Source organism: Leptodesmis sp. (assembly GCF_052746595.1).
Map to the genome: position 1 here is coordinate 1 of NZ_JBRAGO010000002.1, position 57,385 is coordinate 57,385.

Here is a 57,385-nt window from a genome sequence, read left to right on the forward strand (position 1 = left end):
GTCCTGGGTGAGGGGATCGGGGGAGGGGGGGGAGGGAGAGGAGGGGGAAGTTGAAGGAGGAGTGGCGGAGGTGGGGGTGGTGAGAAGAGTCAATTGCAGGAGTCCGAGACTGCCAAAATACTGAAACAATTTCTTCACGCGATCGTTCCTCAGCCCAATTCGAAACAGACTTGCTGTAACAAGACTGCTCAAATTTAACTCACTCAGAGGTGGATAGTAGACGCTTGCTCTTGCGCCGATCCCTGAGTGCCCAGTTGAATCAGTTCCACTTTGTAACCGTCGGGGTCTTCAATGAAGGCGATCACCGTAGAGCCATGTTTCATGGGGCCAGGTTCACGGGTAACTTTGCCGCCCTGAGCTTTGATTTGTTCGCAGGTAGCATAAATGTCATCCACACCGAGGGCAATGTGACCATACCCTGTGCCCAGGTCGTAGTGATCGGTGCCCCAGTTATAGGTCAACTCCAAAACCGTGTGGTCGGATTCATCCCCATAGCCAACAAAGGCTAGGGTGAATTCGCCACCGGGATAATCCTTCCGGCGCAACAGCTTCATGCCCAAGAGGTTGCAGTAGAAGTCCAGCGATCGCTCCAGGTTGCCCACCCGCAGCATGGTGTGAAGTAGTCGCATATTAAAAGTTCCAACAGATCGTCAGTTTCTAGGCTACCAAGTAAAGAGGTGATGAGGCGTTGGGGTGAAGAGGTGATGGAGTCACGATCTCCAATCTCTCTTCACTCCTCCACTCCTTCACTCCTTCACTCCTTTACCCATCCACCTACTCACCCACTCACCCACTACTTAAACGCTGCTTTCCCCGCAAACTTTGCGGCTTTCCCTAACTGGCGTTCAATGCGCAACAGTTGGTTGAATTTGGCGACCCGTTCACCGCGACAACCGGATCCGGTTTTGATTTGTCCGGCGCTGGTGGCCACGGCCAGATCGGCAATCGTGGTGTCTTCAGTTTCGCCGGAACGGTGGGAGGTCATATAGGTGTAGTTGTTCTTCTGGGCCAGTGCGATCGTGTCCAGGGTTTCGGTCAGGGTGCCGATCTGGTTGACCTTGATTAGAACAGAGTTGGCAACTCCGGCCTTAATCCCTTCCGCCAGGATCTGGGCGTTGGTGCAGAACAGGTCATCGCCCACCAGTTGCACCGTACTGCCGATCGAGTCAGTCAGCTTTTTCCAACCGTCCCAGTCGTTCTCGCTCATGCCGTCTTCCAGAGAGACGATCGGGTACTGTCTGACCCAGGAAGTCCACAGTTCCACCATTTCGTCGGAAGTTTTGGTTTCTTGAGTGGATTTGAAGAACAGGTACTTGCCATCGTTCCACATTTCGCTGGTGGCCGGATCCAGGCAGATTGAGATATCGTCTCCGGGTTTATATCCGGCTTTTTCGATCGCTTCCAGAATCACCGCGATCGCCTCTTCGTTGGACTTCAGGTTGGGGGCAAATCCGCCCTCGTCGCCCACACTCGTGCTGTAGCCCTTCTTATGCAAAATCGACTTGAGGGCATGAAAGGTTTCCATCCCCATGCGAATCGATTCGGCAAAGGAGGGGGCATGGTGAGGGGCAATCATAAACTCCTGGAAATCAATATTGTTATCCGCATGCCTGCCGCCATTGATTACATTCATACAGGGAACAGGCAGCAGACAGGCATTCACCCCTCCCAGGTAGCGATAGAGCGGTAAATCTAGATAATTCGCTGCGGCCTTGGCAACCGCTAGAGAAACCGCCAGAATGCCATTGGCCCCTAGATTGGCTTTATTCGGCGTGCCGTCAATTTCCAGCATCTTTAGGTCGATCGCCCGCTGATCGGTGGCATCTATATCTAGCAATTGGGGAGCCAGCTTCTGATTCACATTCTCTACCGCCTGCAACACCCCCTTGCCGCCGTAACGCTTCGGATCGCCATCTCGCAATTCCACCGCTTCCTTTTCTCCCGTAGAAGCTCCCGATGGCACGATCGCCATTCCTTCCGAGCCATCGGCCAGCACCACCCGCGCTTCCACGGTCGGGTTACCCCGCGAATCTAACACTTCACTGGCAATAATTTCCTCGATGTACATAATTAAGACTCCTTACAGTGCGAGTTTTTCCACAGAAGCGCGTACAGCGTTTAATCTGCCACATGGAGTTTACCTTATTGCCGGAAAAGTGTGAGTTAAAGGGAGCACAGAAGGATAGGGGGAATGGGGAATAGGGAGTAGGGAGTAGGGGGAGTGGATGACGTGTATTATCAATAAATTGATGAAAGAGAGCGAGTGCTATTTTGGATTCTGGATTGTCCCTTGTCCTGCGACATTTGTCCTCTGTAGAACGCTGATGGCTGATGACGAATGACTAATATGGGATTTTCTTCTATTCACCATCCACCACTCCCCATTCCCCACTCCTAATCCCTAACCCCTCCGTCCCCATGCTTCGTATCTCCTGGAAAAAAAGTTTGCTGTTCGCCCTCTGTGGTTTGCTGCTGGGTTGGCTGGTTGGCTGTATGGGGGGAATTCCCAGTTCCAATACTGGCCAGCAGACGACTGGTGGCAAGCAAGAGATTGAATTCTGGACGATGCAGTTGCAACCGCAATTCACCGACTATTTCAACTCGCTGATTAGCAAATTTGAACAGGAAAATCCGACTCTGAAGGTGCGCTGGGTGGATGTACCCTGGACGGATATGGAGCGCAAGATTTTAACGGCAGTATCAGCCAAGACGGCTCCCGATGTGGTGAATCTAAATCCAGGGTTTGCCTCTCAATTAGCCGAGCGCAACGCCTGGATGGAACTGGATGGCAAGGTGGCTCCAGAGGTACAGCAGCTTTACCTACCCAACATCTGGAAAGCCAGTACCTTGAATGGCAAAACCTTTGGCCTGCCCTGGTATCTGACGACGCGAGTTGCCATTTACAACCGGGAGATCCTCAAGCAGGCTGGGGTAAGTCAGCCACCAGCTACCTATCAGGAACTGGCAACTACGGCCAAGCAGGTGAAGGATAAGACTGGGAAGTATGCCTTTTTTGCTACGGTGGTGCCGGAAGATTCGGGAGAGGTGCTGGAATCGTTTGTGCAGATGGGCGTGAGTTTGGTCGATGCCAATGGCAAAGCAGCCTTCAATACGCCTCAAGGCAAGGCAGCATTCCAGTATTGGGTGGATATGTATAAAAATGGCCTGATGCCGAAGGAGGTGCTGACAGAAGGCCATCGTCACGCGATCGATCTCTATCAACAAGGCAACACAGCCATCCTGGCATCGGGAGCAGAATTTTTGAACACAATTTCAACCAATGCCCCGACGATCGCCAAAGTTTCCTCCTCCGCTCCCCAGATCACTGGTGAAACGGGCAAAAAGAATGTGGCGGTAATGAATCTGGTGATTCCTAAGGATACGGATGTTCCGGATGGAGCACTAAAGTTTGCGCTGTATGTGACGAATGATGCCAATCAACTTGCGTTTGCCAAAACCGCTAATGTGCTGCCCTCTACCGTCAGTGCCTTGAAGGATCCTTACTTCACCACCCTGCCAGTCAATGCCACTCCAGTGGATCAGGCACGGATTATCAGTGCCCAGCAAATGAAGGATGCAGAAGTACTGGTGCCAGTGATGAAGAATGGTAAACAGTTGCAGAAAGCAATTTACAGCAATTTGCAAGCGGCCATGTTAGGGCAGAAATCGGTAGATCAGGCAATTAACGATGCGGCAAATCAATGGAATAGTTTGGCGTGATGGCCTATGACACGCAAAACTTCGATCTTGATGGTGGGGGGAGCAACGCTGGTGGCGGTGATGGCTGGCGTTGCCTTTGCCATGATGCAGCACGCCTCTCAACGGACTGCCACCCCTTCCAGAACTCCCAGCCCCTCGCCAACGTCCTCCGTTTCGGTAAATCCCACCCGTCCAGCGACCCCTACCCCGTCTATCTTGCCCGTAACGTCTGAGGAAACCAGAACCTCTACGGTTCGAGAGGTGCAATTGTGTAAGGTGACAATGGCGATCGTCAATGACCCTGAACCGCCGCTCAATGTTCGGTCTGCTCCTACCACAGAGAAAGCGAATGTGATCGGACAACTTAAGAATGGCACCTTTTTGATGGTCGCTCAGGAGCAAAACGGCTGGTTTCAAATCACCGATCCCATCAAAGGTTGGGTGGCTAAATCCCGCACCACCAGTAGCTGTAATCAAAAAGTCGAGCGGATCCAGCTTGGCTCCGGAGAAACCTCTGTCTCTATTACCGATCGCTTCATTGGTACAGGCAGTCACCGTTACCTGTTCACTGTTCAGCCAGAACAACGCCTGACTGTGACCCGCAATGATGGGCCGTTTCCGGGGATCGTCTCTCCCAGTAGCAAATTTTTGATTGGCGCTCTGGATGAAAACCGCACGCAATGGTCAGAAGTGATTTCCGAGCCGGGAGATTACACCGTCATGCTGGACTCTCATTACAAGGGCTATCCGTATTCGTTTGTGGTGGAGATTCAGTAAGGAGGAAGTGGGGAGTAGGGAGTAGGGACTGGGGATTAGGAAGCGGGGGAGATGGGGAGGGTGGGGGAGTGAAAGAGTAGATGGGTGGATGGGTGGATGAGAGTCCAAAATCCAAATTTGCCAATCCAAAATAACCTCGGTTATCCCGTTACAATTGCATCAGGATGTGATTCAGACATTAGATGGCTATGACTCGCACCACGGCACCCAACCCTAAAATTCTTACCTTTGAGGAATACCTAACCTATGACGATGGTACCGATGGTCGTTATGAGTTGGTGGATGGAGAGTTAATCGAAATGCCACCAGAAGCAGATGAAAATTCAGAATTAACAAGATTTCTGTTTGTAGAGCTGCTAAAACATGTACCCTTTCAAAGGATTTCCTACAAAGAAACGGAAATTGAGGTGAGTGGATGGCGAGCACGATGTCGGCTGCCCGATTTGATTGTGCACAGTGAAGCATCCAAAGCCTCACTGGCAGGGAAATCTCGTGGCACCATCACGCGAGATATGCTGCCTCCAGCACTGGTGATTGAAGTGGTGAGTCCTGGGGTGAATAATCGGATGCGGGATTATCGGCACAAACGGACGGAGTATGCGGCGCGATGCATCTCAGAGTACTGGATTGTCGATCCGCAAGAACAGCAAATTACCGTATGTCAGTGGGTGGAGGGAGCCTATGAGGATAGGGTGTTGCGGGGCAGCGATCGCTTGCAATCCGAGATCGTACCAGCCTTCACCCTCGCCGTTGACCAAATCTTTGCCCTCCGGAGCGCATAAAGCTGAGTTTGGCCGGATTATGATCTCTCAACCTGCCTGAAAAATCCAAAATCCAAAACTGAAATCCAAAATTCAACAAAGAAGGTGCGTTCCCCATCCCAGTAATCCAGCTTAGGAAACGAGTACTTTCCCATCGCCATTTCCGTTGACAGGTTCAGAGGCTTTTCCATTGGCTGGTGCAGGGATAGCCAGCGATCGCAGGACTTCACCTTTGCTTTCCCTTGGTTTCTTCTGAGTTGAGCGACGGCGTTCACTTTTGGGAACTCCGCTTGCTTTGCCGTATTCGCTGCTGTCTTTGCCATATTTGGCAGCAACTCCTAACAGCATTTGTTCGGACAGGTTACGCAGTTGTTGTTCGGTGTCCTTGATCTGGCGGGAGAGATCATCCAGTGTGGAAAGGGCGCTGTTGTAGGTAGCCATTTGAGACCGGAGGGTGGCAATCAGGATGGAATGGGCGGCTAAGGTCAAACCATTGCCCAGATCCAGCGTAGAACTGATGGAGGACGGGAAGCGCCATTTCGTTGAGGTTTTGGTCACTTATTTTGCACGATCGCGCCCCGCTCTATAACACCGCCATGTTGCTTTGTGCGATCGCGGTTGAGTTAAGAGAAATGGAAGCGTTACTTAGATCGACGTAACATCTTATTATGAATGCGACAATATTACTCAGTAACGTCGCGATCGTACCAAGAAAGATCATTCTTTTACTGAGTCACACGACGATGTTAGTGAGTAACACGCCGATCGCATCGAGTTACACAGCGATGTTAGTGAATTTGATCCAGATCGAATCAAATCACACGCCGATCGCATCGAGTAACGCAACGATGTTATTTAGTTCACCCACGATCGCATCGAGTAACAGGTTGATCGTAAATGATCTTTCCGTTGCAGTTTCCGCCAGGACGGGTAAGCCTGCTTTGCCAGTTATCTTCAGATTGAGTTCCAGTCTCATCTCCTCGATTTCAGCAAGACCAAAGTTCACAAATGCCCGATACGAGATCGGGCATAACCCCGAATCGTACTGTGAACTTTTTGCAGGTCAACGGTAGGGAGATTATCCCGGTATCCCGGTTTATCCTCTGGAACTTCGGTGGATTCTCTCGACTCGATGTAAATCTCAAATTCCTCACCCTCGTCCTTGACGATCAGCTTTTCGATTTCTGCCATGGATGACCTCGGCTTAGAATATTGCTACGTTAGTAGGAATACCGTGAAATCCTCAGGCTAGTTCAGTCAGTATGGCTCGATATGCCCTTGCGATTGGAGTTAGCAGGTACGATAACTTCCGCAATCTGGATAAGGCGGCGACTGACGCAGTCGCGATCGCATCTCAATTTCTGTTCACCAGTTTGCACTTGTATCATGAACTGGACCTGACAGAAAAGGGGATCAAGGTGTCCCAGTAATCCAGGCATGCGTAAAAGAAGAGGAAGTCTCTGACGATCAAACTTTTTGGATAATTTTGCGGCCCAGCAAACCCTGCGGTCGTACCAGCAGCATGATGAAGAGGAGGCCAAAGGCGATCGCATCTTTATAAGCGGAATACTCACCAGGAACAAAGGCTTCGATCAGGCCAATCACCAGTCCTCCCACAACAGTACCGGGAATGCTGCCCAGGCCACCCAGGACAATCACGGCTAATCCTTTCAGACCAAATCCGATGCCAAAGTATGGCCCTGCAATACTGACACTGGAGCCAACCAGGGTTCCGGCAACTCCAGCGAGAAAACTGCTGACAAAAAAGGTCAGCACAATGAAGCGATCGGGATCGATTCCCAGCAGGCTGGAGGTGGTGGCATCTTCCGCCACGGCCCGCATGGCCTTACCGTACTTGGTGCCGTTGATTAAGTAGGTGAGAATCGCCAGCATCACCCCCGAAACTAGAAAGATCACAATTTGCACAGTCCGAATGGGAATAGGATTTTCAGCCGTGCCAAAGTTAACCGCTGGGGGCAAATTGCCAAAGGCTCCTGCCGGAAAGGTGTAGTTTTCTGCACCGACCAGATACTGAATCACATTCACAATCACCAGGGCCACACCCAGGCTAGAAACTACCGTCAGCAAGGGATCGGACCCCCGACGACGCAGAGGACGAAAGGCCAGTCGCTCGATCGCCACTCCTACCAATCCGGCCAGCACTCCACTCACCAGGGTTGCCAACCCGAAGGGCAGGCTGAAGGGCAATTTGGCATTGGCTAGCAAGCCATTAAAGCCAGTCGCCCCACCCATCAGGAAGTAGGTGAAGTAGGCTCCTAATGTAAACACTGCACCGTGGGCAAAGTTGATAATGCCCAGGATGGAAAACACCAGCGTATAACCCAGCGCAAAGATGGCATAAACACCGCCGATCGACAGACCATTCAGAATATTTTGCAGGAATAGGGTGAGCGTCATGCGGGAGAGTCATTTAGAGTTCTCAGAACCAGACTTTACCTTATTCCAGGAAAACTTTGGTCAGTAGCCCTGGGTCATGCGTCATCAGCCATGAATCAGAGTTGTCCACAAAAGACAGAGAATAAAGGACAATCCCCCATCATCTGATTTCAAATAATCGCCTCTATTAATTTCTCGGCTCCATAGCGCACTGGATCGGTACAGGGCAGACCCGTGGCGATCGCCGTCTGTTCAATCGCCTGTTCAGCAGCGAATTCATTCAGGTGATGGGTATTCAGGGCGATCGCGGCGACTTTTGCTGAGGGAAAGGCTCCTCCTGCTGTGGCGACAGTTTCGTAGAGATGAACCACCTCGCGCAGGGGAGGGATGGCAATCTCAGGCAGCCGGGATAAATGAGTTTGTCCGGCCCGATGCACCAAGATCAGATGCGTGGGCTGGCTACCGCGAATTAAAGGCAGGGTGGCGGTAGACGAGGGATTGATTAAGGAACCCTGGCCCTCAATGTGCAAAATGTCAAAGTCAGGGCCAAATTGCATCACCATTTGTTCTACCGCACCAGAGGCAAAGTCTACCCGAATCGCATCCAGGGCAATTCCATCTCCGGCGATCATCAATCCTGCCTGCCCGGTGGCCAGGAATTTTGACCGTAATCCTCGCTGTCGAGCCGCTTGATGGAGTTGCAGACTGGTGGACATTTTGCCGATCGCCATGTCGGTTCCTACCGTCAGTACCCGCAGGCAAGATAGTTTGCTGGCCTGTCCTGTACCCACCGGCAGACCGGGCGGTTCCTGGCGCATATCCCACAGCCATTGTCCGGGTTGCACCAAGGCACTGAATTCTGGATCCGCCATTAACTGAGTATGCAGACCGTTGGCAATGGAAAGGCCCGCCGCGATCGCCTGTTTTAATTCTGATCGCCATTCATCCGGTAAGGCTCCGCCGGTGGGAGCAATCCCGATCGCCAGCACATCTGGCTGGTACGGCAAAGCATCGGTAACGGAGGCAACGATCGGAACGGTACGGGGAATCCCGGTTAATTCAACCAGGGACTCTCCAGCACAGTCGCGATCGATCACGGCAACGACTTCCGCCTCGCTATACCGCAAAAGTGCTAATCCTGTTTTGCCTTTATTACCGCGAATGCCTTCATGTAACAGGATGGCGAGTCGCTGATCGGAGTTAAGCATAGTAGCCTGAAAAGCTTTAGCTAAGGAATGACGCAGTGGATTATCAGATTAGAGAATGTTTGTAAATAGATTGCAACTATGCTGAAACCATTGTCCTTATTTGATCCCCCCTGCTCCTCCTTCAAAAGGGGAGGAACCGAACCTCAGGTCTGAAGTTGGTTTTTCAGGAATCAAGGTAATAACCGCTACAGCCTTCAAAAGGGGGAACCACACCTCAGGTCTGAAGTCCCCCTTTTGAAGAGGGATTTAGGGAGATCGAAACATTGGTTTACAAACATTCTCTTAGTCTTTTGTTACCGCATTAGCTGCTAGACGGGAAGCACCGCACTGTACCTAAAAGGTCAGCGCTGGGAGGATATCACGATACTCACTGTACGGCATCACAATGCAGAAACAATGAACGCTTGCATATTTAGTTACCCTGGCGATTGAAGTCGCGGCTATACCGAGAAAACCTACCGACATAATAACTTTCATCATGGATAATCAGGATTGGATATATCCGCGACTCACTCCCAGTCCCGGTTGAGTGGTCGGAACGACCCGCCCCTGTTGAAAATTGGCCCCCGTAAAGGGATCATCCACCAGATTCAGGTGGCTATCCAGATCAACGTAATCGGCCAGGGGAGAGAGATGAGCCAGGGCTGTATTGGCCAGAGTGCTATCGGAGTAGCAGCCAAACATTACTTTTAAGCCACAGGCACGGGCGGTATGAATCATCCGTAGTGCTTCCGATAAGCCGCCTGACTTCATTAATTTGATATTAATACCGTGAACCCGATCGCTGAGCGGCAAAATATCGTAACTGGTAAAGCAGCTTTCATCCACGAAAATCGGTAACGGGGATTGCTGGTAAAGTTCGACCAGATCTCCCTCCTGACCCTTAGCCAGCGGTTGTTCCAGGTATTGCACCCCCTGGTCAGCTAACCAGTGAGACATCGCGATGGCCTGTTCTAATGTCCACCCGCCGTTCGCATCCACGCTAACCTGGGAAAGGTGAGGAGCCATTTGTTTGACTGCCAGCAGCATTGCCTGATCGGCAGCAATTCCTTGAGGACTACCCAACTTCACTTTCAATGCCTGAATGCCGTGGAATGGCAGGGCGATCGTGCCTTGTCCCAGCCAATTTTTCACCCGTTGGGCCGCTTCCTCTGGTGAACTGATGCCAATCGTCACCGAGGTATAGGGAATGCGATCGCGATCCAGCCCCCACAGTTTCCAGAGTGGTAAATCTGCCTGTTTACCCAGCCAATCGTGCAGGGCCATATCCAGGGCAGCTCTGGCCGCAGAAGGTAAGCGGGCATCTCGCATCAACTGATCGATGCGTTGCCGTTCCAGGGGATTGAGCGCCTTCAGCAAGGGAGCAATTTTTTGCAGCGATCGCCCGATCGTCTCTGTTGTCTGAGGATTTTCCCCGATCGAGAACGGTGAGGCTTCCCCCCAGCCTCGAATCCCTTCATGTTCTACCTCTACCCAGATATTGGTGGTTTCAGCGGTAGTGCCCCGGCTAATGGTCAAAGCAAATCGTTTGTGTACGGTAAAAACAGCGACACGCAGGTGCATAGGTTCAAGAAATTCACTGGGGAACTAATTAGCAGCTTTTCCAGACTTAATCAAATTAACATTTGCTCACCTTATATTCCGAGTGGTTGGAATTGTCTATGTGGACTCGCTTGCCAAAATCTGGTTTCCGCTTCAACAAAAAATGGTTAGTTCTGCTGATTTTCAGTAGCCTGACAGTGCTCTGGTTATGGGGCGGGGTGCCCATCCTGTCAAAGGTGGCCTCGCCGCAAGAGAAAGTGTTTGAGCAGGTCTGGAAAACTGTCAATGACAACTTTTTTGATCCCAAATTCAATGGTGTGGACTGGCAGGCTCTCCAGGAAAAATACCGCCCTCAAGCAGCCAAAACCCGATCGCGAGAAGAATTATCCAACGTCATTAACCAGATGTTAGCGGAATTAAAAACTTCTCACACTCGCTTTTACACTCCCGATGAAACTGCTTACTATCAGCTTCTGGGAATTTTTCAGCCTCGCATTCGAGAATCGCAAAAACTTCCTAAAGATATTTTTCCCAGAGGCAAACTAGAATATAGTGGCATTGGAATTTTCACTAAAAAAGTTGATAATAAACTATTTATTAGCGGTGTTTTAGAAGGAACTCCTGCAGCACAGGCGAGTTTACAAATTGGAGATGAAATCCTCAGCGCCGATGGACAACCTTTTCAAGCGGTGCGATCGTTTGCAGACAAAGTGGGTACACCCGTTAAATTAATGATCCAGAAAACGGCGGATCCGTCAACTCGACAGGAAGTAACCGTTACACCCAAACTACTTGATCCGCTCACCCTGTTTCTGGATGTGCAAAAAGCCAGCACTCAAATTATTCAACGGAATGGTAAGAAGATTGGCTATGTGCATCTCTGGTCCTATGCCGGAGATCAGTATCAGGAGCAACTGGAAGAAGATCTGATCTATGGCAAGTTGTGGAATGCGGATGGGCTAGTGCTGGATCTGCGCGATGGTTGGGGTGGTGCGCCATTGACGGCACTGAATATCTATACAGCCCGTGGCCCCAGTCTCACCAGTATTGGCAGGGACGGCAGACGGATGACCTATCAACCCAGTTGGAATAAACCCGTCGTTATGCTGGTCAACGAAGGTAGCCGCAGTGCAAAGGAAATTCTCGCCTACGGATTTCAGCAGTACAAGATTGGCAAGGTGATTGGCACCAAAACGCCAGGAGCCGTGGTCGCGGGGCGGGCCTTTCTCATGCAGGATGGCAGTTTGCTTTATCTCGCAGTGGCTGATGTGTACCTGGATGATACTTTGCGCTTGGAAGGAAAAGGCGTTACCCCGGACATTGAAGTGCCGTTTTCGGTGGAATACGCTCAGGGCAAGGATCCACAGAAGGAGCGAGCGATCGCGGAGGTAGTTCGCTAGATTGGAACTAGCGATCGCGTCTGTTATACCCAGGCAATCTGACGGGCGTTGCGCATCCAAAATCGAAAATCAAAATGGTATCCCTTCCCTCCGGAGTAACTGGAGGAGGTATTGAAATGAGAAAACTAATTGCCAGCTTAGGACTGTGTTTAGGGTTATTAGTCGGTTCTACAACTTCAGCGTCGGCAGTATTGCCCGTTACGGTTAGCCCAAATTCCAACACTGAGTGGTCTAAGGTGGTGCAAGATCTGTTCGATGGCCCGATCGTGTATGACCGGAACTATGACACAGGGGGCAGCTTTGTATTTGTCAGTAGCTGGTCAAAGCAGGGTATCCGCGCGACCTATACGGATTGCCGAATAGATTTAATTGGCTATGCTCCGGCTTGGCGCAGACCCTGGGGCTAGGGCCTTGGCTTTAGTCGTCGCTTTGGCGGTCGCTACTGGGGGGGATTCTCGTTTCCAGCCGAGGAACCGATTTACCGTCGCTTCTGTGAAACCCAGTCTCCCAAAGCGATTCGGTTTGCCATTAGCAGCCAGCAGTACACTTATGAAAATGGCGTTGTTTCCCCGGAACTGGCGGCTGCTCTAAAAAACGCTCCACCGGGAAACCTGACCATTCGCTTGGTCTGGGACAATGGTGCAATGACGGACATGGTGATCGGCAAAGGTACCGTAGAAGCCTGGAAAACCATTTTCAGTAGAACCAGTCCCCGCTAGTTACTGTTAGTACCTGTAGTAACCCTCAGCACTCGATCTTTAATAGTTCAGACCAAAGAAATACATGGCTTGGTTAAAGAGCCTGCCTCTGGAGAGAGGGATTTTGGGTGAGCAAATTTTTACAATGATGCCGAAGTTTAGAAACTAATTGGAGCATCATTATAAGTTTGGTTTCACATCCAAAGTTTTCACCAGAAAGGCCCAGCGATCGGTAGCTTCTTCAATCATTTTGGTGGTCGGTTTGCCTGCTCCGTGTCCGGCTTTCGTTTCAATGCGAATCAGAACGGGAGCGGTTCCTTTATGAGCTGCCTGCAGAGCCGCTGCAAATTTAAAGCTATGGGCAGGAACCACACGATCGTCGTGGTCTGCAGTGGTAATCAGGGTCGCAGGATAAACGGTACCCGGTTTGAGATTGTGTAATGGGGAATAGGCATACAGCACTTTGAACTCTTCGGGATTGTCTGGAGAGCCGTATTCCGAAGTCCAGGCCCAGCCGATCGTGAATTTCTGGAACCGGAGCATATCCATCACTCCGACAGCCGGAAGCACCGCACCAAATAAGTCGGGCCGTTGAGTCATGCAGGCTGCTACCAAAAGACCGCCATTACTGCCACCGCCGATCGCTAACTTGGCCGGAGAGGTGTACTTATTCGCAATTAACCATTCTGCAGCCGCGATAAAATCATCAAACACATTCTGCTTCTTCAGCTTCATACCGGCCTGATGCCATGCCTCGCCATATTCGCCCCCACCCCGCAGATTAGGAGAAGCATACACGCCTCCCATTTCCAGCCACACCAGCAAACTGACTGAAAAACTAGGAGTGAGAGAGACACCAAAGCCACCATAACCGTACAGATAGGTGGGATTGGTGCCATCCAATTGAATTCCCTTCTTATGCACGATAAACATGGGAATCTGAGTGCCATCTTTGCTGTGATAGAAGACCTGATGAGTTTCGTAATCTTGAGGATTGAAATCGACTTTAGGTTGACGGAACAGAGTACTCTGGCCGGTTTGCAAATCGTAGCGGTAAATGGTGCTGGGGGTGGTAAAGCTGGTGAAACTGTAAAAGGTTTCGGTGTCATGGCGCTTGCCGGCAAATCCGTTTGCTGAGCCAATTCCCGGTAATTCGATCTCGCGCACCAGACGACCATCTAGATCAAAAGTTTTGATCTGACTGCGAGCATCCTTGAGATAGGAGGTAATGAATTGGTTGTTCAATACACTCACTCCTTGCAGCGTTTCTTCCGCCTCGGGAATCAGTTCCTGCCAGTGGTCGCGATCGCCCTTCGTAGTATCAATGGCAATCACCCGACCGCGAGGTGCATTCAGGTCAGTGCGAAACCAGAAGCGGGTGCCATCATTGTCAATAAAGCTGTACTCCGCTTCAAAGGTATTGATCAGTTCCACAACTGGAGCATTAGGAGTTTGCAAGTCCTTGTAGAAGACCAGATTGCGTGGATCCGTACCCAGCCAGACGGAAATAATCAGATAGCGGCCATCTTCCGTAACACCACCGCTAAATCCCCATTCTTTGTGATCCGGACGCTCATAAATCAGAATGTCTTCCGACTGGGGCGTTCCCAGACGATGGTAATACAGTTTCTGGAAATAATTCACATCTTCCAGCTTGGTTTTCTCGTTAGGTTCATCGTAGCGGGAGTAAAAGAAGCCCTTACCGTCATGGGTCCAGGAGGCGCCGGAGAACTTGACCCACTTCACATGATCCGGAAGGTCAGTATTGGTGGCAATGTCGCGCACCTTCCACTCTTGCCAGTCGGAACCAGAAGTAGACAATCCGTAAGCTAGCAGATTGCCGTCTTCGCTGACGCTGATCCCAGAGAGGGAGATCGTCCCATCGGGAGACAGGGTATTGGGATCCAGGAGCACCGTGGGGCGATCGGTCAGCGTTTTGAGCGTGTACAGCACGTTTTGATTTTGTAACCCGTCGTTTTTGAAATAGAAGTACCGTTCGCCTTGTTTGAAAGGAATGCCGTATTTTTCGTAGTTCCACAGTTTGGTCAGGCGTTGCTGAATGTGATCGCGGGCTGGAATCTGAGCTAAATACTCCGCTGTCAGCTTATTTTGGGCCTCAATCCAGGCCCGTGTCTCTGGAGAATCGGGATTTTCCAACCAGCGGTAGGGATCTGCCACAGTCGTACCGTGATAGGTATCAACCTGATTACCTTTGGGACTGGCAGGATAAGTAAGAGATTGGGTTACAGTCATAGCCTGGGACAAGGGTGTACATAGTCCACTATGCCAGACGAAACTCAAGAGCAGACCAAAGCACACCAGGAGAACTCGATTTTTCATTCAATGTGTCTACCTACTGAACCCCTCAATGCAAATATTTAAATTCATCTGTCTAGCGATCTGCAGATCCGGAAAGTTTGGGGGGAAGACCTGCCAGGAATACCAGACGTTCTGCGTTTCTGTGTAGAGTAGAAAGTATCAATTGGATGGAGAAAACCATGAAGAAGGATTCAGTCTGGTTTGCCGCGATCGCCGGATTGACACTGGCTGCTACCCTCATGCCATCGCTGTTTATGGAAAAACAGGTGGCGATCGCCCAGGATGAATCCTGCTATATGATTACCTCCTCAGGAAAACGGGTCAGTTTAGGCAAGCTTTGTAATCGTAGCCGCACCTTTAATTCGACCAATAAAAATTATTACCAGGCAAGAATTAAACGTCGAGATGGGGGCACTCCCGTAATTGATGTTACCTTTAACGGCAATCAAACCTTTGAAATGTTACTGGATACCGGAGCCACAGGTAGCCTGATCACGCGATCAATGGCTCAGACACTACAGGTACCGATCGTCGGCACGGGACGATTTATCATGGCTGATGGCAGGAGCGTTATGCTGCCCACAGGACGGCTTAACTCGATGTTGATCGATGGGGCCACTGTCCGGAATGTGAATGTGGTGATTGCCAGCAATGCCGCTGAAGGCCTCCTGGGTCATGACTTTCTGGGAAAGTACGACATCAAAATCAAACAAGACGTAGTGGAGTTTTATCCCAGGTAGAGGGCGGGGTAGTTCATTGACCTGTGTTAGCGATTTTCTCCGTATAGCCGCAACTTCAGTCGCTAAGGTGATAAGCAGACAGATACCTGGATCTTAGGATGGGTAAGTTCAAGTATACCTACCCATCCTACGAAGGGATTGGCTATTGAGTGATGATCACTTCCGAGGGAAGGCGTTTGAAGACCAACCGCTCGTTTTCGCCGACATCCACAAAGATGGTATCGCCATCATGAAACTCACCGCGCAGAATGGATTTGGCAATCTGAGTTTCCAGTTCTCGTTGGATGGCTCGCTTCAAGGGACGCGCACCGTAAACGGGATCGTAACCCACTTCAGCTAACCAATTGATCGCCGCATCAGACAGCTTGAGAGCCATCTTGCGATCGCTCAACCGTTGCTCCAGACGTTGGGTTTGCAGTTTCACGATGTTCCGCAGTTCGCTCTTCGTCAGACTGTGGAAGATGATAAACTCATCCACCCGATTGAGGAACTCTGGACGGAATTGGGCACGCATGGCTTCCATGACTCGACTCCGCATTTCTTCGTAACGGCTGTCATCTCCTGCCAGATCCAGAATGTACTGGGAACCGATGTTGCTGGTCATGATGATGATCGTGTTCTTGAAGTCCACCGTATGCCCCTGAGAGTCTGTGACTCGGCCATCGTCCAGGATTTGTAGGAAGATGTTGAACACATCGGGGTGAGCCTTCTCAATTTCATCAAACAAGATCACCGCATAGGGACGACGACGAATCGCTTCCGTGAGTTGTCCTCCTTCGTCATAGCCTACGTATCCAGGAGGCGCACCAATTAGACGAGAAACAGCGTGCTTCTCCATGTACTCAGACATATCGATCCGCACCATTGCCTCTTCTGTATCAAATAGGTAGGCGGCAAGAGCTTTTGCCAATTCAGTTTTACCTACCCCAGTCGGGCCAAGGAAGATAAAGCTGGCAACGGGGCGATTTGGATCGGCCAGACCTGCCCGCGATCGCTGAATTGCATCGGATACTGCAATCACCGCTTCATCCTGACCGATGACTCGCTTGTGCAATTCTTCTTCCAGGTGCAATAGCTTTTGCATTTCCGTTTCTACCAGTTTGCTAAGCGGAATGCCTGTCCATTTAGAAATGATTTCCGCAATATCTGCTTCCGTCACTTCTTCCCGCAGCATTGATTTACCGCTGGTTTGAGTTGCAGTTAGTTTCTGTTCAGCTTCCTGTAACTGACGATTGAGATCCGTTAATTTGCCATATTTCAACTCAGCCGCCCGGTTCAGGTCATAATCCCGCTCGGCCTGTTGAACTTCGGTATTGACGCGGTCGATCTCTTCTTTCAGCTTCTGGATGTGGGTAATTACATCCTTTTCGGCTTGCCACTGGGCATTCAGGGAAGATTGTTCTTCCTTCAGATCTGCCAGTTCTTTTTCCAGCCGTTCCAGACGATCGCGAGAAGCTCGATCAGTTTCCTTCTGCAGTGATAGTTTCTCCATTTCCAGTTGCAGGATTTTGCGATCGACTTCATCCAGCTCTTCCGGCTTAGAAGTGATTTCCATCTTCAATTTGGCCGCCGCTTCGTCCACCAGGTCAATTGCCTTATCGGGTAAGAAGCGATCGGAGATGTACCGGGTAGACAGGGTTGCCGCCGCTACCAGTGCTGAGTCAGAAATCTTCACCCCGTGGTGTACTTCGTACCGCTCTTTTAGACCGCGCAGGATGGAAATGGTATCTTCCACACTGGGCTGATCCACATACACTTGTTGGAATCGCCGTTCCAGAGCCGCATCTTTTTCAATGTACTTGCGGTACTCATCCAGCGTGGTAGCCCCAATACAGCGCAACTCACCCCGTGCCAGCATTGGCTTCAGCAAGTTGCCCGCATCCATAGCACCCTGAGTGGCACCTGCACCGACCACAGTATGAATTTCGTCAATGAACAGAATGATGTTGCCCTGAGATTCGGTAACTTCTTTGAGCACCGCTTTTAGCCGCTCTTCAAACTCACCCCGGTACTTGGCTCCGGCAATCAGTGCCCCCATATCCAAAGCAATCAGGCGTCGATCTTTAAGGGATTCCGGGACATCTCCTTTGACGATTCGTTGGGCAAGTCCTTCGGCGATCGCGGTTTTTCCCACACCGGGCTCCCCAATCAGTACCGGGTTATTCTTCGTCCGGCGAGACAGAATTTGAATCGTGCGGCGAATCTCGTCATCCCGACCAATCACGGGATCGAGCTTGCCATCACGGGCAAATTGGGTCAGGTCGCGCCCGTATTTTTCCAGGGATTCGTATTTACCTTCAGGGTTTTGATCCGTCACCTTTTGACTCCCTCGAATCTGATCAATGGCTTGTTTGAGCTTAGCGTCATCCACTCTAAATTCTGCGAACAGAGCCTTGCCAAAGCGATCGTCCTGAGGATAGGCCAGCAGAATATGTTCGATGGAGATGAACTCGTCTTCGTATTGTTTGCGGAAGTTTTCGGCCCGATCCAGCAAGGTATCCAGACTGCGACCGAGATACACATTGCTACCTGCGCCAGAAATCTTTGGTTGTTTGCGAATGAACTCATCAGTGCGATCGCGCAACTGCTGCACATTCACACCCAGCTTGTTGAACACACTAGTGGCCAGCCCCTCCTGTTCCAATAGGGCTTTCATCAGGTGTTCCGATTCAATTTGTTGTTGCTGAGCCTGCTTGGCGATGTCGGGAGTGCGGACAATCGCTTCCCAGGCCTTTTCAGTAAATTGGTTGGGATTGGTTGGTTGCATAGGCTGTAGAGAGTAGGGGGTTATTGGCCATCAGTCATTAGTCATTGGTCATTCGTAGGGATAAGACAAGGGACAAATGACGAATGACAAATAACATCTGAAGTCATTGTAGAAAAATTGGTAGGATCGCTTGGATCGGTCTTTACACCTCTTTAGATGAGTATTGCCGCACGCTGCAAGTTTTTCTGCTGCCTTCTGCCCTCTTGTTTGTGCCTTCTCCAGGCAATGAGTTCGGTGATCTCGTTGGTCAGTCTACTTCTGCGCCCGTCTGTGGCTTTGGCTCAACCCTCTCAAGAGGTGCGATCAGATCAGAACACCGTCGGACAAATTCTAACTCCTGTTCCACTCTGTCCAATTCGGTTGCCAGCCAGCATTAATGAAGTGCTTAATCGTCTACCTACCACGCGGTGGGGCATTTTGGTACAAACCCTGGATACTCCGACCAGTCGCTTTACCCTGTATGCCCAAAATCCAGATAGACTCTTGATTCCCGCCTCAAATAACAAATTGTTGACGACGACAGCAGCATTACAACAACTAGGAGCAAACTACCGCATTCGCACCACGGTCACTGGGAACGATCGCAGTTCCTCTTTATCAACTTTGAGAATTATCGGTCGGGGTGACCCCAGCCTGACGACGGCTCATCTCACCAGGCTGACTCAACAATTGGCAGAGCGTAACATCCGGCAGGTAGCGTTATTAATTGGGGATGATACCTATTTTCAAGGAACATCAACCAATCCCAATTGGGATCCAGACGACACTTTGCAGGGCTATGGAGCACCCGTCAATAGTTTGATGCTAAATCAGAATGGGATTGGGGTCACGCTGTTCCCGCAACGAGCAGGGCAACCTTTACGGGTGCAATGGGATGACCCCACAGATGCTCAAACCCACCGTCTGGTCAATCAGTCTGTAACGGTTGCCAAAGGGCAGGATGAGTTTGTGGAGGTTTACCGCGATCGCACCGATGGTTTCTTGATCCGGGTGGAGGGACAACTGCAGGAAGGATCAGCGGCTGAACCTGTTGCGGCCTCGATCGCCAATCCTGGCAACTATCTGGTAGATAAATTTCGTCGTGTTCTGCTGGCCCATCAAATTGATGTAGCGCGATCGACCGTCGTCAAAATCACTCCGACTCCTCCCGGTGAGGTCGAGTTGGCGGCTCTGGAATCTCCTTCCCTGGCCGACATGCTGAAGGAAACAAATCAGAACAGCAATAACGTCTATGCCGAAGCGCTACTGAAAACTTTGGGAAGGCTACAAAACCCTCACACTCAGGATGCGACTGCTAGCGGAATTACAGCCGTGAAAGCAATTCTGGCCCCTTTAGGCGTAAATCCCAATCATTATCGGATGGTAGATGGCTCTGGCTTAGCGAATCAGAATCGAGCTACTGCTAGTGTTTTAGTACAAACTTTGCAGGCGATCGCGCAAGCTCCCAATGCCCAGATTTTTCGAGCTTCCCTGCCAGTGGCAGGAGTAAGCGGCACATTGCGCGATCGCTTTCGGGGCACCGCTGCTCAGGGACGCTTGCAGGCCAAAACTGGAACGATTACCGGAGTGGTTGCCCTATCAGGCTATTTAACTCCACCCAAATATCCCCCTTTAGCCTTCAGCATTCTTGCTAATGACCCAAAAATCTCAGCCTCCCGCCTCCGGGCTGCTGTAGATGAAATTGTGCTGCTGCTCACCCGCTTGCAATCGTGCTAAAGCTAGCTCTCTACCAGCTAAAATGCTGGGATCTTTGGGATCTTTGTTGAGGAGCAATTATTGTACCTGCAATGGGCAGAGCGAGACTCGAACTCGCAAGGATTTCTCCGCCGCATTTTGAGTGCGGTGCGTCTACCAATTCCGCCATCCGCCCTGAGATAGCTTCCTCATTATACAGGACAGGGTTAACTTTCGCGTATCGCCAATTAAACCTTATCCAAGTCCAAAACCGAAGTTGCTCTGATCGGAAAACGACCGCTCTCTAGCTAGACTTGGTTTAATTGTGTCTCTACGCCAATTCCTAATCCCCAATTCCCGATCTCCAGTTTCTGATTCCTCACCCATTCCTGCATTCCCAACCCGTTTAACCAAAAATTTTGTAACTTTCCGAAATCTCCTGTAATGCCCTTGAAGTATTGAGTGTCCGGAAACAATACTGTCACCAAACGTAACAGCAAGGGGATAGCAAAGGTGGTTTGACGAAGATAGGAAATTTCTTTCAATGACGTTCGCTCCAATACCGCACTGCTGTTCCTTGTAGCCGTTTGGCAGCCTCTCTTGCTAGTTAGACTGCATCGCCCAGTCAAATGGGTCGATCAGACGAGGTGGAACCAGCTTTGTTAGCTGTAGAGTGAAAATCTTCCAGAAATTTGTTGCGATCGCAGAATCCTGCAAATTTCCTTAGATAGCTTTACATCGTTTGCGTGTCTAACTTTTTATTTATTGTCCAGTGTGGGTGGAGTTTTTATCATGATTGATTCGGAAGGCAGAGTCCGTTTACAAGCAGGAATTTCAGTCGATGCTGCCCTGCTTAGCATTACCCTTGCTTGTATCAGTATCGCCTCAATAGGGTTGCTACTCCTAGCCAACAGTGCTGAATCTTCTGTTAAGACTGCAAAGTCAGCTTCTCTGATTGCTGCCCGATCGGTAGCTCAACTGAATCAGAGTCTGCCCGATGGTGTGTATTTATATGGTGAATCACCCAAACCGAATGAAATTGGCAAAGGATACTTTGTTTTTGAGTCCAAGCAAGGGAAGGTCGTTGGAGCATTGTACATGCCTAGTTCTTCCTTTGATTGTGCCAGCGGTTCCTTTCAGGGAAATCAACTCGCACTAACCGTAACCAATAGTTATGATCGCTCAACCAATCCTTTTGCGATCGCTCTAGAACGCAACACAACAGTTGCAGCAGGGGGCAATTCTGTCATGGCTCCTATTGGGTTACAAGGCTTCCACAAGATTGACCAATTGAGCGAAATGGATCAGCGAATTTTGAAGATTTGTAAAACGGATTTGCAAGGCGAACAGACCAGGTAGGCTGTCATTTACCCTTAGGCGTTTACGCGATATGAGATCCTTTTCTCTCATTCCAACCCTTCTCCCTGGGGAGAAGGGTTTTCGGATCATTTTATTTAGAAATTGTTATAGCTTTCTTTTGATCCAGATAATAGTGGAATCGCTCCCGGAATTGCTCCAGAGTCAGGGATTGTGTCCAGTATTCGATGATGGCATGACCAAAAGCCCAGGCATTGCGATCGGACAAGGCAGAATTGTCTAAAAGCAACGGCCAGAGTGTTAACAGGTCAAAGTTAGGCATTTTGGCATTGTCCTGGCTGAGCAGAGAAAACAAATCATAGGCCATTTGCAGTTTGCCGATCACGACGGGCAATTGCTCTACGGGAATTTGCTCAGTCAGAAGCCGACCCAGGATTGGGGTTCCCGTGGTCAGAGTAGAAATGAAGGAAAGTACTGGACTTTTGAGTAAGGTTGCCAACCCCTGTGTAGTTGCCATCTGGAAGGTATAGTGGTCAATGATCTTAGCAGCGGCCACAGTACGAGCCTCCAGATTCCGTAAGAAGCGGGCTAACCGGAGTTGTTTGGTAGGCGTGATCGCCTCTACCAGAGCTAGGGATAAGGCATCGGCTCCCCAAGCAGACCGTCCGGTTTCAGCATCCCAGGTGACCAGGGGCAGCACCAGATCGGTAAATTCCTGAAATGCCTCTGCCCGATGTGTGGTAGCTTCCCGAATCGCAATTTCTTTCGGACGATCGCCCCATTCCCAGTCGTAGGGAGGGTTCCATTCGCGGATGGGACGCAAACGATCAACCTGAGTAACCACGACGATTGTCGGCAAGTCAGGAATTTCAGATTTCACATCCTGCAAAAAGTCCACATCCATCTGCAAGGCTGGATCCAGGGCTGGGGTGACTAACAGCAGTAAATCCGATTGGCTGGCCCCCTCCAACACCTGCTCCCGCAACTCCTGACGGTTAGCCTGTTCGTATCCTGGAGAATCCCATAAGGTTAGAGATTCTCCCGTTTCAGCCTGCCAGTGATAATCTCGAATCACATCTGTACTGGGCAACACATTGACCTCTGCCCGGCGTGCCACAAATAGAGTATTGATTAAACTACTTTTTCCCGCTCCCGTTCGACCGACCAGCAAAATATTGACCGGTTTCTGCTCTAGCGTTTCTGCAGGTTCTACCTGAGACAGGATGTCTCGCAAGGTTTGAGTTTTGGCAGTGGGGAGAGGGGCAGCAGCGATCGCTGTCTCTGAAGTCTCCGGAACGGCCAGTTGACCACTATACAGAGCGATCGCCTGACGACAGAGATTCCTTAAGGCTGCTTCTTTTAACAACTGAGCTAAATTCACCAGTAGTTGCTGAGTGGCCTGATTGCTGTAGCGTTGGGTCGCCCGTTTTGCCACTGCCGCTGCCGGATTCAGTAACCACTGTGCCCAGTTCCATACCTGTAAGAGTTTGCGGGCGGAGGGTTCCAGTTTACGATATACGACATATGCTTGCACCGCCTGAGCAACTGTAACCTGATTCAAGACGGGAGCCAATTTATCCATCCACTGATCCAGATCGTTTAATGTGCCGCGAATCAGCGTATAGGCTTGGGGAACGTAGATATTCAAATAGGGATGCTTGACATCAGGATGGTAAATTTCGGCGATCTCAACCATTAATTCCTGACACCGTTGCCAAAACACTGACCAATCTTCCCAAATAGGGGGATCCTGACGCGCAGCCTCCGACACTTGTTGAAGCACTGCTTCTACTTGCTGAGTTGCACTGCCGCTAAAAGACGGTGTAGTAGTTGCGACTGTGGTTTCCAGTTCTTCGGTGACTTCCTCCATCACCGAGCGCATTTGCTCTAGAGCGGGTCGAGTCCACTGTACCAGCAGCAACCGCCAAATCACCAGCATGACTGTAATCACTGCCCAGATCCAGTTGATTCCCCAGTCGTGAATCTGTACCCCAGCGGAAATCATCAGAAATCCCCCGATCGAAACCAGGGGAAGACTCAAAACCAACCACTGCCACAGCTTTAAGCGCACCATGCACCCCTACCGACTCAGTTATTTCCACAATAAATCGGTTGTTTGCTATTCGTCATTTGTTCTTTGTCGGTGATGGGTGATGAAAAACCAATGACCAGTGCAACTAATGACGGTAGTACTTATCGCCCAGAAGTTAGGTTAAATAGCGGATTAGACTGTAACAGTGATTGCACCTGATTCAGAGGAAACTGGTGCAAAGGGGAGTAGCCAGAAATAACAGCAAGCGCAGTAGTAATGGCAATCGCGTTAAGAATGACGGCGCGTTTGGTGGTGACAGAGTTAGTCATAGAACGCCTCACACATTTTCAGGAAGGGAGCGGGTACTTATAGTTATCGACCACCGATGCCTAAAATATGAGTGATGTGCCAGAAGCGATTCCGTAATAATGATCACACCTGGGCTGCAATGCCGCTGTAAGCTCTAAGCTTCACTATACCCCTGCAGGTTTTCAGGCTTAAATTGGCGCAGGATCCCGGTAGCTTTTCGAGTCAAAGCTTCTGATCCTTTAAAGACGATTAAATATTTTCCTTCCTTGAGACGATTGCGATAAGGGATAACATCTCCGCTTCCAGACGTTAAACCTACTCCACCACCTACAAAAAAACTTCCCAGTGCTCCAGAAACTGCTCCCAACAGACCCCCGATCACATGATTGCCAATCTCACCGGCCCAGGAAAAAGTATTCAGGTTTGTGATCAAGCTGAAGGTAAGCCCTGCCAGGAAGCCAAAGGGGATCAGCCAGAAAGACATTAATTTAGCTAAGCGTCCGGCTCGTTCCTTGGGATCAAGGAGACCATACTCATCGGCACTTTTATATCCCTGGCCCAAAATAGCCGCTTCCGCCATCGGTAGCCCCGCTTCCGCCAACGCTGAAAAAGCTGCCTCTGCCTGACTGCGATCTCTCAATACTGCAACAAGATAATTCATGCTTGCCAATCTCTCCCGTAGTCTCATTGCACCACTATTTAGGGTATCAAGGATTGGAATGCTCAGTTTTGATTTGTTCTTTGTTATTCGTTCCTGGTCATTTGTCTACTGCGAACAGCCACTCATTGAGCCGTGACCGATGGCTAATGACCAATCCAGATTAAAAAAAAGAGCAAGTTCCTGCGATCGCTACCAAAATGCCGTATTGTAAAAAGTCGATTTCCTATCCACTTGCTATGCCTAAGGTTCTTATTTCTGATCCCATTGACCAGGCAGGAATTGATATCCTGTCCCAGGTTGCTCAGGTTGATGTGCAAACTAAGCTGACGCCCGAAGAACTGATTCGGATAATCCCGAAATACGATGCGTTGATGATTCGATCGGGGACTCAGGTTACAAAAGAAGTCATTGAGGCCGGGACTCAACTGAAGATTATTGGTCGCGCTGGAGTTGGCGTAGATAACGTTGATGTGCCCGAAGCGACGCGCAAAGGAATTGTGGTTGTCAACTCGCCGGAGGGCAATACCATTGCCGCAGCCGAGCACACCCTGGCGATGATGTTAGCCATGTCCCGTTACATCGCTGAAGCGAACCAATCCGTGAAAAGCGGCAAGTGGGATCGCAAGAGCTTCATGGGTGTTGAAGTTTATAAAAAGACCCTGGGAATTGTGGGCCTGGGTAAGATTGGCGCTCATGTGGCCAACGTCGCGCGAGCAATGGGCATGAAACTGCTGGCCTATGATCCCTTCATTTCTCATGAACGAGCCGAACAACTGGGGTGCCGTTTGGTCGAACTGGATATTTTGTTGCAGGAAGCGGATTACATCACCCTACACCTGCCCAAGACCCCTGAAACCACCAATTTGATTAATACCGACTCCATTGCCAAAATGAAGCCGACGGTACGGATTATCAACTGCGCCAGAGGCGGGATTGTGGATGAGCAGGCGATCGCTGAAGCGCTGAAACAGGGCAAAATTGCCGGAGCCGCATTGGATGTGTTTTCCAAAGAGCCTCTGGAAGAAGATTCTGTACTGCGCCAACTGGGTAAGGAATTGCTGCTGACTCCTCATTTGGGCGCGTCAACGGAGGAAGCTCAAATTAATGTGGCGATCGATGTCGCTGAACAAATTCGAGATGTGTTACTTGGCTTACCCGCTCGCTCTGCCGTCAATATTCCTGGCCTGCGTCCTGATTTACTGGAACAACTCAGACCCTATCTGCAACTGGCCGAAACCCTGGGCAATTTAGTCGCTCAGTTAGCGGGGGGGCGGGTGGAATCTCTCAACATCCGATTACAGGGGGAACTGGCCACGAATCAAAGCCAGCCGATCGTCATCGCTGCACTGAAAGGTTTGCTATCCCATGCCTTACAGGAACGGGTGAATTACGTCAACGCCAGCCTGGAAGCCAAAGAACGCGGCATTCGTGTGATTGAAACCCGCGATGCCTCGATTAGAGACTACACAGGATCGCTACAGTTATCGGCTAAGGGGGCTTTAGGGGAACACTCCGTAGCTGGAGCCTTGCTGGGAGACGGGGAAATTCGGATTACCAGTGTGGATGAGTTCCCAGTTAACGTTCCACCCAACCGCCACATGCTGTTTACGATGCACCGGGATATGCCGGGGATCATTGGTAAAATTGGTTCTCTGCTGGGCAGTTTCAATGTCAATATCGCCAGTATGCAGGTGGGTCGTAAAATTGTCAGAGGAGATGCGGTGATGGTTCTCAGCATCGATGATCCCCTGCCGGAAGGAATTCTGGATGAAATTCTCAAGGTTGCCGGGATCCGGGACGCTTACACTGTTACGTTGTAAAAGTTAAACCTTTTCCAAGTCCAGAACCGTAGTTTTTTCTATAGGAAGACTGCAGTTCTCTAGCTGAACTTGGTTTACTGAACTTGGTTTATGAGTGTTGAGTGTTGAGTGTCAGTTAATTTCCATCACTCATTCCTCACACCTCATAACTGATAGCTGCATGGCCAATAGCTGGTGGGAAATTCAAATTCTGGGGGATCCGGCTCTAGAAGACACAATCTTTTGGAGGCTAGATCGCTTTGGCTGCCGAGGCACCTGTAGTGAAAGAAAGGGAGCATTTTTCCGAGTACGGGCTTACCTGTCGCAAATCCAGGTGCAACTGCTGGATCTGGCAGCCCTGGCTCTGCTGCTTCGGCAAGATGCGCTATGCGTTGGACTCCCCGTTCCAGGTGTAGAATGGCATCTGATCGATGAAGAAGACTGGGCCAGCAGTTGGAAAGTTCACTGGCAACCACAAGAAGTCGGCGATCACCTGTTAATCTATCCCGCCTGGTTGCCCATTCCTGACACATCAGAGCGTCTGTTACTGCGCCTGGAACCCGGAGTTGCCTTTGGCACCGGGGATCACGCCACCACTCGCCTCTGTCTGGAAGCGCTGGAAATGCGATTGGCCGATCGCTCGATGGCAAAGCACGACCCTGAAGCAGAGCAGATTGTGATTGCTGATATCGGCTGCGGCTCTGGTATTCTCTCGGTCGGCGCTCTCCTGCTGGGAGCCGATCGCGTCTATGCCGTTGATACCGATCCCCTGGCCGTCAAAGCAACCCTGGAAAACCGGGAACTCAATGGCATTGCCCCCGATCGTCTGATCGTTAATCAAGGCAGCATTGAGCGCTTAATTGAAATGACCAATGGCCCCGTTGATGGCATTGTCTGCAACATTCTGGCTGACATCATCATCGATTTGATTCCCCATTGGACTGCGATCGTCAAACCCACCACCTGGGGAGCTTTGAGTGGCATCTTACTGGATCAAGCCAAGCCCGTTGCCGACACCCTGGAAGCCAATGGCTGGTACGTCACTGCCCTTTGGAAACGCCAGGATTGGTGCTGTTTGAATATCCGGCGATCGTAGAGCGTTTTGAATTTTAAGTTTTAAGTGCTTAATGTAGAACCAACTTACAACTGAAAGCTCAAAACTTAAAACTCTTAACTTAGGCAACCATGACCACTCCTTCTATCGCTGACCTGCGTCTCACGTACACTCGTGCTCAACTCACAGAAGCAGATGTGGATCCAGATCCGATACGGCAATTTCAACTCTGGTTTGAACAGGCTCTGGCCGCAGATATTCTCGAGCCCAATGCCATGACTCTGGCAACAGCAACTAAAGATGGGATTCCTTCTGCCCGGATCGTGTTGCTCAAAGGAGTCAGCGATCGTGGCTTTGTCTTTTTCACCAACTATGAAAGCCACAAAGGGCAGGAGTTAGCGGAGAATCCCCAGGCTGCCCTAGTGTTCTTGTGGCAAGCATTAGAACGTCAGGTGCGGATTGAGGGAACAGTCGAAAAAGTTTCAGATGCGGAAACTGTGGCCTACTTTCATAGTCGTCCCCGTGAGAGTCAGTTAGGAGCCTGGGTTTCTAATCAGAGCCAGGTGATCGCCAGTCGTGAGGTTTTAGAGCAGCGTTTGGCAGAACTCAACCAGCAATACCAGAATCAAGAAATTCCTCGGCCTCCCCATTGGGGTGGTTATTGCGTCATTCCCCACATGATCGAATTTTGGCAGGGCCGTCCCAGCCGTCTGCACGATCGCCTGCGGTATCGCCTGGATAATCACCACTGGATCCTTGAACGATTGGCTCCCTAAAGAATGGGAATTAGTGGGGGCTGGTTTAGTCAGTCATGTGAGTTCAGTGCACACGAACTGTTTACAAACCAACCCCTACAGATGCCGTAATCAGGATTTGATGGTGGATCACCAATTGTGGAGCACGTTGTTAGCCACCCTATGCATTTTTACGACTGATGAGTTCCAGTTCCTTGGTATTTAGCTCCAGAATTCTTTGCATATAGGCAACTTCTTGGGCTAGAGTTGGGAAGGTAGCCAGGACTGAAAGCATCGTTGCAAATTTAGACATAGAAACCTGGCAATCTTTTAGAACTTGCACACAGAGGCGATCGTAAAGGCTCTGAACCACCAATTCAATGAATGGTTTGTAGGGAGCTAGCGAAAACTCGCCTCGTTGATACTGTTTCAGGTTCATCCCCCACTGCAAGATGTGCAACAATTGCTGAGGAGTGGCCAGGCGCATAGAAGATTTGGAAACTTCCCAAACTACTTCTGCCAACTTCTGTTTAATGTCTGGTTGGGGAGTTTGCAGATCATCGGCCAGTGTTCTTAAATCAGCCAGTTGTTGGGTTAAAACGGCGGACGAGAAGGGAATCGTGGCCGCTACAATCATGTCTCCGGAGGAACTGATGCTGGAGGCATACCAGGTTTCCAGAGCATTAATCAGGGTATTGATTTCCGTTTGCTTGCTCCAATCCACCTGTCCCAGGAAGAAGGATTCTTCGTAGCCAACAGGAATGCCCTGGAAGTAAATGGGCAGATTCTTCCCAGATTGCTGAATCATGTGCAACGCCACTTCCAGACTTTCCGTTGGCCATCCCAGGCTCCGCACCAGGACAAAGATCAGTTGCTCAGTCCGGGAGAGAATCAGGGAATTCAAGAGCAGATGTACGGCTTCACCTACATTTTGGCCAGCTACATAGCGTTCAGGTGCATGGATGTTAACTGGTCTACCCTGCTCCACCTTGCTGGTGATTTGCTCAATCATGGAACTGTTGTCCAGTATGTGGGTGAAGCGCACCATGCCATAGCGCACTTTCCCTGTTTGAGCCGCGTGGGCAAACAACCATTCACACACCTTCTTGCTGGCGGCATACACCTCACCTGTCCAATAGCGAGAAGCTTTTCCGGTTGAGGAGAAAATACACTGCTCAACATTGAATTCTTCACACAGTTGAATGATATTTTGTGTACCAAAAATATTGGTGGTTACAGTTGTCAGAATGATTTTTTCAGCCACACCTGGAATCCGAATGGCGGCCAGGTGAAACACCAAATCTGGCCTTTCTATTTCAAAAATTTGTTTTAAGGCATCGTAATCCCGCACATCGATCGCGTGCAGGGTGACATTTGGGGCAATACCTGCAAGCGGGGCTGGAGTTTTTCCATCAACACAGCGGGCATTATCAACGGAAATAATTCGCTCAGCTCCCAGGGTAACCAATTTCTGAATCAACTGGTGCCCGACACAACCTTCTCCGCCAGTCACCAGCACCGTTTTTCCTTGAAGTTGCGATCGCACTTCAGCTTCATAAAGATAGAGAGACCGTGTCCAGGCTTCGTTAAAGGGGTCACCTTGCAAGCGGCCAGAGTCTTCATAGTCTTGAATCAGCGCCTGGGTCAATTCTTGTAGTTGGGCCAGAATTTCAGGATCTTGAGGTTCTGGACTGCCAGGAGGTACCAGTTGCTGGATCTGACGAATGATTTCGCTGCCGGTTAATGGTGTAGTTTGCATTGGCTAGGCTCACAAATGAGGTGAAGCTGCTTCATGACATGATTCCCAAAGTTTAGATCTGGAGCCATGTTTCCTGGCAATAAACCAGCCTTAACCTAACTAACTCTTTAAGGGAAATTTCCTTAAACTAAGATTCCATAAATTCACGGAATTCCTTTGTTTGGAGTAAGTAAAATCTGGCATTTAAGGTAAATAAATTCTGGGAGAAGTAATGCAAATCTTAGAGGGCGTTTGAAAAGTTTGCAAAGTATCTGGCGGTTAAAACCGCAACTACACTCACCCAGTCTGCCGACGCAGACTCAATACAATCAAGGTTTTCAGTAACCTGCGTCGGCAGGTTTTCTCGGTATAGCCGCGACTTCAGTCGCCAGGGTGACAAAGAGACAGGCCTTTAAAACATCCTCTTAAGGGCGAGCTCGGTAGCGATGGCGACGAATCAGGAAATCAGGGAGGTCGATTCTGGGGCTGCGGGAGACTGATGGAGCAATAGGTTCTTCCGTAGTATTACTGGTTACCGTTTGTAAGGTAGTCAGTAGTTCTGCGACAGGTGCAGGTGGATTGGGAAGAAATTGTTCCAGCAGTTGTTTGATCCGAGCGAGATAGCTTTGCAGACTGTGGTAACGGTCTTTCCAATGTTGCACAGCCGTTTCATACTCACTGGACTGTTGGGCTTGCTTGAGAATTTGCTCCTGCATCACAGCCGCCTGAGCTTCTAGTTCAGTAATGCGGATTTGATAGCGATCGCGGATTTGCTCTAGCTCCTGACAGGTATGTTGCAACATTGCCTGAGCTGTAGTCTGTTTTGAAAGTTGAGTTTCTAATTCCTGAATCTTGCAATAAGCCGCAAATAACTCTCCTTCCAGAGAAAAGTCTGCAAGGTCACCTACCGACCGTCTTACGGTATAAGCCTGGAAGGCATCAATCAGAGCTTGCTGCTCTTGCAAAGCAATATGAGCGCGATGCAGTTCGGTTTCCAGTTGGTGAATCGAGGCTTCTTGCTCAGTCAATTTCTGCATCAGGTCTGGAAAGCTGGCCTGGTCTAGCAGGGTGGTCTGGTCTAAAAGACTGAGTTGTTCCGCAATACCATGCCCACCTCCACTTGCTGCACAGGGATGGGGCAACGGATCTTTGCACCGAGGCGAGGGGGAGCAAGACTGGGAGGAGGTATCCTGAGGGTGGCTCTGTTCAGTTTCCCCTTGCTGGGCGGCGAATCGTTGTTGTTGCTGCGCTAGTTGTTGCTTGAGTTGAGTGATGGCTTGCTGTTGTATGTTGGCAATTTCTTCCGTGGAGGCTAATTGGGATTCCAGAAATTGCTGATTTGCCAACTGAGAGCGGAGTTCTTCCTGAAAGGCCAGGGATTGATCGAGAGCCTTTTCCAGATGGTGAATCCGCTCAGTTTGCCCCCGTACCTGCGATCGCAACTCGCTTAATTCAGTCATCACAGACTCGGCCACAGAATCTGCCTTCTCTGAGTGAAAGCGATTCTCCGGCAATAAGGCACTATCCGGTAAGCCCGGTTCAGCCACTCAGAACCTCCCAAGTGTCATTAAGATGCTACCTTAGCAAATTACTCTTGATATAGAAAAGTTTTCGTTCACAACAAATCATGAACGACCATCTGTGTCAAAATTCTGGATATTTTACTGACTTCCAATTTGCTCCTGACTTAAACTCAAGAAATCTTTAGAAGTTGGATTATTCTCTTCCAGCTTGTTCAAGCGACCATCGATAATCCACAGGCAGTTGTAGCCGCGCACAGGTTTCTTCCAGATGCTTTTGTTGAGCCAGGGCTTTCCGCAGCGTAATAATCAATTGCTGCACCTGCTCCTGAACATCAGATTTGCCATTGACGGCATGCATCGTCTGCCGTTCCAGAAGTTGTAGGAGCAACTCGTAGTGAATATGAGAGGGAAGGGGGATGGGTTCCATGATGAAGCCGAGGTTACCTTGCTCAAGATAGATCAACGAAGAAACGAAAATAAACCTTGTCCAAGTCTAGAACCGGAGTTTCTCTAAGTGGAAAACGACCGTTCTCTAGCTGAACCTGGTCTAGTTGCAACCTAAAAAAGGTTGGCTAAAGCCTGACCCGGATCGGGTTGTTTGATCAAAGATTCGCCAATCAAAACGGCCTGCGCTCCTGCCTGAGCAACATACTGGAGATCTTGAGAGGTAAAAAGTCCCGATTCACTGACCACTACAATGTCTCGACGTTGCATCTGGCTCTGGCGCTCTGTCAGGAGGATGCGGGTAGTTTCTATATCAACCGAAAAATCTTCTAAGTTACGATTGTTGATGCCGATCAAAGATACATCCTGCAAGGCCAACACCCGATCGAGTTCTGCCAGAGTATGAACTTCGATCAGGGGAGTCAATCCTAACGTTGCCGCGATTTTGAGGAAGTATTGCAAATCTTTATTCGAGAGAATGGCCGCAATCAGCAGCACAGCATCTGCCCCATGCAGCCTCGCGTAATACATCTGGTAAGGATAAATAATGAAATCCTTACAGAGCAACGGCAGGTCGATCGCCTGCCGGATTTGCTTGAGATACTCAAAGTTGCCCTGAAAGAATTGCTTGTCGGTCAGAACAGAGAGACAGGTTGCTCCCCCTTGCTCGTAGGAGCGGGCGATCGCCACTGGGTCAAAATCTTCCCGAATCACCCCTTTGCTGGGAGAGGCTTTTTTTACCTCTGCAATCACCGCAGGTCGAGTTTTGCCCTGCTTGAGTATCTGCAGAAAATTCCGGGCAGGCGGCACGTCCTGAACCTTGCGGCGTAATTCCTGTAAAGGTAAAAATTCCCGCAGCTGATCGACTTCGGATTCCTTCTGCCAGACAATTTCCTCTAGAATATGGCGTGGTTTGGCATCAGGTACACGCACTTGATACCGCAATTCCTGAACAGCAACAGCGGGATTGGGTGGACGGCGACGGATCTGCATAGAGTAGTGTAAACGAAGGAGTAAAGAGATGTATCTGATAGCGTAGCCTAACTCTAAAGAATAACGGCATGTAAATGCTCAGAATGGCTTTAGGAGAGCCAATTAAGTAACCTGCTCTGGATCGATTCTCTGTAGGGACGAACGGCTGTTTGCCCCTGCCCAAGAATTGCACCTTAATTTGTTCTTATCCCTTAATGCGCTTTGATCGCCCGCTTGTAGGCTTCATCCAACACCTCTGAGAGGGTGGGATGGGTATGCACCAGAAAGGCGAGGGAGTTGACGGATTGCCGCTGAGCGATCGCGCTAGCTGCTTCATGAATCAAGTCGGAGGCATGCAGACCAAAAATATGAACCCCCAACACTTCCCCGGTATCGGTGCGGTAGATGACTTTAGCCATGCCTTCTGTTTCCCCTTCTGCGATCGCCTTGGCATTGCCCTTGAAGTAGGTACGAGCCACTCCCACCTTAAACCCTTCCGCCTTGGCTTTTTCCTGGGCTGCAGGCTCGGTCATGCCCACAAAACCGATTTCTGGATGGGTGAAGACCGCGGCAGGAATACTGTGATAATCCACTTCACGGGGTCGCCCACAGATTGTTTCCACCACGGCCACCCCCTGAGCCGAGGCCGTATGAGCCAGCATCATCTTGCCTGTGGCATCACCGATCGCCCACAGATGGGGAACGGCTTTACCTTTCTTTACCACGGCTAAGTGGTCATTGATTGGAATAAATCCTCGCTGATCCAACTCTACGCCCACGGATTGCAAGCCTAAATCTTTGGTGTAAGGAGTGCGGCCTGTGGCAATTAAGCAGGCATCTACTTCCAGTACCTCGACTACCTCTTTGGTTTTGGCATCGGCCAGTTCAATCACGACCGGAGAGCCGGGGATGACTCGTTTCGCCAACATGCCGACGCGGGTTTCAATATCACGCGGAGTAATCAGGACGCGCTGGGCCAGTTTGGCAATGTCGGGGTCGAATCCTGGCATCAGCTGATCTAGGGCTTCGATCAAGGTCACTTCACAGCCCAGCGCCGAGTAGATGTCGGCAAATTCCAGGCCAATGTAGCCGCTACCGACGATCGCGATCCAGTCCGGCAGGGATTCCAAGCGCACCGCATCATCGCTGGTGAACACGGTCTTGTGGTCGATTTCTACACCGGGTGGGACAAAGGGAATTGAACCGGGAGCGAGAATAATATCCTTGGCCGTAATGATTTTGTTGCCCTCTTTTGTTTCGACTGAGACTTTTTGCTTCCCGGCAATTCTGGCCCAGCCGTGAATTGTCTCTACACTTAATCGCTTCAGGCTATTGACCAGGGCATCTCGTTGCTTGGTGACAATGCTGTTGGCGTGATCGGCAATGCCCTGACGATCAAACGAAACAGACTCCAACTGAATTCCCAGGGACTTTAAGTGATGGGTATCTCGCAATTCCCTGACCCGTCCTGAAGCGGCCAGCAAAGCTTTAGAAGGGATACAGCCCCGATTCACGCAGGTTCCCCCCATGTCTCCGGCTTCGACAATAGCCGTCTTCAACCCACAGCTCACCGCATGGAGCGCCGCACCGTGACCACCAACTCCGGCTCCAATGATTAGTAAATCGTAATCAAATGTCTCACTCACAAGTTTCTCCTGACTTAATCCTCCCTATTTTCGGTCGGAAGGCGCTCATCAGACAACTTTTGCAAGGAATCGGCTGGCATTGGGCATTTTAAGCCAGGTGGACTATTGTAGATACGGATTATAGGGACGACCTATTGTAAGTACACATATAGCCTTCAACCTCGCCAGTGGTTGGAACTGGTTTATTTCACCCTCGTTTGGAGTCCAGCTTATGGGTCAACCACAGCAAGACATACGACGAGCCGCTGCCGAAGCTTTTAAGCAGTCGCTTGACCAGTTACAACAAACGCTGGAATCCACCCAGGAACCATCCAAGTCACCGCAAGCCCTGTGTCCAGAGCCAACTCCTGAACTTGTGACCGATCGCGCTGTCCAATTTGACCTGAGTGTCTGGGAAGAGGCGATCGCAGATATTGAACAATTTATTCAACAGCGGCAGACTGAGCAGGGGTAGGGCACTCCCGCTGCCGTTTCGCTTCATACAGGATCAGGGCAGCGGCGATCGCCACGTTCAACGATTCCACACCAGAAGCCAGCGGAATCCGCACCGCCACATCGGCTAAAGACTCCATGCTGGGGGATAAACCAGCCCCTTCATTACCCAACAACAGCAGGGTCGGTTGCCGAAAGTCCGCTTCCCAGTAGGTCAATGCGGCTGTCGGCAAGGTGGCGATTACCTGCATTCCTTGCTGCTGGTATTGTCGGATATCCTGGGGCAGATGATCACTGGCGGCCATTGGCAGTTGAAACCATTGGCCTGCGGAGGCTCTCAGCACCTTGGGATGATCTAGATCGACGCTATCGTGACTCAGTAAGATCCCTTCTGTGCCAGCCGCCGCCGCCGTTCGAATGATGGTGCCCAGGTTGCCAGGATCTTGAATTGTTTCCAGGACAATTCCCAAGCTGGTAAAGGTGGGGGCCGGGGTCGAGGAACGTTCCAGAGTGGCGACGATTCCGTCGGGTTCCACCGTGGTAGCGATCGCCCGCAACACTTCTGAACTGACGAACTCAATCCGTTTGGCCCGGTGCTCGATCTGCTGCCACAAGTCTGGATGCTGGTGTGACCACTCCGGAGTGCAGCAGACGGTAACGAGCGATCTATTAGCTGCACAAGCCGCCTCCACCAGATGGGTACCTTCCACCAAAAATACCTGCTGTTCTCGTCGCTCCTTCGCTCGATGCAACTTTCGCATCTGTTTGACGAGAGGATTTTGCAGACTGGTGAGCATAGAGGACTGGTTTGATTGAAATTTTGTTACGAATTTAAACGAATGATAAGTTTTTTAAAATATTCCTGCAGAATCTGTACCTAAAAACCTCAGCCTTGCCAATCGTCAGGACAGTCATTCAAAAGGATTGAGTAATGCGGAACCCGGGACTTGAACCCGGAAGTCATTGCTGACACTAGAACCTGAATCTAGCGCGTCTACCAATTCCGCCAGTTCCGCTGACGCACGGTGTAACCCGCGATTCATAATCTTCAGATACTTGTGAGCATCTGTCAATCACCTTGAGGCAATAAAGTGACAAATTTTCGAGCGAATGATTTTCTATCCACAAGTAGAAAAAATAAAAAAATTGGGACGGCTTAATTCTTTCCTGTAGAATCAAGACCGAATTCAGAGTTTGATGTTAATGCAGGAGGGCAAAGCCATTACTTTCACTTCTAACCTACCCAACACCTTAGCGGCCTCAGAAGAGGATTCTGCCATCCTGGAGATTTTAGGAGGGCAACGGCTCAGCGGTCATGTCACCATCAGTGGGGCCAAAAATTCGGCACTGGTTTTGATGGCCGGTGCCTTACTGTGTCCTCAAGAGTGCCGTTTGCGGAATGTACCATCCCTGGTGGATGTGGGCCGCATGGGTGAAATTCTGAGGGCATTGGGGGTAAAGCTGGAACGGCAGGGTGATTGCCTGACCCTGAATGCTTCCTCGATTGGAGAATCCCGGGCACCGTATGAGTTAGTGAGCCAACTGCGAGCCAGTTTCTTTGTGATTGGCCCTTTATTAGCCCGGTTGGGGGTCGCGAGAGTTCCTTTGCCAGGAGGCTGTGCGATCGGGGCACGTCCCGTTGATCTGCATGTGCGAGGATTGCAGGCAATGGGTGCCGAAGTGCAAATTGATCACGGCATGGTTAATGCCTATGTGAGAGGAGCCAGCAAACGGCTGAAGGGAGCCAAAATTTATCTGGATTATCCCAGTGTGGGAGCCACTGAAACACTGATGATGGCTGCAACACTGGCGGATGGAGAAACCATCATTGAGAATGCGGCTCAGGAACCTGAAGTTGCAGATTTAGCCAATTTCTGTCGTGCAATGGGTGCCAAAATCTGGGGGGCTGGCACCAATACCATCACGATTTCCGGCGTGCCCAGCCTGTATTCCACGGACTACAGCATTATTCCCGATCGCATCGAGGCCGGAACCTTTCTGGTAGCTGGAGCCATTACTTGCTCAGAGATTAGTTTGTCTCCTGTCGTGCCGGATCATTTAACGGCAGTCATCGCCAAACTGCAAGCGGTCGGTGCCCAGGTGATTACGGAAGCCCCCCATCGTCTGCGTCTCATTCCCAGCGATCGCAACCGGGCCACTGATATTGAAACTCTGCCCTACCCTGGCTTCCCAACCGATATGCAGGCTCAATTCATGGCCTTGCTGGCCCTCAGTGAAGGCAATAGCGTGATCACGGAAACCGTTTTTGAAAATCGCCTGCGCCACGTGGCAGAACTGAACCGCATGGGAGCGAATATTCGTCTGAAAGGATGCAACGCGATTATTCAGGGAGTTCCTATGCTCTCCGGTGCTCCAGTCGTGGCGACTGATTTGCGGGCTTCTGCGGCTTTAGTTCTGGCAGGGCTGGCAGCCAACGGTAAGACTACGATTCAGGGGCTACATCACCTCGATCGCGGCTACGAGCAGTTGGAAACGAAATTGCAGAAACTAGGTGCCCGCTTACAGCGAGTCAAAGTCAGTTCTGACTCCAGCAAAGATCCTGCTTTAAAGACTTAGGGCTGTGCACGAAACTACAATCCCTGCGATGCGTTACAGCTAACGCCTCACACATCCTACAACTGGGACATGATGAGATTGTAACTCTCAGAAGATTTCTGAGCCAAGAAATTACTTCTGTAGATACTACAATCTCGCTATACTGACGATGGATTGACCAGAACGGCTCAATGTTAAGGTAGGGTTCAGTCAATTCGTTCTGTCTGCACCTGACTGCCCTATGTCTCTCCTCAAAACGCCTCTGATTGGTTTGCGAGCGGATCACTTCCGGCACCCGCTTGACTTAGAAGCGACTGCAAATTTAAAGCAGTTGCCAGGTTTGGATGTGATGGTTCGCAATCTATTAGGCCCACTGGCAGAGCAATTCTTTTATTTAGAGAATATTGCCTCCAGTGTGCTGGTGGGGGAGCAACAACTTCCTGAGCTGCACAAGCTGTTGTTAGATGCCTGTCAGATTCTCGACCTGGAACCACCCCAACTGTACGTCCGGCAACATCCAGTTCCCAATGCTTATACGTTTGCGATGCGCGGCAAGCAGCCGTTCATTGTAATACATACCTCGTTGCTGGAGTTATTAACGCCAGACGAAATTCAGGCGGTGATTGCCCACGAACTGGGACACTTGAAGTGTGAGCATGGGGTATATTTGACGCTGGCCAATCTGCTGGTATTAGCCGCAGGTCAACTTCCCTGGGGGGCAGGAGTCGCGCAGGCCCTCCAAACCCAGTTACTGGAATGGGTACGCTGTGCTGAGTTTAGCTGCGATCGGGCAGCTTTACTGGCGACCCAAAATCCTAGAGTGGTAGCATCCGTCCTGATGAAACTAGCTGGTGGTTCACCCACCTTAGCCAGTCAACTGAATCTGGATGCCTTTCTAGCCCAAGCCAGAGCCTATGACGAGATCAGTAAAGACCAGATCGGCGAGCTGCTGAAACAGGCGATGACTGCTCAACTCACCCATCCGGTTCCAGTATTACGGGCGCGGGAGATCGATCGCTGGTCTTCCAGCCAAGCGTATCAAGCTTTACTGGAAAGCCGCCCTATCTCCCATAATGGCGAGGTCAAGTCTAAAGGAGGTTGGCGAAATTGGTAGGGACAAAGCACTCCCAAAGAACTGCCAAACTTGGTTTAAATCTCAAACGGGTGGGAATGTTACGGTAAATATTGGGGTTTTCAACACCGGTAATTTGACCATGACTTTGCGAGGATTAAGATGTGGTTGAAAAGGGTTGCGAAATCCCTGAAAACCTCTCCAGATCTGAGCTTGCAACAGTCGCTCGGAAAAAGTTGCTTCTAGCTATATGAGGTCAAATTATGAAACTGATTCGTTTGGCTCTGGGTATTCTGCTGCCGCCGGTGGGAGTTTTTCTGACCTATGGGTTGAGTACGACCTTGCTGATTAATATTCTGCTGACGTTCCTGGGTTGGGTTCCCGGCAGCATTCACGCGGTTTGGGCGATCGCCAAACACGAAGAAAAACTGCATCAGCAACCTGGTTCCGTGTAGGTTAACTCTCTCATCCCTTTAAGGAGGACATTATGTTTGGATTCTTTCTGACCACGTTGATCAGTGCCTTGGGTCTGCTCATTGTTGATCTGGCGGTTCCCGGAGTGGACATTGCCACCTTCCCCGCTGCCCTGCTGGCTGCCCTCGCGATCGGATTGGTCAATGGCACGGTGAAACCTGCTCTATCGTTTCTGTCCTTGCCTATCAATTTCCTAACGCTAGGAGCCTTCTCGCTGGTGGTGAATGGCGTGTGCTTCTGGTTAGCCTCGCTCCTGGTTCCTGGTTTTGCAGTACACGGTTTACTGGCCATGATTCTCGGCCCCGTTATCTTGTCTCTGGCAACCACCTTCCTGAACAAATACTTTCTGGAAAAAGGGTTTGGCCGCTTACCGGCAGACCAAGCTAAGACCCCCCTGGAAGCTGGCCAATAAAGTCTCGTGTCCATGAAAACAAATCAACTGAGTTGAAAGAAACCACGGTAGATTGTCTGTCGTGGTTTTTTTGCTGGAAAGCAGGGGTAGTTATCATTGGTCATTAGTCCTTTGTCCGTTGGGAATCGGACGGAATTGTACCTTGAGGCCATCAGTGGGCCGAGGAGTGGGAACCATGACGAAATCCAGATTTTGCTCAGGGAGTAATGTCCATTCGTAATTTCGCAGAAGCAGGGCAGCAAAAATTTTCATCTCTAGTCGAGCAAATTCCTTGCCTAAACATTCTCGAACGCCACCACCAAACGGCACGTAGCTAAATGGTTTTACTTTGTCGGTGCCGCCTGTCGTGGCAAATCGCTCCGGGTTAAATTCTTTGGGCTTGGGGTAGATCTGGCTGTCTTGATGGGTTCTGCCGATTTCATACAAAACAGACCAGCCTTTGGGAATGGTATATCCGTTGATTTCGCAGGTCTGAATCACCTCACGAAACCCACCCCCCACAGGCGGCAGGATTCTCAGTACTTCTTTCAGCACCTGTTCCAAATATTCCATCTGCTTTAAGGATTCCAGGGTCAGGGGTTGGTTGGGCTGAAATTGCGCCTGTTCAATCCGAAGTTTGGTTAACACGGTGGGATGTTGGGCTACTCTCAGGCAGAAGGTGGCGATCGCTGAAGTCAGGGTTTCATGTCCTGCAAACAGTAAAGTCAAAATCTGATCCTGCAATTCCTCAATACCGAGGCGATTTCCTTCCTCATCCTGAGCTTGAATCAGCAGCCCTAATGCATCTTGCCCCATATCCGGCTGACTTTGCCGATCTTTGATAATGCGCTCAATCTCACGCAGCAATAACTGACGACTACGGAGGGCTTTACCAAAGTTCGTCCAGGGGAATGGCAATGGAACGGAAAACAGCCCACCCACCCAGCTTTCAAACCATTCGCCAAAGGATGTTTTTGATCCAGCCTCAATTCCTACAATCAACTTGCAGGCAATATCCAGGGTGTAGTTTCGCAGTTCGGGATACCAGGTAAGAGTGCCTTGTTGTGCCCAGCGATCGCAATAATGCTGAGTCATGGCCACCATGGTTGGAATATAGCTGACTAGTGCTCGCGGTTGAAAAGCCTGGGCCAGCAGTTTCCGGCGCTGTTGGTGTTCACTGCCCTTTTGCACCGCTAAGGATGCTGGGCCTAGAAGGGTACTGGTACTGGGAGGCCAACGGTTCACAAAATACCGATCTTCATTTAACAACACAAAGCGAACCGCTTCAGCACCGGATAAATAGACGGTTGGACTACCAAATAAACGGGTTTTGAAAATGTCTCCATATCGTTTGTGGCGTTTATTGGCAAAGTCGGGATCTTGCAAAAAGCTAACTGTTTCACCAATCAACGGTAGACCCAGATTGCCAGGAGGGAAAGGGAACGAACTAGAAGAAGGCGATCGTGTCATTGTGGGAAATCTACTTGCAACAGTTAGAGTTTATTTCCCTTTTACGGTTTGTACCAGGCGAGTCAGCAACTAGACAAACAAGCACAGGAGACCCAGGTAACTGATGGGGCCAACCTGTTCCCACAACTTAATCCAGGTTGGGTCGAAGGGATCAATGGGCAGCGGCGAAGTAGCGGGAATTTCAACCGTGACTTTTGCAGGTTGAGATGATGGACTGGCTTTGGTTTTGGGAGAGGAGGACGGATCGGTAGAGGTGATGACATCAACCGTGACTTTAGCGGGCTGAGGAGGTGGACTGGATTTAGGTTTTGCAGAGGAGGATGGACTGGTAGAAGGCGTGGCAGTCGGTAGAGGATTAAGAGATGGATGCACTGAAGTTGATGATGTGTTCATAGGAATTGTTAGAACCCTCATGTGTCTATTGATGCTGATCATGTTAGTCACGAGGTTCAACAGGGAGCGTAGAGTTTATACCTTACGCGGAGCTTAAGCCCGGATAATGACGGCTGAATCAAGCTGTCTGCTATCCGTAGTGACAATGACCGCGATCGAGTTCCCAGGTTCCACTCCTCCGTAAATGCTCTGTAATATTTACCATTTCTTTACGAGAATATATTGAGCCTCCGATCTTCCTTAAGTACCCCTCAAGAAGTGGGCTAAGACACCTTCGTACACTAGATTAAATTGTGACCCCGGCAGGTGCTGTAAGAAGCCAGTTTAGGGATTAATCCTGCTGCTTCTAATGTTCATTTAACGGCGCAACCCCCTCCTGCTAATCCATCGATCTGCCCTAAAAACTGTTTAAATCGGTAGCAGGTTAGGTTGAAGCATGAAACCCAACGCCTTAAAGCTGTTTTGAGCCACGAAACCCGATGTATATAAGAAAAGTATCCGGCGGTTAAAACCGCAACTACATTCACCCAGTCTGCCGACGCAGACTCAATAAAATCAAGGTTTTTAGTAACCTGCATCGGCAGGTTTTCTCCGTATAGCCACGACTTCAGTCGCCAAGGTGACAAAGAGACAGGCCTTTAAAACATCCTCTAAGATTCAGGTTTCAAAAAAAATTTCCTTCCAGTTTCCGGGGCCAAATTCTTGCTGAAATTCTTCGATTACCCAGACGATCGATTTGCCCTGGTGCTTGGCGATTCGGAATAAATAATCCCGGTAAGCGTACTTGTCCTCCAACGTAGGGACATCCCCAAAAATGGCACCCAGGCACCAGGAGGGATCGGGGGAGCAGTTAAACCGTTCAAAAAACACTCGTTTCGTCCAATTCGGGGAAGCACCCTCGCGGAAGTTCTTTTGCCGCTGTTCCCGAAAGAAGTTGTACATTTTCCGCAGTTCTCGTTGGCGTAACAGTTCCTCGCTGTAAACTTCCACCAGGGTATCCGTAACGATTTGCGGTTCTGTTTTCCAGATATAGCCACAACTCGGACAGATCATGACAAAGCCCCACATCAGGCGATTGCAATTGGGACATTGTTTGGTTGGCGAGGCTGGATGGTCTCCGGGTTCTTGACTGCTGGGCAGACGATACTCTTTCACATCTTCGGGAAAGCCAAGGCGATGCAGGTTATTGGCCTGATCTAACACAATGCCGCAGGTTTTTCCCGTGGAGGGAGAAATTCTCATCAAGCGACCAATTTGCTGAAAGTGCAGGGCGCGGGATTGAGTGGGACGTAATAGCAATCCAACTTCCACACTCGGTTCATCAAAGCCAATGCTGATCACATTGCAGGAGGTGAGCACCAATAGTTCTCCTGCCCCTAGCCGACGGTAAAGCCGTTGCCGCTCTCTAATCGGAGTGCTACCATCCACCACGGCGGCTGACACTCCAGAGGCAGTGAAGGCTTCGGCGACGTGACGGGCATGTTCAATATCCACACAAAAGGCGATCGTCCGTTTGCCAGGGGTCAGCCGGTGCCATTCTTCCACAATCCGCTGTACTAGTTCGGGGCGATCGCAGGCATTTTTCAAATCCCGCTCATCAAAATCTCCAGCCACCGTTCGCACGCCATTCAACTGGATCTGGGAGTCTACCGGAACCCCGTAATATTCCATCGGGGCCAGGTAGCCCAATCGTTGCAGTTCTGCTGGAACGGGTGAGGCGACAAAGGTTTGCATGTGATCGCCCAATTGCTCTCTTCCCAGGCGATAGGGGGTCGCCGTCATGGCTAAATGGATGGCCTGAGCGTGAGTGCGGTAAATAATTTCCTGGCCAATTTGACTGAAGACGGTCGTATGTCCCTCATCAAAAAACACCACATCCGCACGCCAGTTCCGCCACCAGGAGCGCTTTTCCATCGTTTGAATGCTGGCAATCTGAATCGGAGCCTCTGGGTCTTCACGCCATCCCGCCTTGATGAAGCCGCACCGCAACCCAAATGCCTGCATTTTCTGGTAAGTCTGGCCCACCAGCACATCCAGATGCACTAGAAACATCAGGCGCAGTCCACGGGTAGCCGTATCTGCACAGATCTTGCCCCCAATCACGGTTTTCCCCGCTCCAGTTCCGGCAATGATGGCAACCCGGCGATAGCCCTGACCCAATTTAATGTACAGATCCTTAATCAGTTGATTCTGATAGGACCGCAAGGCCGGGGGAGGTAACGGAGATTGGGGCCGTTCCGCCTGCATCTGAGGCTGCTCCTTAAGGAAGTACAAACGCATTAATCAGATATCAAATCTACCTTAAGGGCGGGACAATTACAGACTTCAGGACAATTGACAGAATTCACGGATCAGTTGCCAACTTTCATCCAGCACATCAGTTAAAGCGTGATCACTGTCCATCTGCACCAGCGTTACCCAGGGCCGATCGCTGGCAAACTCAATGCTGGCCTGGATGGGAATCACTTCATCCCGCTTGCCGTGAATGATCAACGTTGGCACCGGGCGGACAATTTCGGATTCCCGGTATTGGGCCGCATCTTCAGCAAACTGATAGCTGATCGGCAACATTTTTTCCTGCCCGTAGTGATAGACGGGTAAAAAGCCTTCCCTTTGCCATTGCTGCACCTGTTGTTCTCCTAACTGAGACAACCAGTGAGACAGAAAGCTAAAGGCGGGAGCCAGCAAAATTAGCCGTTCTACCTGGGTCTGGGTCTGGCCTAACCAGGCGGCAGTCAGTCCGCCAAAGCTAGAACCAATCAGGGTCACAGGTTCCGGGGCTGGGGGAAAGTCGGATTCTACTTGCTGCAACTGGCGGGTGAGGGTGAGATGGGTGAAATCGTTCTGGTTCAAGTCAGGGATGGCAAGGGGAATCTGAAGTTGGGCAAAGCGATCGCACAAGTCCTTCGCCTTGGTCGATTCCGGACTGGAGGCAAAACCGTGAAGATAGATAAACTGTGACATGATTCCCTCTGTGGACAGTGCAAAGAGTTCCAGTGCTCGACTGTAGCAATCCTCAAACCATTTCACAGTTTGCAGGACTACGAGTTAAATTGATCTTTATCTTTATTACATTCATCTTCAATCTGGCGCTTTAGTCTTTCATATTCTGCCTCTAATATCTGTCTGCTGGCAGCAGGCGATCCAGCAGGCAGAGAACGGCTTTGCAGAATCCAAAATCCTAGTTTTCGGCAGTTTTCTGGGGCCAGCGTCAAACTCAAGGTATGAGAACAGGAATGAGCTGAAGCTGATACCGATTGACAAGCTATTCTCCAGAGTCATCTGACATCGTTGCAATAGGGATAGCTGACATAGTTGGGACAACAGTACTTTTCCCTATTTGACTCTGACAACTTGCTAAACTGCCATATTTTCAACACCAGATATTGGTAGAGACGTGCCGCCGGAACATCTCTACTTTGCCATTCAACTAAAAAGGCAACTCCTGAGAGTTGCCGAAATAAAAGGGTTGGATGAATTTTCGATTTAGTGATTAGGGATTTGCTCAAGCGACCCACTTTTGAGCCACAACTTCAGCCAGATCAACAACCCGCTGACTGTAGCCCCATTCATTGTCATACCAAGCCACAACCTTGACCATGTCTCCACCCATCACCATTGTAAGAGCCGCATCAACAATGGAGGATTCATTGGTACCCGCATGGTCACTGGATACCAAAGGCAGATCACAGTATTTGATAATTCCTTTCATCTCGCCTTCAGAAGCAGCTTTCAGAACTTCATTAACCTGTTCTGCGATCGTACTCTTTTCTACCTGAACCACCAAATCCACGACAGAGACGTTGGGAGTAGGCACCCGCAGAGCAATCCCGTTCAGCTTTCCAGCTAGTTCGGGGAGTACCAAAGCCACGGCTTTAGCGGCACCAGTAGAGGTGGGGACAATATTCATCGCGGCAGCACGGGCACGCCGCAGATCCCGGTGGCTGGCATCCAGAAGCCGCTGGTCTCCGGTGTAGCTGTGGGTTGTAGTCATGGTGCCCTTGATGATACCGAAGTTGTCATTCAGCACTTTGGCAATGGGCGCGAGGCAATTCGTGGTACAACTGGCATTGCTGATAATGTGGTGCTTGGCGTGGTCGTAATCCTTTTCATTCACACCGACCACAAACGTCCCGTCGTCGTTTTTACCGGGAGCCGTGATTAGCACCTTTTTGGCTCCAGCATTGATATGCTTGGCGGCCCCTTCCCTGCTGGTAAAAACTCCAGTCGATTCAATGATTAGGTCGATTTCCCACTCTTTCCAGGGGAGGTTTTCGGGATTGCGATCGGACGTACATTTAACAACTTTGCCGTTAAGAGTGATGCTATTATCATCAGCGCTGATCTGTACGTCGTCTGACAACCTACCCAACATTGAGTCATATCTCAATAGGTGGGCATTGGTTCTGGGGTCGGAGGTGTCGTTAATAGCAACTAATTCTATTTGACTATTTGTTCTGCCCAGCCAGCAACGCGCGAAGTTACGCCCAATGCGCCCGAAGCCGTTAATCGCTACTCTAATCACTGCGTCTTGCCCTCTGTAGATAAATACCTAGTCAATATAGAAATCATACGGTGCCAGGGGATCCCCATGCAACAATTCTCTATGCTCATTTTTTCTTAAGGAAATGCCCCTGTTTCCCTTGATGACTTTATTTCAAGATTTTGACCTGAGAGCCACGTTTAGCTAAAAATTCTTGCCGTTGTCCTGAAAGGCATCCCCGGTCTCCGAACTTTGGTAAAGCTGATGGACGGTAATATACTCCCTGACTGGTTCAGGAACCAGATAGCGCAGCGATCGCCCTATCTGGCAATAGTGTCGGATTAAGCTGGAGGACACTTGGTTCTGAGGCATTGAGAGCAACTGCCAGCGGAATGGCAAGGAATGAGCCGATAGCTGGGTGGCAACCTGCTGACATAGTGTTATGGCATCTAAATGATTGCGGGGGGCAACTAGCCAGGTGCATTGAGCTGCAACCTCCTCACTACTTCGCCACCGAGGTAAGTTCTGAAAGGCATCTATGCCAATAATCCAGTACCACTCTGTAAGGGGATAAAGAGGCTGAAGTTCCAGCAACGTAGAGATGGCGTAGGAAGGTTCTTTTGGTTCTGAGGCAATATCTGGAGTGGTGAAATTAGGATGATCCGCGATCGCCCGCTGCACCATAGCAAGCCGATGCTTAAAGTCCAGCAAACTGCTTGCTCTTTTATGAGACGGCTGGTAGGTCGTTACCCATAGAACCTGATCCAGTTCAAATTGACTCAAAGCCGTTTCTGCAACAAGAAGATGGCCCCAATGAACGGGGTTGAAAGCCCCCCCGAAAATCCCTATTTTCTGCAAAGGCATATTCCCCCCACAGACCATTTAAACCTTATCCAAGTTCAAAACCGTAGTTGATCTCGTGAAAAAACTCCAGTCCTCTAGCTGGACTTGGTTTAAAGGTAATTGAGATTTTTGGAGCACCAGTTTAGAAAATATCTGAGCAAACCTTAAGTTCGGTGTTTAGATACTCAATATCCTTCTCAGGCCGGGTTTTCATTTATTGGCAAAAAAACAAAGGGGTGGTATAACGTTCAGGACAGATCCCTGAACTCCAAATTCTAAATTGATCAAGTCATTTCAAATCTCAGGTAGCTCAAACTAACCCGATAGACATCGGCTAAATCACGAATTGAGTAGTGATGAATGCCTGAGCCTAGTTACGAACTTTGTGTGCCAAAAAGGTGATTCCTGATATGATAGCGCGTGATACAGGTGTGGTACGTGAGGAGTCTAAAATGCTGAGTTCTGTTGACTTCAGCGGCAGGTCGTTTCATTTCATTGGTGTGGGTGGCATTGGTATGTCTGCTCTCGCCTATGTCCTGGCAAAACGGAATCTCCCTGTCTCTGGGTCGGATCTTCGCCTGAGCCATATTACCCAACGATTGCAAGAGAATGGGGTACATATTTTCTGGAGTCAGGATCCTAGTAATTTAGAGTATTTTCGATCTTCCAAGAACTCAGTCGTAGATCTGCCGCAAGTGATTTGCTCAACGGCAATTCACTCAGAAAACTTAGAGTATCAAGCCGCTTGTGATCTAGGCTGTCCTATTTTCCATCGTTCCGACGTATTGGCAGGTCTAATGCAAGCCTATCAGGGAATTGCGGTTGCGGGTACTCATGGTAAAACAACGACGAGTAGTTTAGTTGGCTACTTGCTGTTACAAGCCGAACTGGATCCGACCGTTGTTATAGGTGGTGAAGTCAACGCATGGTACGGAAACGCGCGGGTCGGTCAGGGATCCCATTTGGTAGCTGAAGCGGACGAGTCTGATGGATCTCTAACAAAGCTTGCGGCTGAAATTGGCATTGTCACCAATATCGAGCTTGACCACACCGATCACTACAAGAGCCTGGATCAGGTCATCGATACCTTTCAGACGTTTGAGAAAAATTGCCGAACCCTGATTGCCTGCTATGACTGTCCCACCGTTCGGGAGCACTTGCATCCCGCCATTACTTATAGTCTGGATGCCAATTCAGGAGCTACCTACACGGTCGATTGTGTATCCTACTGGGGCGACGGTACAACGGCCAGGGTTTGGGAGCGAGGGGCGATTCTGGGACGATTAAATTTGAAGTTGCTTGGTCAACACAATCTCAGTAATGCCTTGGCGGCTGTAGCAGTTGGCCGTTTGCTAGGGTTAGATTTTCTGACCATTGCCCGATCGCTGGCTACCTTTGAAGGTGCACGTCGCCGCATGGAACGTCGGGGTGAATACAATGGCATCCTGTTCCTGGATGATTATGCGCATCACCCTAGCGAGATTCAGGCAACGCTGGCTGCGGCCCGGTTACAAATTCAAGATTCCCCGATTTCCTCTCGTAAGCGGTTGGTTGCCATCTTCCAACCTCATCGCTATAGCCGAACTCAGGCTTTTCTATCGGAGTTTTCGCGATCGTTTGGGAATGCTGATGTAGTAATCGTCAGCGACATCTACAGTGCTGGGGAACCCAAGCCTGAAGGTTTTACAGGCGAAGTGGTTGCCAGCTTGATTGCAGAACATCACAAAAAAGTGATCTACCGACCATCACTACCATCCATCAGCCAGCTATTGACAGAGTTGTTAGTTCCTGGAGATATCGCACTGTTCCTGGGAGCAGGTAACCTCAATCAAATTATTTCAGAAGTGATGGCTTTTCATCAGACTGTGGAGCAAGAGTTATCTCAAGAGTGGTGTAATCACGCTTAGTTAGCTCTATCTATTCACTTTACACATCCTCACTACCGAACCTGATTGGTTGAGTTGTCTAAATTAGACTTTTGATGGTTGCTGTCGCGGGAAATGGATTCGATCGTTAAGTTATGACTCTTTCATACAACCTCCCAAAACCAATGTCTCCTGAGACAGAAACCGTGGTTCCTCTACCCACTCGTCGTCTGTCCCACGCGACTAATCGCCAGATTCACCTTGCTAACACAGATTGTGTGATTAAAGCAGGAGTTCCCTTAGCGACACTGACTTCCTTCCGAGTTGGTGGCCCTGCCGAGTGGTATGTTGCACCTCGCACCTTAGATGAACTTCAGGCTAGCTTCGCCTGGGCTAAGGCTGAAGGACTGCTGATTACTTTATTGGGAGCGGGGTCGAATTTATTGATTAGCGATCGCGGCCTTCCTGGCCTGGTCATTGGTACGCGCCGCCTGCGTCATACCGGATTTAACCTGAGAACAGGCCAGGTAACCGTGGGAGCTGGTGAACCTCTACCCCGATTAGCATGGCACGCTGCCGAGCAGGGGTGCCGGGGATTAGAATGGGCTGTTGGCATTCCAGGTACGGTTGGGGGAGCCGTTGTGATGAATGCAGGTGCCCACGGTGGGTGTGTTGCTGAACGTCTGGTGAATGCTCATGTCCTCTTACCAGATGGCAGTGTCAAGATCTTGACTCCTGAAGAAATGGGATATGCCTATCGCACTTCCATTCTGCAAGGTAAGGATTGGTTAGTAACCCAGGCCACTTTTCAGCTAAAACCGGGATTTAGTCCGGATCAGGTTACAACCGATACCGCTAGTCATCTTGACCAGCGCCGTACCACTCAACCCTACCACATGCCGAGTTGTGGCAGCGTTTTTCGGAATCCCGGCGAGTACAAAGCAGGCTGGCTGATTGAGCAAACTGGCTTAAAGGGCTACCAAATTGGTGGTGCCCAAGTGGCCCAGCGTCATGCCAACTTCATCCTGAATTGTGGCTCTGCAACAGCCAGCGACATCTTTCAACTGATTCGGCACGTTCAAAGAGAGGTGCAAGAGCGTTGGCGGCTGCGCCTAGAGCCAGAAGTTAAAATTTTGGGAGAGTTTCAGACAATCTGAGGTCGGTTAGCCGAAATATTCACCCGTAACCGATAGTGTCATAATGAGACAATTGACAATCTGTAATCAACTCGTACCCCAGTAGGTGTTATGTCACAAGGACAGGGATTTGGCTTCGGTCTTGGCAAAATGAAAGAGCTTGCCGAAGCATTCAAGAAAGCTCAACAGGTTCAAGAAGGAGCCAAACGGCTTCAAGAAGAACTCGAAGTCATGGAAATTGAAGGTGAGGCCCAGGGAGGACTGGTAAAGGTCGTTCTCAGTGGTAACCAGGAGCCTCTGCGCGTTACTATCTCACCCGAGGTTTTAGAACAAGGAGCGGACATCGTTTCTGATCTGGTTACAGTCGCCATGAAAGATGCCTATAACAAGTCCACGGCGACGATGCGGGAGCGGATGGAAGAACTGACTGGGGGCCTGAACCTGCCAGGAATGTAGATCCTATGTAGATCCTGAACAAGATTTGCAGGATGCAGGGGTGACAACAAAAGTTGTTGCTCAAATCGTTCCGGGGACATCCTCCCCGGTTTTACATTATTGAGAGTTAGCAAGATTCATGTCTTACAAATTGTTATTTGTTTGTCTGGGAAATATTTGTCGTTCTCCAGCAGCCGAGAATATGATGAATCACCTCCTGGAGCAAGCTGGTCTTACGGGTCAGGTGATTTGTGATTCTGCTGGTACCTCTAGCTATCACGTTGGAGAACCGCCTGATCGCCGCATGATGGCTGCTGCCTATCAACGTGGACTGAAGATGCAGGGTTGTGCCCGTCAGTTTACTAAAGCTGATTTTGCTGCTTTTGATCTAATCCTAGCAATGGATCGGGAGAATTATACCGACATTTGTACACTCGATCCTACCGGAACCTATCGCCATCAAGTTCGTTTGATGTGTGATTTTTGTACCCACCACGCCGTTAAGGATGTACCCGATCCTTATTACGGTGGGCCAAACGGATTCAATCAAGTCCTGGATATTCTCACGGATGCGTGTCAGGGACTGTTGCAGTATGTGATTCGACAACTGCCCGAGAACCGGTAACCCCTGAGGCAAGGCAGGAGAAAAAAGTAAAGTAAAGAGGTAACTACTTTCCTTCTGCCCCCTGACTTTGCTATTCTCTCTACTCATACCAAATGGTGGTCAACGGCAAATCGTACCAATTCCGCCCGATTATTGGTATCGGTTTTGTTGAGCAAACTGCTGACGTACTTCTCCACGGTGCGAGGACTCAGATGCAGACGATCGCCAATTTGCACGTTCGATAGCCCTTCTGCCAGCAGTGTTAATACTTCTTGTTCCCGTTCTGTCAGTTTGAGTACTGGAGCGGTTGGTAGGGCAGCCGTATGGGCTTCCTGAGTCAACGGTAATTCCCCAGAGGCAGGGAGATTGCGCGATCGCCACTCTAACTCAATCATCTGCAACCGTTCTAGCAGGTTACGCACAATCACCCCTAATTCCTGCAATTCAAACGGCTTTGGCAGATACACATCGCCACCTACCTTGTATCCTTGAATTCGTTCATGAGTTTCAGTCCGAGCCGTCAGAAACACAACGGGCAACAGTCGTAAAGCAGGCTTCTGCCGCACCCGTCGTACCAGATCATAGCCATCCATCTGGGGCATCGTAACATCGGTAACAATTAAGTGGGGTTGGTATTCTTCAACCAGTTTCAAGGCTTCCAACCCATTTGCCGCCATCACTACCGTATACCCAGCTTGTTCGAGATAATCGCTGATCGATAATCGCGTTCCCAAATCATCATCAGCTACAAGGATTGTCAAAGGCATGCAGGAAAAGCCCTCAGAATAGCCGATTCCTAGAATAGGTCATGTCAATCTGAAAGTTAAGAAGTTTCAGCCAAGCCTTACTTGGGTAGTTGGCTGAGGTAATCTCAGACCTCCATCCTAGCTGGACTTGGTTGAGTTATTCAATCTATGAAACCAAGCGCAATTATTCTCAGGGTTTCAAAAAACAATTTTTATAATTCTTCCTGGTAACGATTATAAATTTATAAAGATGCCGTAAAAATACGGAGCCGAAGAGTAGGAATTCAACTTTCTCTGTATATATTCTGATTAATGCATCTCTTGAATCTTGAAAGTTCTTAAGTGCTTTGAGTGCGATACTGTCTCACACCTAAGTAGCGATTTGCATAGAACTTTTCGATAGTATCTCAAAACTAAATTTTATGGTGAGATGCAGGGTTTAATTTGCCAGTCTGTTCTTCTGCCTGACGGTTTAGTTTTGGTTCGTTCCATTCACCTTCTTTTTACTGACGATGCTTAAGACAACTCAATCCACCAAACTTGCCATATTTGGTGCTGCACCTGCTTTTACTCAAAAGCTGCATGTTGGCCGTCCCAATATTGGCGATCGTGAGCAATTAATGAAACGCATTAATGATGTACTCGATCGCAAATGGTTCTCCAACAATGGTAAATACGTTCAAGAATTTGAAAAGAAACTGGCAGAATTTACAGGAGCCAAACACTGTATCGCCATGTGTAATGGCACCATTGCCCTGGAAATTGTCATTCGCGCCTTAGGATTGACCGGGGAAGTGATCGTTCCCTCCTTCACCTTCGTCGCCACCGCTCATGCCCTGCAATGGCAAGAAATTACTCCCGTTTTTTGCGACATTGATCCTGAAACTCATACCCTGGATCCGGCCCAGGTCGAGCGTTTGATTACCCCTCGTACCGGTGGCATTATGGGAGTTCACGTTTGGGGGAGTCCCTGCCAAATCGACGAACTGACCGAACTGGCTCAACGCCGCAACCTGAAACTGGCGTTTGATGCCTCCCATGCCGTGGGCTGTTCCTATAAAGGTCGGATGTTGGGCAATTTTGGTGAAGCTGGGGTGTTTAGCTTCCATGCCACCAAGTTCCTCAATGCCTTTGAAGGTGGTGCGGTGGTCACCAACAACGATGAATTAGCCGCCAAAATTCGCTTGATGAAAAACTTTGGCTTTGGGCCTGGATACGACAACGTGATGTATGTCGGTACCAATGGCAAGATGAACGAAATGTCAGCGGCCATGGGTATCACTGGCCTGGAAAGCGTGGATGACTTTATCGCCACCAACTACCGGAACTATAAACAGTATCAAGCTGAATTGCGGAATCTACCCGGAGTGCGGCTTGTTCCTTACAATGAAGCCGAAAAGAATAACTACCAGTACATCATTCTGGAAATCGATGAGTGGGAAGCTGGGATCAGCCGCAACGAGTTAGTGAAGGTCTTGCATGCAGAAAACGTGCTGGCTCGGCGTTACTTCTACCCCGGTGGCCACAAAATGGAGCCGTATCGCTCTTATTTCCCCAATGCTCATCTGCTGCTTCCCGAAACCGAAAAGTTGACGGAAAAGGTGATGTCTCTCCCGACTGGAACGGGAGTTACGCCAGAGGATATCAGCAAAATTTGTGGAATTATTCGATTAGCGATTCAGGAAAGCGATCGAGTTCGACGAGCTTTACAAGACGAACTTCTGGCCACGGTGCCTACCGATAAGCAATTAGAAACAGAGATCACCGTTCGGTAGGAGCACCTAATGATGCTAAATTCCCACAAACGTGCTGACCGGCACCGGATTTTGATTCTGGCAGATGATTGCAATCCGGAATGGCACTCTTTACCGGCCCTGGTCTATAACTACATCTGTAAAGTCTCAGAATATGCTGATGTGGTAGTAGCCACTCAGATCCGCAACAAACCCAACATTGAAGCGGTGGGTATGGGAAAGGCGGAAGTCGTTTATCTGGATACAGAAAATATCGCTGCTCCCTTGATTAAGTTGTCCTCTTTTCTAAGCGGAGATGCCAATGCAGCAATGACCTTAAAGGTTGCCCTGGGCTATCCCAGTTACCTGGCCTTTGAATGGGCTGTCTGGCGGCGATTCCGCCAAGAAATACAGAGTGGTCAATTCGACATCATTCATCGGGTTAGCCCCATGTCACCCACCATTCCTAGTCCGATCGCCCGTTGGAGTCCGGTGCCTTTTGTCATTGGCCCCTTATTAGGTGGGTTGCCCTGGCCACAACAGTTTAAGCAAGAAATGCAACGGGAACGGGAATGGATGAATTATGTTCGTGAGGCTCACCGCTGGCTACCGTCTACCGGGCGACTTATGCTCGCGCTGCTGCAATTTTGGCCGCTTATGATCATACGATCGCTGATTTACCAGCCTCAGCCCGCGATCGCATCATCAACTTTTCAGAGGGGGGTGTAGATCCGGATCTGTTTCCCCTCCCAGAACGCCAAATCAAGGACAAAATGACCATTCTATTCGTCGGTCGGTTAGTTCCCTTCAAGATGCCAGAGGTGGTGCTGCAGAGTTTTGCCGCCAGCCCCATTCTGCGCCAACATCGCCTGGTGATGGTGGGGGATGGGCTAGAACGTCCCCGACTCGATCGCATTGTTGAGGAGGAAGGGCTGTCAGAGTGCGTGGAGTTTACCGGATCCATTCCTCAAAGTGAAGTTGGACGGTTAATGCGCGAGTCAGAAATCTTTGCGTTTCCGTCGATTCGCGAGCAGGGAGGTGGTGTTCTCACCCTGGCCATGATGTCGGGTATGGCCTGTGTCGCCGTGAATTATGGTGGCCCTGCGACTCGCGTTGCTCCGGGCTGCGGAGTCAAAGTTCCCTTAGGAGATGTCGATCATCTGGTCAGGTCTTATACCCAGGAACTGGAAGCTCTCGTACAGGATCCGCAACGGGTGATTGAGTTGGGCAAAGCAGGTCGCCGCTTTACCGAAAGCTATTATGCTTGGGAGAGAAAAGCGCAAAAGACCTTGGAAATTTACAATTGGGTACTGGGCCATCAGACAGAAAAGCCTGATTTCTGGGCTGTAACTGATGGCCGCGATCGCGAGCCGACTAAGTCTCCTGCGCTATTGCTGGGATAGCAGGGATACAACCGGAGTCTGGAAAGTTCAAGACACTCGAAAATTGCCCCCAGCACCGTATCTTCAAGGATATCGTGCCAGGGGCAATTTCTTAGGCAGATGATGAGAACCTTGTTACTGCTTACCCGCCGCTAAGCGGTGTTCGTAGAGCCATTGATGATTTGCATCGGATGGGAACACCCAGCGATGAATCATTTCGTACCATTTCACCGGAACCCGCAACTGATACCAGGTATTGTAAGATTCTTGCGATAACTTTTCGTAAAGTGCGGGATTACTAAAAAGTTCCACAATTGCAGAAGCTAAGGCTGCAGGGTTACCAGCCGGATACATCACTGAATTTACTTCATGCTTGAGATGTTCACAGAACATGGGGTGATCTGAGGCAATGATGGGAGTCCGTGAACACAGCGCATGGTGAATTGTCAAGGGAAATCCTTCCGTATATTCATGTCGACTGGTTACTAATACCGCATCGGCATCTCGCATGCGGGGGACAACCTCACTGTTTGGAATCATCCCCAAAAACTCAACAATCTCTGCAAGTTCAAGTTCCTGGGCCAGTTTTGCAAACGTACCTTCACCATCTTTGCCAACAATTTGCAACTTGACAGGAAAATTCTTTTGGCGCAGGATAGCTATAGCTCTCAGGATATCCCCGACTCCTTTAGATTCAGCTAAGGCTCCCACATAAATCAATTGCCACGCTTCTGATGGATGGGCGATCGTTTTGGCAGAGTAGGAACCAGGCGTAGACGCAATAAGAAGATCCCAGGGGATGATTTTGTCGGGGTTTACCCCCAGGCGTTGCAGTAATTTGGAGGATGTCATGCCATAGCTCCCCACCCATTCCACCTGGGGATGATTAAGAAGTTGGGAGAGTCTGAAACTGCGCCAGCGATCGCGCCACCCTTGTACCACGATCGACTCGGCCAGCATCATCAATATGTTAATCCGGTTTTTAATGGCCCACCGTAATACTTGACGCATAGGGGTACTCATAACAAGGTGGGTGGGGTTTTGCTGAGCAATCAATTGAATGACTTTATTTTCATCAACATAACCATGAAATCCACCTCCGATCGCCCGAACGCCATTTTCCAGCACCTCGTTATAAGGCTCGTCGCTCAGACAACAAACCACGGAAACCTCTTCCAGGTGCTGAGCCAGTTCGGCGACACCGTTCACGGTATATTTCTGAGCATAGTAATTCTCGCTTCCACCTCTGGCAAAGCGTTGAACAGCTTCACGATAGTCTCCCGCATATTGCAGCATCAATAGTCGCATAGTGTCTCAGTCCGAATATTTTGACCAACGTTGGATGGTAGAGCTGTTCGTTACGCCCTCCTGTTTTGATCCTTCTTCAGGCGGTTGAATAATCGCAACAGAATTGACGAAACTTCATCCGCCAGGATGAGATCTGGGTACCAGTTCATCATTTTCTTAAACACTCTTACTGTTCTGATCAGGCAGGGATCAGATCTATCCCGTATAAAGCCCATCATTACGGATGAGGCCCAATGGTTTCATAAATTTTTTATATCCTTAATGGCTGCCTGGTTGTAATTGATCTAAGTATTACGCATAACAATTCGTATGTTTCTTCCTTAGAACACCTGAGAATTGATAAAGATACTGTAAAAATCACAGTACTAGAGATTACAAGCCCAATTTTCTCCGTATATATTCTAGGTAACGAAACCTGTTAAAGCTTTGAAAGCTCTTAAAGATGACTTAAATGCGTAGATTTACCATACTCTAGCAGCAATTTGCCTAGCACTTGTGGATTGACAGGATCCTGAAACGTACAAATGACTGTTCTCTAGCTGGACTTAGTTTCAATAGGTTTTTGCTCACTGAATCCTGTTTGCTGAATCACAAATTTCCAAGACTTTATTCAACTCACCTAATCCACGCACCCATCTACCAAAACTATGCTTCACAGTACTATCCCCTTCTCAAGACTAAACACGACTGGTAAAGAGCTGCAGTATTTGAGTCAGGCGATCCAAAGCGGCAACATTGCTGGAGATGGAGCCTTTACCAAACGTTGCCAAAATTGGTTGAAAGACTACCTGGGCTGCCAAAAGGTTCTATTAACTAATTCTTGTACTGCCGCATTAGAAATGGCGGCTATCCTGGCCGATATTCAGCCTGGTGATGAAGTCATCATGCCGTCTTATACTTTCGTTTCAACAGCTAATGCGGTTGTTTTACGGGGTGGGGTGCCAGTTTTTGTAGACATTCGCCCGGATACTCTAAACCTGGATGAAGCGAAGGTAGAAGCCGCGATCACACCTAAAACGAAAGCGATCTCACCCGTGCATTATGCCGGAGTCGGTTGTGAGATGGATAAGATCGTCGAGATCGCCAGGCAATACGGTCTGACTGTGATTGAAGACGCTGCTCAGGGAGCGTTTGCCCAATACAAGGGACAACCACTTGGTACCTTTGGTAATCTGGCAGCCTTTAGTTTCCATGCCACTAAAAATATTGTGGCCGGGGAAGGAGGCGCTTTGGTAATTAATGATCCTGAACTGGTAGAGCGGGCGGAAATCATTTGGGAAAAGGGAACCAACCGCAGCAAGTTTTTCCGGGGCGAGGTTGATAAGTATACCTGGGTAGATGTGGGGTCATCCTTTTTACCCAGTGAACTGACGGCGGCTTTCTTATATGCCCAGCTTGAACAAAGCCAGGCGATTACTCAGCAGCGGTTAAGACTGTGGGCACGCTATCACTTAGCCTTTGCCAGCTTAGAATTTGAACAAATTGCGGAACGGCCCAAAATCCCTGCCAACTGTCAGCATAATGCTCACATCTACTACTTGTTAGTAGATAGTTTGGCAACCCGTACTCACGTTCTGAAATACCTTAAGGACAACGGTGTCATCGCTACATTCCACTATGTTCCTTTGCACAGTGCCCCCGCTGGCCAGAAATTTGGTCGGACATCAGGTGAAATGACTGTTACTGATGACATCAGCGATCGCATTGTGCGCCTGCCCATGTCTGCCAATATGACTCTCAGCGAAGTCGATCGCGTAATCTCTCTAGTATTTGAAGCGTTGGATGTTCAAGTCACTGTGGGAACACGACCCATCAGGATTACCGGCAACGACAGCCGGTATTTAGAGCGGC

53 protein-coding genes and 2 tRNA genes (1 of these 55 cut by a window edge) are annotated in these 57,385 nt (G+C 49.8%); 24 read left to right on the plus strand and 31 right to left on the minus strand.

Going from position 1 to position 57,385, the window contains the following annotated elements; all coding sequences use genetic code 11:
• The 3 genes from ACUVQO_RS00585 to eno form a co-directional block, all read right to left on the minus strand.
• On the minus strand, window positions 1-192 hold a 192-nt coding region (locus ACUVQO_RS00585), incomplete at its 3' end, for a hypothetical protein (RefSeq protein ID WP_445923952.1).
• 11 nt (window positions 193-203) lie between these two features.
• Window positions 204-629 (minus strand): lactoylglutathione lyase, encoded by a 426-nt coding sequence (gene gloA / locus ACUVQO_RS00590; protein WP_445923953.1) that lies wholly within the window; start codon window positions 627-629, stop codon window positions 204-206.
• Window positions 630-793: 164 nt separating this feature from the next.
• Window positions 794-2,068 carry a phosphopyruvate hydratase gene (eno, locus tag ACUVQO_RS00595; protein ID WP_445923954.1) on the minus strand — a complete coding sequence of 425 codons (1,275 nt, stop codon included), beginning with the start codon at window positions 2,066-2,068 and terminating at the stop codon, window positions 794-796.
• Window positions 2,069-2,418: 350 nt separating this feature from the next.
• Between eno and ACUVQO_RS00600 the strand changes: the two genes are divergently transcribed.
• From ACUVQO_RS00600 to ACUVQO_RS00610, 3 genes are all read left to right on the plus strand, one after another.
• A complete protein-coding gene (locus ACUVQO_RS00600) occupies window positions 2,419-3,720 on the plus strand; it encodes an ABC transporter substrate-binding protein (RefSeq protein ID WP_445923955.1) in 1,302 nt (433 codons plus the stop codon).
• 6 nt (window positions 3,721-3,726) lie between these two features.
• Entirely contained in the window at window positions 3,727-4,476 is a 750-nt protein-coding gene (locus ACUVQO_RS00605) for an SH3 domain-containing protein (protein ID WP_445923956.1), read from the plus strand.
• 182 nt (window positions 4,477-4,658) lie between these two features.
• On the plus strand, window positions 4,659-5,258 hold the full coding sequence (locus ACUVQO_RS00610; RefSeq protein ID WP_445923957.1) for a Uma2 family endonuclease: 600 nt from the start codon (window positions 4,659-4,661) through the stop codon (window positions 5,256-5,258).
• A gap of 111 nt (window positions 5,259-5,369) precedes the next feature.
• On the opposite strand, the gene ACUVQO_RS00615 is transcribed toward ACUVQO_RS00610, so the two are convergent.
• The 6 genes from ACUVQO_RS00615 to ACUVQO_RS00640 all read right to left on the minus strand — a co-directional run bounded on the left by ACUVQO_RS00615 (window position 5,370) and on the right by ACUVQO_RS00640 (window position 10,405).
• The gene (locus tag ACUVQO_RS00615) at window positions 5,370-5,795 is read right to left on the minus strand and encodes a hypothetical protein (RefSeq protein WP_445923958.1); all 426 of its coding nucleotides are present in this window, start codon (window positions 5,793-5,795) and stop codon (window positions 5,370-5,372) included.
• Window positions 5,796-6,054: 259 nt separating this feature from the next.
• Window positions 6,055-6,243 (minus strand): CU044_2847 family protein, encoded by a 189-nt coding sequence (locus ACUVQO_RS00620; RefSeq protein ID WP_445923959.1) that lies wholly within the window; start codon window positions 6,241-6,243, stop codon window positions 6,055-6,057.
• Window positions 6,240-6,428, minus strand: a complete 189-nt coding sequence (locus ACUVQO_RS00625) for a hypothetical protein (protein ID WP_445923960.1) — start codon at window positions 6,426-6,428, stop codon at window positions 6,240-6,242. Before ACUVQO_RS00625 ends, ACUVQO_RS00620 begins: the two co-directional genes overlap by 4 nt.
• A gap of 276 nt (window positions 6,429-6,704) precedes the next feature.
• On the minus strand, window positions 6,705-7,655 hold the full coding sequence (locus ACUVQO_RS00630; RefSeq protein ID WP_445923961.1) for a branched-chain amino acid ABC transporter permease: 951 nt from the start codon (window positions 7,653-7,655) through the stop codon (window positions 6,705-6,707).
• Window positions 7,656-7,804: 149 nt separating this feature from the next.
• Window positions 7,805-8,842 (minus strand): DUF1611 domain-containing protein, encoded by a 1,038-nt coding sequence (locus ACUVQO_RS00635; RefSeq protein WP_445923962.1) that lies wholly within the window; start codon window positions 8,840-8,842, stop codon window positions 7,805-7,807.
• Window positions 8,843-9,328: 486 nt separating this feature from the next.
• The gene (locus ACUVQO_RS00640) at window positions 9,329-10,405 is read right to left on the minus strand and encodes a dipeptide epimerase (protein WP_445923963.1); all 1,077 of its coding nucleotides are present in this window, start codon (window positions 10,403-10,405) and stop codon (window positions 9,329-9,331) included.
• Between the two features lie 98 nt (window positions 10,406-10,503).
• Between ACUVQO_RS00640 and ACUVQO_RS00645 the strand changes: the two genes are divergently transcribed.
• The gene (locus ACUVQO_RS00645; RefSeq protein WP_445923964.1) at window positions 10,504-11,784 is read left to right on the plus strand and encodes a S41 family peptidase; all 1,281 of its coding nucleotides are present in this window, start codon (window positions 10,504-10,506) and stop codon (window positions 11,782-11,784) included.
• 116 nt (window positions 11,785-11,900) lie between these two features.
• Entirely contained in the window at window positions 11,901-12,191 is a 291-nt protein-coding gene (locus tag ACUVQO_RS00650) for a hypothetical protein (RefSeq protein WP_445923965.1), read from the plus strand.
• A 471-nt stretch (window positions 12,192-12,662) separates the two neighbouring features.
• Here the strand turns inward: ACUVQO_RS00650 and ACUVQO_RS00655 are convergent, their stop codons facing one another.
• Window positions 12,663-14,735: a prolyl oligopeptidase family serine peptidase gene (locus ACUVQO_RS00655; protein ID WP_445923966.1), complete on the minus strand. Its 2,073-nt coding sequence runs from the start codon at window positions 14,733-14,735 to the stop codon at window positions 12,663-12,665.
• 245 nt (window positions 14,736-14,980) lie between these two features.
• Here ACUVQO_RS00655 and ACUVQO_RS00660 point away from each other — a divergent pair, with 245 nt between their 5' ends.
• Window positions 14,981-15,541 (plus strand): retropepsin-like aspartic protease family protein, encoded by a 561-nt coding sequence (locus ACUVQO_RS00660; RefSeq protein WP_445923967.1) that lies wholly within the window; start codon window positions 14,981-14,983, stop codon window positions 15,539-15,541.
• A 142-nt stretch (window positions 15,542-15,683) separates the two neighbouring features.
• Here ACUVQO_RS00660 and clpB read toward each other — a convergent pair whose 3' ends face one another.
• Window positions 15,684-18,308 (minus strand): ATP-dependent chaperone ClpB, encoded by a 2,625-nt coding sequence (clpB, locus tag ACUVQO_RS00665; RefSeq protein ID WP_445923968.1) that lies wholly within the window; start codon window positions 18,306-18,308, stop codon window positions 15,684-15,686.
• A gap of 225 nt (window positions 18,309-18,533) precedes the next feature.
• Between clpB and dacB the strand changes: the two genes are divergently transcribed.
• A complete protein-coding gene (gene dacB, locus ACUVQO_RS00670) occupies window positions 18,534-20,024 on the plus strand; it encodes a D-alanyl-D-alanine carboxypeptidase/D-alanyl-D-alanine endopeptidase (protein WP_445923969.1) in 1,491 nt (496 codons plus the stop codon).
• Between the two features lie 72 nt (window positions 20,025-20,096).
• Here the strand turns inward: dacB and ACUVQO_RS00675 are convergent.
• Together ACUVQO_RS00675 and ACUVQO_RS00680 are read right to left on the minus strand one after the other, a co-directional pair.
• Window positions 20,097-20,178: transfer RNA gene (locus ACUVQO_RS00675), tRNA-Leu, on the minus strand.
• A gap of 112 nt (window positions 20,179-20,290) precedes the next feature.
• Window positions 20,291-20,527 (minus strand): hypothetical protein, encoded by a 237-nt coding sequence (locus ACUVQO_RS00680; protein ID WP_445923970.1) that lies wholly within the window; start codon window positions 20,525-20,527, stop codon window positions 20,291-20,293.
• Between the two features lie 247 nt (window positions 20,528-20,774).
• Here ACUVQO_RS00680 and ACUVQO_RS00685 point away from each other — a divergent pair, with 247 nt between their 5' ends.
• Complete coding sequence (locus tag ACUVQO_RS00685; protein ID WP_445923971.1) at window positions 20,775-21,341, plus strand: hypothetical protein; 567 nt, start codon at window positions 20,775-20,777, stop codon at window positions 21,339-21,341.
• A 91-nt stretch (window positions 21,342-21,432) separates the two neighbouring features.
• Here the strand turns inward: ACUVQO_RS00685 and ACUVQO_RS00690 are convergent, their stop codons facing one another.
• The 3 genes from ACUVQO_RS00690 to ACUVQO_RS00700 form a co-directional block, all read right to left on the minus strand.
• Entirely contained in the window at window positions 21,433-23,373 is a 1,941-nt protein-coding gene (locus ACUVQO_RS00690) for a GTPase family protein (RefSeq protein ID WP_445923972.1), read from the minus strand.
• Between the two features lie 119 nt (window positions 23,374-23,492).
• Complete coding sequence (locus ACUVQO_RS00695; RefSeq protein ID WP_445923973.1) at window positions 23,493-23,660, minus strand: hypothetical protein; 168 nt, start codon at window positions 23,658-23,660, stop codon at window positions 23,493-23,495.
• A gap of 134 nt (window positions 23,661-23,794) precedes the next feature.
• Entirely contained in the window at window positions 23,795-24,301 is a 507-nt protein-coding gene (locus ACUVQO_RS00700) for a hypothetical protein (RefSeq protein ID WP_445923974.1), read from the minus strand.
• Window positions 24,302-24,537: 236 nt separating this feature from the next.
• Between ACUVQO_RS00700 and serA the strand changes: the two genes are divergently transcribed.
• The 3 genes from serA (at window position 24,538) to pdxH (ending at window position 27,930) form a co-directional block, all read left to right on the plus strand.
• Window positions 24,538-26,121, plus strand: a complete 1,584-nt coding sequence (gene serA, locus ACUVQO_RS00705; RefSeq protein ID WP_445923975.1) for a phosphoglycerate dehydrogenase — start codon at window positions 24,538-24,540, stop codon at window positions 26,119-26,121.
• A 160-nt stretch (window positions 26,122-26,281) separates the two neighbouring features.
• Window positions 26,282-27,196, plus strand: coding sequence for a 50S ribosomal protein L11 methyltransferase (prmA, locus tag ACUVQO_RS00710; protein WP_445923976.1), 915 nt, complete (start codon window positions 26,282-26,284; stop codon window positions 27,194-27,196).
• 89 nt (window positions 27,197-27,285) lie between these two features.
• On the plus strand, window positions 27,286-27,930 hold the full coding sequence (pdxH, locus tag ACUVQO_RS00715; RefSeq protein ID WP_445923977.1) for a pyridoxamine 5'-phosphate oxidase: 645 nt from the start codon (window positions 27,286-27,288) through the stop codon (window positions 27,928-27,930).
• Window positions 27,931-28,069: 139 nt separating this feature from the next.
• On the opposite strand, the gene ACUVQO_RS00720 is transcribed toward pdxH, so the two are convergent.
• From ACUVQO_RS00720 to lpdA, 5 genes are all read right to left on the minus strand, one after another.
• A complete protein-coding gene (locus tag ACUVQO_RS00720) occupies window positions 28,070-29,647 on the minus strand; it encodes a polysaccharide biosynthesis protein (protein ID WP_445923978.1) in 1,578 nt (525 codons plus the stop codon).
• Between the two features lie 404 nt (window positions 29,648-30,051).
• Window positions 30,052-31,173 (minus strand): hypothetical protein, encoded by a 1,122-nt coding sequence (locus ACUVQO_RS00725; protein ID WP_445923979.1) that lies wholly within the window; start codon window positions 31,171-31,173, stop codon window positions 30,052-30,054.
• A gap of 169 nt (window positions 31,174-31,342) precedes the next feature.
• Entirely contained in the window at window positions 31,343-31,576 is a 234-nt protein-coding gene (locus tag ACUVQO_RS00730) for a DUF5340 domain-containing protein (protein WP_445923980.1), read from the minus strand.
• Window positions 31,577-31,707: 131 nt separating this feature from the next.
• Complete coding sequence (trpC, locus tag ACUVQO_RS00735) at window positions 31,708-32,586, minus strand: indole-3-glycerol phosphate synthase TrpC (RefSeq protein WP_445923981.1); 879 nt, start codon at window positions 32,584-32,586, stop codon at window positions 31,708-31,710.
• A gap of 191 nt (window positions 32,587-32,777) precedes the next feature.
• On the minus strand, window positions 32,778-34,211 hold the full coding sequence (gene lpdA, locus ACUVQO_RS00740; protein ID WP_445923982.1) for a dihydrolipoyl dehydrogenase: 1,434 nt from the start codon (window positions 34,209-34,211) through the stop codon (window positions 32,778-32,780).
• A 211-nt stretch (window positions 34,212-34,422) separates the two neighbouring features.
• Here lpdA and ACUVQO_RS00745 point away from each other — a divergent pair, with 211 nt between their 5' ends.
• Window positions 34,423-34,665 carry a hypothetical protein gene (locus tag ACUVQO_RS00745; protein WP_445923983.1) on the plus strand — a complete coding sequence of 81 codons (243 nt, stop codon included), beginning with the start codon at window positions 34,423-34,425 and terminating at the stop codon, window positions 34,663-34,665.
• Here the strand turns inward: ACUVQO_RS00745 and ACUVQO_RS00750 are convergent.
• Both ACUVQO_RS00750 and ACUVQO_RS00755 read right to left on the minus strand, forming a co-directional pair.
• Window positions 34,634-35,440 carry a TrmH family RNA methyltransferase gene (locus tag ACUVQO_RS00750; protein ID WP_445923984.1) on the minus strand — a complete coding sequence of 269 codons (807 nt, stop codon included), beginning with the start codon at window positions 35,438-35,440 and terminating at the stop codon, window positions 34,634-34,636. The two genes, ACUVQO_RS00745 and ACUVQO_RS00750, sit on opposite strands and share 32 nt — an antisense overlap.
• A 135-nt stretch (window positions 35,441-35,575) precedes the next feature.
• Window positions 35,576-35,659: transfer RNA gene (locus ACUVQO_RS00755), tRNA-Leu, on the minus strand.
• Between the two features lie 181 nt (window positions 35,660-35,840).
• Between ACUVQO_RS00755 and murA the strand changes: the two genes are divergently transcribed.
• The 4 genes from murA (at window position 35,841) to ACUVQO_RS00775 (ending at window position 39,157) form a co-directional block, all read left to right on the plus strand.
• Window positions 35,841-37,220: a UDP-N-acetylglucosamine 1-carboxyvinyltransferase gene (murA, locus tag ACUVQO_RS00760; protein WP_445923985.1), complete on the plus strand. Its 1,380-nt coding sequence runs from the start codon at window positions 35,841-35,843 to the stop codon at window positions 37,218-37,220.
• A gap of 220 nt (window positions 37,221-37,440) precedes the next feature.
• Window positions 37,441-38,313: a M48 family metallopeptidase gene (locus tag ACUVQO_RS00765; protein WP_445923986.1), complete on the plus strand. Its 873-nt coding sequence runs from the start codon at window positions 37,441-37,443 to the stop codon at window positions 38,311-38,313.
• A gap of 221 nt (window positions 38,314-38,534) precedes the next feature.
• On the plus strand, window positions 38,535-38,726 hold the full coding sequence (locus ACUVQO_RS00770) for a YqaE/Pmp3 family membrane protein (RefSeq protein WP_445923987.1): 192 nt from the start codon (window positions 38,535-38,537) through the stop codon (window positions 38,724-38,726).
• Between the two features lie 32 nt (window positions 38,727-38,758).
• Window positions 38,759-39,157, plus strand: a complete 399-nt coding sequence (locus ACUVQO_RS00775) for a phage holin family protein (RefSeq protein ID WP_445923988.1) — start codon at window positions 38,759-38,761, stop codon at window positions 39,155-39,157.
• Between the two features lie 93 nt (window positions 39,158-39,250).
• On the opposite strand, the gene ACUVQO_RS00780 is transcribed toward ACUVQO_RS00775, so the two are convergent.
• The 6 genes from ACUVQO_RS00780 to nadD all read right to left on the minus strand — a co-directional run bounded on the left by ACUVQO_RS00780 (window position 39,251) and on the right by nadD (window position 46,364).
• Window positions 39,251-40,606 (minus strand): cytochrome P450, encoded by a 1,356-nt coding sequence (locus tag ACUVQO_RS00780; protein WP_445923989.1) that lies wholly within the window; start codon window positions 40,604-40,606, stop codon window positions 39,251-39,253.
• Window positions 40,607-40,675: 69 nt separating this feature from the next.
• Complete coding sequence (locus ACUVQO_RS00785) at window positions 40,676-40,999, minus strand: hypothetical protein (RefSeq protein ID WP_445923990.1); 324 nt, start codon at window positions 40,997-40,999, stop codon at window positions 40,676-40,678.
• A gap of 657 nt (window positions 41,000-41,656) precedes the next feature.
• On the minus strand, window positions 41,657-43,246 hold the full coding sequence (locus tag ACUVQO_RS00790; RefSeq protein ID WP_445923991.1) for a DEAD/DEAH box helicase family protein: 1,590 nt from the start codon (window positions 43,244-43,246) through the stop codon (window positions 41,657-41,659).
• Between the two features lie 78 nt (window positions 43,247-43,324).
• Window positions 43,325-43,963 carry a YqiA/YcfP family alpha/beta fold hydrolase gene (locus ACUVQO_RS00795; RefSeq protein WP_445923992.1) on the minus strand — a complete coding sequence of 213 codons (639 nt, stop codon included), beginning with the start codon at window positions 43,961-43,963 and terminating at the stop codon, window positions 43,325-43,327.
• 541 nt (window positions 43,964-44,504) lie between these two features.
• Window positions 44,505-45,524: a type I glyceraldehyde-3-phosphate dehydrogenase gene (locus tag ACUVQO_RS00800; RefSeq protein ID WP_445923993.1), complete on the minus strand. Its 1,020-nt coding sequence runs from the start codon at window positions 45,522-45,524 to the stop codon at window positions 44,505-44,507.
• 162 nt (window positions 45,525-45,686) lie between these two features.
• The gene (gene nadD, locus ACUVQO_RS00805) at window positions 45,687-46,364 is read right to left on the minus strand and encodes a nicotinate (nicotinamide) nucleotide adenylyltransferase (protein ID WP_445923994.1); all 678 of its coding nucleotides are present in this window, start codon (window positions 46,362-46,364) and stop codon (window positions 45,687-45,689) included.
• A gap of 413 nt (window positions 46,365-46,777) precedes the next feature.
• Here nadD and murC point away from each other — a divergent pair, with 413 nt between their 5' ends.
• From murC to ACUVQO_RS00825, 4 genes are all read left to right on the plus strand, one after another.
• Window positions 46,778-48,232, plus strand: coding sequence for a UDP-N-acetylmuramate--L-alanine ligase (gene murC / locus ACUVQO_RS00810; protein ID WP_445923995.1), 1,455 nt, complete (start codon window positions 46,778-46,780; stop codon window positions 48,230-48,232).
• Window positions 48,233-48,375: 143 nt separating this feature from the next.
• Window positions 48,376-49,347: a UDP-N-acetylmuramate dehydrogenase gene (gene murB, locus ACUVQO_RS00815; protein WP_445923996.1), complete on the plus strand. Its 972-nt coding sequence runs from the start codon at window positions 48,376-48,378 to the stop codon at window positions 49,345-49,347.
• Window positions 49,348-49,437: 90 nt separating this feature from the next.
• Complete coding sequence (locus ACUVQO_RS00820; protein ID WP_445923997.1) at window positions 49,438-49,782, plus strand: YbaB/EbfC family nucleoid-associated protein; 345 nt, start codon at window positions 49,438-49,440, stop codon at window positions 49,780-49,782.
• A gap of 118 nt (window positions 49,783-49,900) precedes the next feature.
• Complete coding sequence (locus ACUVQO_RS00825) at window positions 49,901-50,386, plus strand: low molecular weight protein-tyrosine-phosphatase (RefSeq protein ID WP_445923998.1); 486 nt, start codon at window positions 49,901-49,903, stop codon at window positions 50,384-50,386.
• Between the two features lie 83 nt (window positions 50,387-50,469).
• Here the strand turns inward: ACUVQO_RS00825 and ACUVQO_RS00830 are convergent, their stop codons facing one another.
• Entirely contained in the window at window positions 50,470-51,132 is a 663-nt protein-coding gene (locus ACUVQO_RS00830) for a response regulator transcription factor (protein ID WP_445923999.1), read from the minus strand.
• A 491-nt stretch (window positions 51,133-51,623) separates the two neighbouring features.
• Here ACUVQO_RS00830 and ACUVQO_RS00835 point away from each other — a divergent pair, with 491 nt between their 5' ends.
• From ACUVQO_RS00835 to ACUVQO_RS00845, 3 genes are read left to right on the plus strand one after another with little or no spacing between them, the layout of a single operon-like run.
• Window positions 51,624-52,886, plus strand: coding sequence for a DegT/DnrJ/EryC1/StrS family aminotransferase (locus tag ACUVQO_RS00835; protein ID WP_445924000.1), 1,263 nt, complete (start codon window positions 51,624-51,626; stop codon window positions 52,884-52,886).
• Between the two features lie 9 nt (window positions 52,887-52,895).
• Window positions 52,896-53,573, plus strand: a complete 678-nt coding sequence (locus tag ACUVQO_RS00840; RefSeq protein ID WP_445924001.1) for a hypothetical protein — start codon at window positions 52,896-52,898, stop codon at window positions 53,571-53,573.
• Entirely contained in the window at window positions 53,492-54,247 is a 756-nt protein-coding gene (locus ACUVQO_RS00845) for a glycosyltransferase family 4 protein (RefSeq protein WP_445924002.1), read from the plus strand. The genes ACUVQO_RS00840 and ACUVQO_RS00845 overlap by 82 nt, the downstream gene beginning before the upstream one ends.
• A gap of 114 nt (window positions 54,248-54,361) precedes the next feature.
• Here the strand turns inward: ACUVQO_RS00845 and ACUVQO_RS00850 are convergent, their stop codons facing one another.
• Complete coding sequence (locus ACUVQO_RS00850; RefSeq protein WP_445924003.1) at window positions 54,362-55,534, minus strand: glycosyltransferase; 1,173 nt, start codon at window positions 55,532-55,534, stop codon at window positions 54,362-54,364.
• Between the two features lie 707 nt (window positions 55,535-56,241).
• On the opposite strand from ACUVQO_RS00850, the gene rffA reads away from it, so the two are divergent.
• On the plus strand, window positions 56,242-57,385 hold the 5' portion of the coding sequence (rffA, locus tag ACUVQO_RS00855; protein WP_445924004.1) for a dTDP-4-amino-4,6-dideoxygalactose transaminase. It continues 14 nt past the right edge of the window; the window shows 1,144 of its 1,158 coding nt (coding positions 1-1,144); its start codon is at window positions 56,242-56,244; the stop codon falls past the right edge of the window.

Excerpts from the sequence above, each read along its gene's own strand:
- gloA (WP_445923953.1), bottom strand. The coding sequence starts at position 629 with ATGCGACTACTTCACACCATGCTGCGGGTGGGCAACCTGGAGCGATCG.
- eno (WP_445923954.1), bottom strand. The coding sequence starts at position 2,068 with ATGTACATCGAGGAAATTATTGCCAGTGAAGTGTTAGATTCGCGGGGT.
- ACUVQO_RS00600 (WP_445923955.1), top strand. The coding sequence starts at position 2,419 with ATGCTTCGTATCTCCTGGAAAAAAAGTTTGCTGTTCGCCCTCTGTGGT.
- ACUVQO_RS00605 (WP_445923956.1), top strand. The coding sequence starts at position 3,727 with ATGACACGCAAAACTTCGATCTTGATGGTGGGGGGAGCAACGCTGGTG.
- ACUVQO_RS00610 (WP_445923957.1), top strand. The coding sequence starts at position 4,659 with ATGGCTATGACTCGCACCACGGCACCCAACCCTAAAATTCTTACCTTT.
- ACUVQO_RS00625 (WP_445923960.1), bottom strand. The coding sequence starts at position 6,428 with ATGGCAGAAATCGAAAAGCTGATCGTCAAGGACGAGGGTGAGGAATTT.
- ACUVQO_RS00630 (WP_445923961.1), bottom strand. The coding sequence starts at position 7,655 with ATGACGCTCACCCTATTCCTGCAAAATATTCTGAATGGTCTGTCGATC.
- ACUVQO_RS00635 (WP_445923962.1), bottom strand. The coding sequence starts at position 8,842 with ATGCTTAACTCCGATCAGCGACTCGCCATCCTGTTACATGAAGGCATT.
- ACUVQO_RS00640 (WP_445923963.1), bottom strand. The coding sequence starts at position 10,405 with ATGCACCTGCGTGTCGCTGTTTTTACCGTACACAAACGATTTGCTTTG.
- ACUVQO_RS00645 (WP_445923964.1), top strand. The coding sequence starts at position 10,504 with ATGTGGACTCGCTTGCCAAAATCTGGTTTCCGCTTCAACAAAAAATGG.
- ACUVQO_RS00650 (WP_445923965.1), top strand. The coding sequence starts at position 11,901 with ATGAGAAAACTAATTGCCAGCTTAGGACTGTGTTTAGGGTTATTAGTC.
- ACUVQO_RS00655 (WP_445923966.1), bottom strand. The coding sequence starts at position 14,735 with ATGACTGTAACCCAATCTCTTACTTATCCTGCCAGTCCCAAAGGTAAT.
- ACUVQO_RS00660 (WP_445923967.1), top strand. The coding sequence starts at position 14,981 with ATGAAGAAGGATTCAGTCTGGTTTGCCGCGATCGCCGGATTGACACTG.
- clpB (WP_445923968.1), bottom strand. The coding sequence starts at position 18,308 with ATGCAACCAACCAATCCCAACCAATTTACTGAAAAGGCCTGGGAAGCG.
- dacB (WP_445923969.1), top strand. The coding sequence starts at position 18,534 with ATGAGTTCGGTGATCTCGTTGGTCAGTCTACTTCTGCGCCCGTCTGTG.
- ACUVQO_RS00685 (WP_445923971.1), top strand. The coding sequence starts at position 20,775 with ATGATTGATTCGGAAGGCAGAGTCCGTTTACAAGCAGGAATTTCAGTC.
- ACUVQO_RS00690 (WP_445923972.1), bottom strand. The coding sequence starts at position 23,373 with ATGGTGCGCTTAAAGCTGTGGCAGTGGTTGGTTTTGAGTCTTCCCCTG.
- ACUVQO_RS00695 (WP_445923973.1), bottom strand. The coding sequence starts at position 23,660 with ATGACTAACTCTGTCACCACCAAACGCGCCGTCATTCTTAACGCGATT.
- ACUVQO_RS00700 (WP_445923974.1), bottom strand. The coding sequence starts at position 24,301 with ATGAATTATCTTGTTGCAGTATTGAGAGATCGCAGTCAGGCAGAGGCA.
- serA (WP_445923975.1), top strand. The coding sequence starts at position 24,538 with ATGCCTAAGGTTCTTATTTCTGATCCCATTGACCAGGCAGGAATTGAT.
- prmA (WP_445923976.1), top strand. The coding sequence starts at position 26,282 with ATGGCCAATAGCTGGTGGGAAATTCAAATTCTGGGGGATCCGGCTCTA.
- pdxH (WP_445923977.1), top strand. The coding sequence starts at position 27,286 with ATGACCACTCCTTCTATCGCTGACCTGCGTCTCACGTACACTCGTGCT.
- ACUVQO_RS00720 (WP_445923978.1), bottom strand. The coding sequence starts at position 29,647 with ATGCAAACTACACCATTAACCGGCAGCGAAATCATTCGTCAGATCCAG.
- ACUVQO_RS00730 (WP_445923980.1), bottom strand. The coding sequence starts at position 31,576 with ATGGAACCCATCCCCCTTCCCTCTCATATTCACTACGAGTTGCTCCTA.
- trpC (WP_445923981.1), bottom strand. The coding sequence starts at position 32,586 with ATGCAGATCCGTCGCCGTCCACCCAATCCCGCTGTTGCTGTTCAGGAA.
- ACUVQO_RS00745 (WP_445923983.1), top strand. The coding sequence starts at position 34,423 with ATGGGTCAACCACAGCAAGACATACGACGAGCCGCTGCCGAAGCTTTT.
- ACUVQO_RS00750 (WP_445923984.1), bottom strand. The coding sequence starts at position 35,440 with ATGCTCACCAGTCTGCAAAATCCTCTCGTCAAACAGATGCGAAAGTTG.
- murA (WP_445923985.1), top strand. The coding sequence starts at position 35,841 with ATGTTAATGCAGGAGGGCAAAGCCATTACTTTCACTTCTAACCTACCC.
- ACUVQO_RS00765 (WP_445923986.1), top strand. The coding sequence starts at position 37,441 with ATGTCTCTCCTCAAAACGCCTCTGATTGGTTTGCGAGCGGATCACTTC.
- ACUVQO_RS00770 (WP_445923987.1), top strand. The coding sequence starts at position 38,535 with ATGAAACTGATTCGTTTGGCTCTGGGTATTCTGCTGCCGCCGGTGGGA.
- ACUVQO_RS00775 (WP_445923988.1), top strand. The coding sequence starts at position 38,759 with ATGTTTGGATTCTTTCTGACCACGTTGATCAGTGCCTTGGGTCTGCTC.
- ACUVQO_RS00780 (WP_445923989.1), bottom strand. The coding sequence starts at position 40,606 with ATGACACGATCGCCTTCTTCTAGTTCGTTCCCTTTCCCTCCTGGCAAT.
- ACUVQO_RS00785 (WP_445923990.1), bottom strand. The coding sequence starts at position 40,999 with ATGAACACATCATCAACTTCAGTGCATCCATCTCTTAATCCTCTACCG.
- ACUVQO_RS00790 (WP_445923991.1), bottom strand. The coding sequence starts at position 43,246 with ATGCAGGCGGAACGGCCCCAATCTCCGTTACCTCCCCCGGCCTTGCGG.
- ACUVQO_RS00795 (WP_445923992.1), bottom strand. The coding sequence starts at position 43,963 with ATGTCACAGTTTATCTATCTTCACGGTTTTGCCTCCAGTCCGGAATCG.
- nadD (WP_445923994.1), bottom strand. The coding sequence starts at position 46,364 with ATGGTCTGTGGGGGGAATATGCCTTTGCAGAAAATAGGGATTTTCGGG.
- murC (WP_445923995.1), top strand. The coding sequence starts at position 46,778 with ATGCTGAGTTCTGTTGACTTCAGCGGCAGGTCGTTTCATTTCATTGGT.
- murB (WP_445923996.1), top strand. The coding sequence starts at position 48,376 with ATGTCTCCTGAGACAGAAACCGTGGTTCCTCTACCCACTCGTCGTCTG.
- ACUVQO_RS00820 (WP_445923997.1), top strand. The coding sequence starts at position 49,438 with ATGTCACAAGGACAGGGATTTGGCTTCGGTCTTGGCAAAATGAAAGAG.
- ACUVQO_RS00825 (WP_445923998.1), top strand. The coding sequence starts at position 49,901 with ATGTCTTACAAATTGTTATTTGTTTGTCTGGGAAATATTTGTCGTTCT.
- ACUVQO_RS00830 (WP_445923999.1), bottom strand. The coding sequence starts at position 51,132 with ATGCCTTTGACAATCCTTGTAGCTGATGATGATTTGGGAACGCGATTA.
- ACUVQO_RS00835 (WP_445924000.1), top strand. The coding sequence starts at position 51,624 with ATGCTTAAGACAACTCAATCCACCAAACTTGCCATATTTGGTGCTGCA.
- ACUVQO_RS00840 (WP_445924001.1), top strand. The coding sequence starts at position 52,896 with ATGATGCTAAATTCCCACAAACGTGCTGACCGGCACCGGATTTTGATT.
- ACUVQO_RS00850 (WP_445924003.1), bottom strand. The coding sequence starts at position 55,534 with ATGCGACTATTGATGCTGCAATATGCGGGAGACTATCGTGAAGCTGTT.